This is a genomic window from Stenotrophomonas sp. ATs4, assembly GCF_051861585.1.
Taxonomy (GTDB): Bacteria; Pseudomonadota; Gammaproteobacteria; order Xanthomonadales; family Xanthomonadaceae; genus Stenotrophomonas; species Stenotrophomonas maltophilia_AS.
In genome coordinates this window covers 1-55602 of the sequence record NZ_JBLYPK010000006.1, presented here as the reverse complement: position 1 = coordinate 55602, position 55602 = coordinate 1, and the positions used below count along the sequence as shown (strand labels likewise).

Genomic DNA, 55602 nt, shown 5'->3' with positions numbered 1-55602 from the left:
CGCCACCCGTTGCAGCGCGTCAGCCAGGGCCTGCTGCAGCCGCCTGCGGTTTTCCGCAAACGCCTCGGCCACGGCAGGATTGCGTGCGCTCTCGGCCAGCACCTCGACAGCGAGCATCGCCCATTCCGGCTGCCGGCACAGCGCGTGGAAATCCCGCAGGAAGACCAGCACCTGTGCGCGATCGCCGTCGGCTGACGCCAACTGCTGCATCAGCGGAGCCAGTTCTTCGCTCTCGGCCACCGCCACCGCAAGGATGATCGCTTCCTTGCCCGGGAAGTGGTTGTAGAGATTGCCCAGGCTGACACCGGCCGCCTGCGCGATGTCACGCATGCTGGTCTGGTGGAAGCCCTTCACGAGGAAACACTGCAGGGCGGCCTGCAGGATCTGCGCGATGCGTTGCTCGTTGCGGTCGGTTCGGTTCATGACGCAAATAATGAACGAACGTTCGTCCATTTAGAAGATGGCAACCACGCCACTGCCGGGCTTGGTTCAGCCAGCCTTGACCTCAACTGCGGTTGAGGCCCGATGCTGCGCGGCCTGCCCATGCCAACCCGGAGTTCCTGCATGCCACGGATGATCACCACCCTGCTCGACAGCCGCGTGCTGTGGTTCCTCGCCCGACTGCTGCTGGCCGTGGTGTTCCTGTCCTCGGGCCTGGCCAAGCTGCTGGCGTGGGACAACAGCGTGGCAGAAATGCAGGCGGCCGCGCTGCAACCGCCTGCGCTCTTCAACATCGCCAGTGCTGTGGTGCTGCTGGGTGGATCACTGTGCCTGCTGCTTGATCGCCTGCTCTGGCTGGGCAGCGGCGCACTGGCGGTGTTCATGCTGCTGACCATCGCCATCGTGCATACCTTCTGGACCAAGCACGGCGCAGAACAACAGCTGGCGATGTTCTTCGCACTGGAGCACCTGAGCGTGGTCGGTGGTCTGATCTGCGCGGCCATCGCCAGCCGTGCGCGGACTCAGAAGAACTCGTCGAGCAGCCGATAGAACGCCAACCGGCGCTCGTCAGCCACCGCGCCATAGCGCCGGAAAAGCGGCATGACCCCGCGCGTATCACCGAAGTTGTGGACGAGGCTGCGCGCGGCCAGCGCCAGATCCTGGTAGCGATCGGCCACGCCCAGTCGCCCACAGTCGATGAAACCACTGAAACGACCCTCGGCCACCATCAGGTTCGGCAGGCAGGCGTCGCCATGGCTGACCACCAGGTCTTCATGGTCGGGCTGGGTGGCGCATAGTTCGGCAAAGACCTGCTGCGGCGTCTGGCCCAGGCGCTCATCGTCGAAGTCGTCGGCGTCCACCCGCCCCGCCTCTACCCGTGCCTGCGCGGCCTGCAGGCGCGAGGCCAGTCGCTGGTCGAACGGACAGGCTGGCACCGGCAACGCATGCAGGCCACGCAGCGCGTCGGCCAACAGATCAACCAGTTGCTGCGGCGCGAGTTCCGGCGACGAGGCCAGGTCGCGGCCGGGCAGCGCACTCATCAGCAACCAGCGCCGGCCCGCTTCTTCGGCAGTGGCAATCACCGTCGGCGCCGGTTGTCCCTGTGCCTGCAGCCAGCGCAGGCGCGCGATCTCATCACCCAGCTCACTGAAGGCGTCGATCACTTCCGATTTCAGGAAGGCATCGGCCAGGCCCGGCCGATGCACGCGTGCAACATCCGCACGCGACACGCCGATCGACTGCCGCTCGATGCGCGCATCGGCCAACGCTTCCCGCCACGCCCACGGCAGCGGCATGCCATCAGTGAAGGGATTGGGTGCTTCCATGTTGGGATGTTCCTGTTGCCGGTGACCCCACGGATTCTCGCTCATCCTGCGTGGACCGCGGCCAGCAGCAGCGCGGCAAGGTACATGCCCAGGCCGAACACGCTGTGCGCCACCAGGCTGCGCAGCCGCGCTTTGCCCGGTGCCGGTGTCTTCGAAGCGGCAATGCCGGCGCCCATGCCGGGCTGCAGGATGAAGAACGGCGCGACCACGCTGAGGATGCCGAAGGCCAACGCCGGCCACAGGCTCGGCGCATGCACCCACTCCTTACCCACTGCTGCCAGCAACATGGCGGCAAAGACCACTCCGATCACGTAGTGCGCGGTCCAGCCCAGCGCACGTTCGCCATTGACCGCTGCCGAGCGGCCGATTCCCTCGTGACGGAACCGCCCGCGCGGCAAGTGCCCCAGCCAACGCCCGACCATCGCGAAGTCCAATGAGGGAATGCCGAACATCCGCCGCTGCAGCAGCGCCCACAGATCCAGTACCGCAGTCGCCACCACGCCGATCACCACCGAATCCATCACGAATGTCGCCAGTCCGCCCATCTCGTCAACCTTCAATTATTTGCTTGAATGATAGAGCGATGCTAGCGTGACCTGCATGAACGCTGCAACCGAGCCACCCCCCTCGCCACTGGAGGCCTTGGCCGAGATCGCCCGTACCCTTGGCCACCCGCATCGCTTGGCCCTGCTGGAGCACATCGCCCAGGGCGAGCGCGCGGTGGAGCGCCTGGCCGAACTGACCGGGCTGTCGGTGGCCAATACCTCCCAGCACCTGCAGCAGCTGCGTCGTGCCGGCCTGGTGCAGACCCGCCGCGATGGAAAGCGCATCCTCTACCGCAGTGGCGACGGCCCTCTGGGCAATCTGCTGGCCGCGCTGCGCGACTATGCCGACCACCAGCGCAGCGAGATGCAGGGCGTGATCCACGACAGCCTGCAACGTCGCGATGCGTTGGAAGGCCTCACCGTGGAACAGCTGCTCGAGCAGCGCAGCAGCGTGGTGCTGCTGGATGTGCGGCCGCGCGAGGAATTCGATCTGGGCCACCTGCCCGGCGCGCTGAACATTCCCGTTACGGAACTGCGTGCACGGATGGACGAACTGCCGCGTGCCATCCACATTGTCGCGTACTGCCGCGGTCCCTACTGCGTGCTGTCCAACGATGCGGTGGCGATGCTGCGCGAGGCCGGACTGACCGCGCAGCGGCTCGCTGCCGGTTACCCGGAATGGAAGGCCGCCGGCCTGCAGGTAGACCTGCCCCGGCACTGAGCGAGACACCGGTCATGGATGATGTGTTTGCCCCGTTGATCGATGCGACCTGGCACGGCGTGTTCTGCGGCCAGCGCACGCTGCAGGACGATCCACAGCTGCAGCTGGCGTGCAGCGATGATTTCGATGAGGGCGAGGACGGCATGCTGCTGCAGCCAGTCGCGGGCCCCGCGCGCGCACTGCTGCGCCCTGCCCTGGCCGCTCGCCTGCAATTGCACGCGCAGCCGCACTGGACACTGGCGCAGCTGCAGCAGCGCCTGCAGCAGCTCGGCCAGCGCACCCATGGTGCGGATCGTGTCTTCTACTTCCCTGCCGCAGAACTTGCAGCCCTGGCCGAGCGCTCTGCACCGCCACATGTCCGCCGCCTCGACCCGGCCGACGCAGCCGCGTTCGACGTGTTCCAGGCCAGCGCGAGCGCGGAGGATCTGGATGCCGCGTGGGTCGAACTGGACCACTGGCAGGTGTTCGGCGCCTTCGATGGCGAGCGGCTGCTTGCCGCGGGAAGCATGTACCCGTGGAGCCTGGATTCGGCCCTGGCCGACATGGGCGTGCTGACCCTGCCCGACGCCCGCGGTCGCGGGCACGCGCGCCAGCTGGTACACGCCATGGCCGTGTCCGCGCAGGCGGCCGGGCTGCAGCCTCAATACCGCTGCCAGCTCGACAACACCGCCTCGATCATTACCGCCGAGCGCAGCGGCCTGCGTGCGTTCGCCGATTGGGACACCGTTCTGGCGGCCGACTGAGGCCGCCGTAGTACAACAAGGAAGCAACATGAAATTGATGGTCATCGGCGCCAGCAGGGGCCTCGGTCGCGCGTTCGTGGAAGGCCTGTGCAGTGCGGGCGACACCGTCATCGGCGTTTCGCGCAACCGTCCACGCGATCTTGAATGCCCCGAGGGTGTCACTCTGCAGTGGATCGAAGCCGATCTGTCCCAGCCCACCCTGGCTGCCAATCACATCGCAGCGCAGGCACCGGCCGATCTGGATGTGCTGATCCACAACCTGGGCATCTGGGAAGAGACCGCCTTCAGCGACGAGTACGCCTTCCTCGACGAGAGCGATGCCGCGCTCACCCAACTGGTCGACGTCAACATCACCGCGACCCTGGTGCTGCTGCAGCGCCTGCTGCCGCGAGTGCTCGGCGCGCCACGCCCGCAGCTGGTGCTGACCGGCTCGACCTCGGCACTGCCACGCAGCGGCCGCCCGGAAGTGGCGTTCGGCGCATCCAGGTTCGCGCTCAACGGCATCGCCGATGCACTGCGCGAGGGCTTCCGCGATCGCCGCCTGGCGGTGACCAGCCTGCAGCTGGGCTACCTCAACACCGACGATGCACTGTCGGTGCCGGTTGCAGAGGCCGCAGCGCGCGGTGACGGCGCACTGGTGCCGGTGCATGACGTTGTGGCGATGGTGCGCGCGTTGCTGCAGCTGTCTCCGTCCGGCTTCGTGCGCGAACTGGTGCTGCCAGCCATCGCCGACCCGCGCTACTGACCACCCCTGCGCAGGCCGGGCTCAACCTCTTCGCGCAACAGGTACCAAAGCACGATGGCGGTCAGCACGGTCGCCATCGCCAGGACAAACAGCTGGCCACGGACGGCCTCCATGTAGGCCTGGGCCAGCACTGTTCTGGAAACGCCAGGCAATGCCTCCGCCGTTCCCGCCAGGTCGCCCATGGACAGCCTGTGCACAGCGGCACGGGCCACGACGCCGGCCTCCAGCGCCATGCTTCCGCCGATCCGCGCCGAGAGCATGATGCCGACAAGCGCCAGGGCGATCGCATCGCCGGCCAATCGCATCGCATTGAAGATGCCAGCAGCCATGCCCGCCTGCTCTTTGCCGACCACGCTGACCGCCAGGCCATCCATGATCCCCCAGGGAAGGCCGATGCCGATCCCGATAACCAGCATCGGCATCCAGCGCACCGACGGAAGTTGGAACACCTGCGCCAGCCATGCCAGTCCAAGCGCTCCAATCAGCAGGCCCGCGCAGCACAGTGCCCGCGCCGGAATCCAGCGCAGCAGGTAGCCTGCTATCAGGGGAACAACCAGCAATGGACCGGACAGTGCTGCCATTGCCAGTCCGGCGTCGGTTGGCCGCAGACCTTCGACACCGATGAAGCCGGCCGGTAGTACGACCAGAAGGACGACGTAGGAGAACGCGGGGGCCGCGGCGAGAATCTGCACGCCGACAAAGCGCCGGTTGCGGAACAGCCCGAGGTCCAGCAAGGGCGTTCGATGGGAACGCTCCACGGCAACGAACACGGCCAGCAACACCACCGAGAGCAGCAGCAGTGCAAGCGTCTGCGGGTGCAAGGGACCGCGTTCCGGAAGCAGGATCATGGCGTAGGTGAGTGAACCCAGCGCCAGCATGAAGGTGGCGGCCCCCAGCCAATCCAGTCGCGGCGAACCGGCGTTTCTCGATTCGACGGACGACACGGCAACCAAGGGCACCGTCAGGGCGGCCAGCAACGCAGGCACGAAAAACACCCATTCCCAGCCCAGCGCATCGATCAGCCCGCCTGCCAGCAGAGGACCGCCTGCGGCTCCTGCGCCAAAGGTGGTCCCGATCAGGCTGAACACCCTGGCCCGCGCCGGACCGTCGAACTCCTGCGCCAACGACGCCATCGCACCGGCAAATGCTGCCGACGCCGCCATCCCCTGCAGCAGTCTCAGTACATTGATCCATGCCACATCGGGCATCAAGGGAATCAGACCGGTGACGATCGCAAACAACACGCCTCCCAGAATCCAGATCCGGCGTCGGCCATGCAGATCGGCCAGTCCGCCGGCCACCAGCGTGGTGCAGCCGTAGGTCAACAGGTAGGCGTTGATGATCCAGGACAACTCTGCGGGCGAGCCACCCAGCGCGGCGCGGATGGCAGGAATACCCACCGCGGGGCTGGCAATGCTCAGGGGAATGGTGAGCGCCGTCAGGCAGCCCGCGAACACCAGCCCAAGGCGTGATGAACCGGCCGTCTCAGCAGAGGCAACAGACATGTCGAGGAAGCTCCAGCGTGGCCAAGCGCCACCGCATTGATGCTATCGACGACGCTATTGCGGAAGAATCCACCGGTAGGTCCATGCTTTAATGACATAAACGTCATCAATGGCCACGTCATGGACAGCTTTGCCGGTCTCAGCCTCTTCGTTCTGGTGTCCGAGTCACGCAGCTTCGCCGCCGCAGCGCGACAGCGTGGCATCACCCCTTCGGCGGCAAGCAAGACCATCGCCCGGCTGGAGGAGCGCCTGGGCGCGCGGCTCCTGAACCGTAATACCCGCAGTGTCAGCCTCACGGCCGAAGGCGAGCAGTTCCTTGAACGCTGCCGTCGCATCATGATCGAGGTCGCCGCGGCAGAGCGCGAACTGACCGACGCCCAAGCCGCGCCCAGCGGTCGCCTGAAGGTCAGTCTTCCACTCGCCAGCGGGCTGATGCTGCCGGTGCTTTCGGCGTTTGCGCACCGCTTCCCCGCCATCGAACTCGACCTGCACTTCAGCGACCGTCTTGTCGATGTCATCGAGGAAGGCTTCGACGCCGTCGTCCGCACAGGCAGCCCTGCCGACTCCAGGCTGCACGGCCGCAACCTCGGCAGTACCCGGCTGCTGTGCGTCGGGGCACCGGCCTACTTCGCCAGACGCGGCAGGCCACAGCACCCGGACGAGCTGAGCGGTCACGCATGCCTTCTCCATCGTTTTCCCGGCACCGGCCTGATCGAACGTTGGCCGCTGCACCCACATGAGGGAAGCCTTGAGACGCGGCTGACCGCTGCAATGACCGCCAATCATCTCGAGACGATCCTGCACATGGCCGTTGACGGCCATGGCATCGCATGCCTGCCCGACTTCGCCACCCGCGATGCGCTCGACCGCGGTGAGCTCGTCAGCGTTCTGGATAAATGGAACACCGAACAAAGCACCTTCTGGGCACTCTGGCCAAGCCATCGCCATCAGCAGCCGCGTGTGCGCGCGTTTGTCGATTTCATGGCCGAACACCTCCTGCCCGAAGGCGGCCGGTGTAATTGAACCTGCGCCCTGCTGCGACTACGCTGCGGGTCACTGGCCGTCGGTCACAGGCGGGAACCTGCTATGGATGCGCTTTCACGGGTCTCGGCCCAGGTCCTGGACAGTGCCCTGCCCAGCCTGCCGCTGTACCTGCTGCAGGCCACGGCGGTGATCGGCATGATCGGCGTGCTGCTGATCGCCACCCGCCGCGCAGGCCACGCCATTGAAGGCCGCCGCCTGTACGTGGGGGTGGCGCTGGGCCTGATCTACCTGTTCAACGCCTGGTTCGTCGCCGGTTATACCCAGGGCGTGGTCAAGCTCAACCTCGGCTTCGACATCCTGCTGATCAGTGGCCTGCTCGGCGGCTGGCGCGGCGGCCTGGCCTGCCTGGGCGCCAGCCTGCTGGCCCGCTACCAGTTCGCAGGTACCCAGTACTTCCTGCCGGCCGGCCTCGAGGCCACGCTGCAGACGATGGCGGGCGTCTGGCTGCGCAGTCGCCTGCACCCGCGCATGCTGGGAGAGCTGTCACCGCGGATGATCCTGCAGACCTGGGCCGTACGCATCGCCGTGACTGCGCTCGGCCTGGCACTGGGCGTGGCAATCATCGGTGCCGAGCACCTGCCGGTGGCGGAGCTGACGATACAGCGCCTGCTAGCATTGCCGGTGTCGCTGCTGGTGCTCGGCGCGGTGTTCGCCCTGGTCTACAACGATGCGCAGATCGATGCGCAGCGCCAGCGCGAACAGGCCTGGCTGCGCATCGATCCGATCAGTGGCCTGCCCAACATGCGCGCGCTCGGCGAGCGGTTGAAGCACTACTGGCGCGACAACGACGGCGCCGGAAAAGCCTGCCTGGTGGTGGCCGAGATGGGCAACCTGCGCGACCTTCGCCTGCGCTATGGGCCGTTGCAGGACAACGGTCTGTGGCGGCACGACAGCACCGACGAAGTGCATCGGCTGCTGCCCTCGTTACCGGTGGACCAACTGGAAATCTACCAGTTCGGCGATGCTGCGCTGGCGATCCTGGTGCGTGACACCTCGCTGCCCGAGCTGCGCACGCAGTCACAGGTCACCGATCTGGCACGCAACCTGGCGGATCTGGTCGGCCGCGATTGGCCAGGCTTCCGCCCCTTGTTCCGCTGCGCCGTAGTGGAGCTGAAGCCACCGACCGTTGCTGACGATGGCCCTCTCCCGTTCCGCGCGATCACCGTGGCACTGAGCGCGATCGAGTCGGGCGTGGTGTTCTTCGACGACCCGGTGCAGCGCGACAGCGAGATCGATGCGTTGATCGAGCGGGCACTCGAGCACTGGCTGCAGCACGGCGACGCGCCGCTGTGCTACCAACCCAAGCATCGCCTGCAGGACCGGCAGCTGGTCGGCGCCGAAGCGCTGCTGCGCATGCGTGACGGCGAGGACAGGCTGATCGCACCGATGCGGGTGATCTCGTTGCTGCGCCGGCACGGCCGGCTGGCTGAACTGGAATGGGCCACGCTGCAGTCAGCCATCCATTTCCTGCAGCGCTGCCATCAGGACGGCAGCGAGCTGACCATCGCCGTCAACGTCTCGGCCGAGTCCCTGCGCCAGCCCGACTTCGGCCTGCGCCTGCAGGAGCTGTTGGCACTGCACGATGTGCCTGGAGCGATGCTGCGGCTGGAAATCGTCGAATGGACCGAGATCGTCGAGCGCGATGTGGTCGATGCCAACATCGCGCAGCTGCTGGCTGCCGAGGTGACACTGTCACTGGACGATTTCGGTGCCGGCTACTCGACCCTGATCCTGCTCTCGCAGCTGGCCATCGCCGAGGTCAAGATCGAGCAGGCGTTGATCGCAACGCTGTCCGACGCCAAATCGCAGTCGATCGTGCGCTTCATCGTCGAAGTCGCACATCGCTGTGGCGCCATCGTGGTGGCCGAGGGTACCGAAACCCTGGCGCAGGAACAGAAACTGCGTGCATTGGGCGTGGATGTCGGCCAGGGCTATCTGTACTCGGCGGCGCTGCCGGCGGATGAGTTCCGCCGGTTCGCCGGTCGCTGATTCAATCCAGGCGCATGGACAACTCGACGTCGTCGGCAAAGGGCAGCGACAGGTAGCCGCTGCCATCGGCATGCATGCGTTGCAGGTACGCAGGGCTGTCGTCCGCATTGTCGGCCAGCACCAGCGCCCCCGGACGAAGCCGCGCCTGCAGCAGGTCCAGCACCTCCGGATACAGCACTTTGGCGCCGTCGAGCAGGACCAGATCGATCGACTCCGGCAGGTCCGCCGCCAGGCTCTGCAGTGCATCGCCCACCCGCAGCTCGACCAGATCGGCAAGCCCGGCCTCGCGCAGATGCCCGGCCGCACGACGCGCCTTTTCCGGCTCGAACTCGGTGGTGATCAGGCGCCCGCCGCCGTTGTCACGCAATGCGGCAGCCAGGTAGATGCTGGAGATGCCGAAGGAGGTGCCGAATTCCACGATGCTGCGCGCCCCGCTGCTGCGCGCCAACAGGTACAGCAGGCGGCCGGTCGCTGCCGACACGGGAAGCCACAGGTCTTTCAGCAGTTCGCCATACAGGCGGGTGTAGTCGCTTCGGCTGGCCAACAGGCGCTGCCGCTCTTCGGCGGAGACGGCGGTCAGCGCCGGGCTGCACGCGGTACCGGCTTCTTCAAACAGGCGCTGCAGCAGCGGCGCCACCGGGGTGGAGATCAGGGTGTTCATGCGCGGATTCCATGGGAGTCGTCAGGGAAGGCGACGCGTCATCCGCCCCACGCAGGCGCGCTTGAGGGGTGGCCCGGCGGCACCTAGAATGCGAATGATTCGTCGCAATCAAGCGTACGGGCTCGCCCCGTCGCTGCCTATTCGCATTGGAGCGGCCCCATGACCGAACGTCGACCACCGCAGATTTCCTCGAGAAAACAGCCTCGGCAGGCCCGCTCCAATGATCTGGTCGCGGCCATCCTCGAAGCCGCTGCTCAGGTTTTGAAGCAGGAAGGCGCCCCCCGCTTCACCACCGCGCGGGTCGCCGAGCGGGCCGGCGTCAGTGTCGGCTCGCTGTACCAGTACTTTCCCAACAAGGCGGCAATCCTGTTCCGGTTGCAGCAGGAAGAGTGGCAGCAGACCGCCGGCATGATGCGCGGCATCCTGCAGGACAGCGCCACCCCGCCACTGCAGCGGCTACGCCGGCTGGTGCATGCCTTCATCCTGTCCGAATGCGAAGAGGCACAGACACGCGGTGCACTGAGCGACGCCGCACCGCTGTATCGCGACGCCCCGGAAGCGCAGCAGGCGCGAGGCGATGCGGATGCGGCGATGGAGGCCTTCATGGTTGAAGCACTGCCACACGCTCCGCACAGCACGCGCGCGATGGCCATCAGCCTGATCGACACCACGCTCGGCGCTACCGGTCGCGAGTTCTCCAGTACGCCGCGCAGCGCAGGCGAAATCCACACCTATGCCGAGGCGGTCGCCGACATGTTCTGCGCCTACCTGCAGCACCTGGGCGCGTCGGCCACAACACCGGGCCAGCGCCGCAGGCGTCAGAGCGCGTAGTAGCCCAGGAACATCGCCACCGCCGAGTCGGCCACGCGAGCGCGCTCCTGTTCGTTCAACGGTGCCTGCCCCATCGTCACCTGCGGCCAGAATGCAAAGCTCTTCACCAGCCCATGCAGCTGGTGGCCGGCGAACTCCGGATCGACCTCGCGCAGCCGGCCATCGGCGATCGCCGCGCGGATCCACGCACTCTCGCCACTTTCCTTCTCGCCCATGCGGCAGACGATGGCCTGCGCCCGCTCCGGCGAATGGATGATCTCGGCCATCGCCACACGCGCCAGGTCGATGAAGTTGGCGTCGCTGAGCAGTTCCAGCTTCTGGCCTACCAGCTGCAGCAGTTGCGCCTGCAGCGTCTGGTCGGCGCGGTAAGGCAAGGCGTCGCTGGCCACGCTGCGCTCCCACAGCTCCTCCAGGATCATCGAAAACAACGCTTCCTTGCTCGGGAAGTGGTTGTAGACCGTGCGCTTGGAGACCCCGGCCGCCTCGGCGATGCGGTCCATGCTGGTCGCCTCGTAGCCCGACGCACGGAACTCCTCCACCGCCGCGCGCACGATGGCTTCGCGTTTACGGTCGGTCAGGCGTTGCGGGGCACGGGACATGGCGAAAACCGGATAGCTGAACGGACCCCCCTATTTTACACCCGGCAGTGTACTTTTGAAAAACGCGAAACTATACTGTGCAGTGTACTCAGCGGACGTCACCCATGAAGCGCCTGCTCCTTGTCCTCCTGCTTGGAATCCTCGCCGTGACCGCCTACACCTTCTGCAAGTCCTGGTCCCTCCCCGACTTCCCCGATTCGCCGCAGTACCGCGACGGCAGGTTCCGCAACGTCCTGCCGAAGCCGGCGATGGGCGTGCGTGACGGCCTGGAGATCTGGTGGGCGTTCCTGTTCAACAAGCCTAAGGGCACCGTCCCCGCGCACCCAATCCCGGTGCAGCCGCTGGACCGTGCCACGCTGGACGCCGCGCCGGACCGCAGCCTGTTCCGGATCGGTCACTCCACCATCCTGCTGAAGCTGCGCGGCCAGTACTGGCTCACCGATCCGGTGTTCTCCGAGCGCGCCTCGCCGGTGCAGTGGATGGGCCCGGCACGCTTCCATGCACCGCCGATCAGCATCGACGAGCTGCCGCCGATCGCCGGCGTGATCCTCTCGCACAACCACTACGATCACCTGGACCATGCCGCGGTGATGCAGCTGGCCGGCAAGACCGCACGCTTCATCGCCCCGCTCGGCGTGGGCGACCAGCTGATTGCATGGGGCGTGGACGCCAGCAAGGTTGAACAACTGGACTGGTGGCAATCCACCGAGGCCAATGGCCTGCGCCTGACCGCCACCCCGGGCCAGCATTTTTCCGGCCGTGGCCTGGGCGACAGTGATCGCAGCTTGTGGGCCTCGTGGGTGATCCAGGACGGCGACTTCCGCATCTTCTTCAGCGGCGACACTGGCTACTTCGATGGTTTCAAGGCCATCGGCGAGAAATACGGCCCGTTTGACCTGACCATGATCGAGACCGGTGCTTACGATCCGCGCTGGGCGTTCGTGCACATGCAGCCGGAACAGACGCTGCAGGCGCACCTGGACGTGCGCGGCAAGTGGCTGTTGCCGATCCACAACGGCACCTTCGACCTGGCCATGCATGATTGGCAGCAACCGTTCGAGCGCATCACCGCATTGGCTGCCGCGGAGAATGTTCCGGTGGCTACGCCGATGATGGGTGAGGCGCTGGACATGCAGGCGCCAGAGGCGGGTACGCGCTGGTGGGAGACGGTGGAGCTGTAGTGTGGTGGCCGCCGATTCTGGCCGTCACTACGCCTTCGGCTGAAGCCTGCGCCCTTCCCGGTCCAGATTGAGCTGCAACGCGGCGGTGGCGAGCTCGGTCATTTCCATCGTGACTTTCCCGCTGCCACGCGCTCGCATCCAACCGAGAATGTCGGCGAGGTGCCAGATCGAGGTCGAACCGTCATGCACCGGGGACGGAAACGACTGCGGGTTGGCCACCATGAGCTTTCGCATGTTCTGGCGCGACATGCCCAGCAGGTCTGCGGCATCAGTGAGCCCCACCAGATCTGGGCTCACTTCGACCAGCTCGACACCGGGCACGGCCCGCTGCACATCGTCCAGGGCCGAACGCAGGGCAGCCCCTGCACTGTCCGCTTCACGGCAGAAGGCCAGGGCCAGCCTTCCCGGCAGCCCAATGCCCACAAGCGCGTCGTCACAGCCGCCCTCGGCTAGGTGCTGCTCGAGGACACCGATCTCATCGTCAGTGTCCGGCAAGCGGTACCTCAGGGTGAAATTGAATTCCATGATTGCCCACCTCGTTTCTGACGAAGCCTGATTTCATTGCTCACGACCGCAGTTCTCGACCACACGCCGCAAGGCCCTTGCATGATTGCTGCCGCAACGCGGCGTGCTCCAGATGCTCACGATGCAGAACTCCCCGCATCGGCAATCGGTGTCGTTGTAAGGGCAATACATTCGACCCCACGCGTGGCCACCCGCCATTCGGAGCCTCCACCCACGATTCTCCGCGAACTGCAGCGCCGCTTCGATGTCCTTGTCCGGATGACGCGCTCGAGACATTCCTGTTCTCCACAGTCTGCACATGGCACACATAAGTTGTCAAATGACAACCCGCTGAAAAATAGCGTCCGATGTGACCCTAGCCGTTCCGAGCGACGCGTCCAGAGCCACAACCGTCAGCGCTCCCGTGATGGCAGCTCCAACGTCCTGCGGCGCTGCAGTGCGTCATGTAACCGATTACAGCGTTTGCTAGCGTAGCGCTCGCCCGATTCCGACCGAACCTGCGAGGCTGTCCGTAATGACGTTGCGCGCCGAACGCTCCAAGGTCTCCACCGCACTCTTCCCGCTGCACCCTGCCGCTGCCCTGCTGTTGGCCGCCCTGGCCTCCAGTGCACAGGCGCAGACCCTCCCCCCGCGCAGCCAATGGCAGGCCAGCAGTTCCTCGCAGCAGGTGCCGGCGATGGCGATCAGCCACCTGATCGACGGCGACCCGAAGACCGTCACTGGCGGCGCCTTCAGCCCCGGCCACTGGTTCCAGATCGATCTGGGCACGCCAACCCTGCTGGCCGGCGCGCGACTCACCTGGGATGTCTCCAACCCGGAAGGCTATTCACTGCAGACCTCATTGGACGGCACCCAGTGGCAGACCGCATACACGATGGCCGATTCGCTGGGCGATGTGGAAACGCTGTACTTCGCGCCACGGCAGGCCCGCTACCTGCGGCTGACCAGCCCCCAGCGCACCTCTGACTGGGGCGTGTCGATCTTCGAGATGGAGCCACTGGACAGCACGCTCAGCGCACGCATCGGCGGTGTGGATGCAACGCAGGCGGCAGCGCTCTGGCAAGGCGGGGGCACCGTTGCGATTCCGGCTGGAAAAGGTGGATCCCATACGTTCGAGATCACGCTGCCGCAGGCCCAATCAACGGCTGGCCTGGTGGTCGACTGGGCCGATGGCGCGCGCGGCGCTGCTCGATTGCAGGCGCAGGATGCGCAGGGCCGCTGGCAAGACCTCGCACATGATGCGCAGGCGGCCAGCCGCCGGCAGAGTTGGCTGGCGGCTGACGCGGCGCAACCGCTGCGTGCATTCCGGCTGAGCGTGGACGGCGCCGCACCACAGGTAGCGCGCCTGCGCCTGCTCGGCCCGAAGGCGGTAATGACGCCGATGAAGCAGTACCAGATCGCCGCCAGCGGCGCACAGCGCGCGTTGTTCCCGGCGTCGCTGCAGATGCAGCAGACCTATTGGACCGCAGTGGGCGTGCATGCGGGCCGGCAGAAATCGATCTTCGACGAGTACGGCAACCTGGAAGCCTTCAAGGGCGCGCCGCTGGTGCAGCCACTCTGGCGTAGCGCTGACGGGCGCGCGGCTGGCGCGTCAGGACAGCCGATAGAGCACGCGTTGCGGGATGGCTGGAAGCCGATGCCATCCGCTACGTGGTCACCGCAACCCGGGCTGGAATTGCGCAGCGAGGTATTCGCCATCGAGCGCGACGGCCAACCGGTAACCTTCCTGCGTCATCGCCTGCACAACACCGGCAAGACCCGGATCGACGGCACGCTCAGCCTGGTCGTGCGCCCGATGCAGATGAATCCGCCGTGGCAGAACGGTGGGCTGTCAGCCATCCGCGATGTGGCCGTCGATGGCCAGGCCGTGCGCATCAACGGCCGCACGCTGCTGCAGTCGCTCACGCCGATTGCTGCGTCCGGCGCGGCGCCCTTTGGCAAGGACGGTGCAACGGAAATCACCGCTGCGATTGCTGCCGGGCGGTTGCCTTCCACGCAGCAGGCGCATGATGACCAAGGCCTTGCCGCGGCCGCGCTCAACTACCGCATCTCGCTGGCGCCAGGGGCCAGCGATGCCATCGTGGTTGCGTTCCCGTTGGGTACTGCTGCCGCAGATGCCAAGGGTGTCCTGCCCGACGCGCCTGCGCTTGACCTGGCCACGCTGCCCCGCGATGCCAATGCGGCGTTCGATTCACTGGCCACGCAGGCGTCTGCGGACTGGCAGGCACGGCTGGGCCAGGTCGGGCTGCGCCTGCCCGATCCTTCACTGGTCGACATGCTGCGCGCGCAGGCCGCCTACATGCTGATCAACCAGACCGGTCCGGCCATGCAGCCGGGGCCGAGAAACTACAACCGCTCCTTCATCCGCGACGGCATGGCCACCTCGGCGGTGCTGCTGCGCATGGGCGAGGCCAAGGTCGCGCGCGACTACCTCGCCTGGTACAGCGAACACGGCGTGCACGGCAACGGCCTGGTCTCGCCCATCCTCAACGACGATGGCAGCGTCAACACCGGCTTTGGATCAGACATCGAGTACGACAGCCAAGGACAGTACGTCGCGTTGGTGGCCGATGTCGCGCGCCTCGATGGTGGACCGGAATCGGTGCGTGCCTACCTGCCCAAGGTGAAGGCCGCGCTGCATTTCCTGCAGGAACTGCGCGAACGCACGCTGGTGCCCGGCTACAAGGCCGACCAGCCGGCGCCGGAGCGATTCGCGGGCATCCTTGCGCCGTCGATCAGCCATGAAGGCTATCCGTCGCCTACCCACAGCTACTGGGATGACTACTGGGGCCTGAAGGGATGGCATGACGGCGCGTGGCTGGCCGAGGCACTGGGTGACCACGAGACCGCCGCCTGGGCACGCGAACAATACACGCTGCTGTACGACGCACTGCACGCCTCGATCCGCGCAACGATGGCCTGGAAGGGCATCGATTTCATTCCATCCTCGGCTGACCTGGGCGATGGCGACCCCACCGGCGTATCGATCGCACTGGACCCGACCGGCGCACAGAGCGTATTGCCTGCCGAAGCACTACGCACCACGTTCGCGCGTTATCTGGAGGACGTGCGCAAGCGCAACCAACCCGGTGCGCTGTATGCCTACACGCCGTATGAAATCCGCAACGTGCTGAGTTACGTGCACCTGGGCCAGCCTGAAGTGGCCGATGAACTGCTGCAGGGCCTGCTGCATGATCGCAGGCCGCTGGAATGGCAGGTGCTGGCCGAGGTCGTGCATTCGCGGCTGCGCTTCCCGCGTTACCTGGGTGACATGCCACACACCTGGATCGGCGCCGAGTACGGCCGCACCCTGTTCGGCATGCTGATGCGCGAAGACGATGATGCCCTCTCGCTGCTGCCGGGCACGCCGCCGTCGTGGGTGGCGGGCGATGGGCTGGCGGTGGAGCGCCTGCCGACGGCGTATGGCACGTTGCAGATGCAGGCGCGGCAGCGCGACAGCTTGCTGACCGTCACGCTGGGCAAGGGATTGCGCAGCGGAACGGCGGTGAAGGTCTGGTGGCCGGAGCGCACGATGCCGAAGACGGTGCGTGTGGATGGACATAGCGTTTCCGACTTCGATGCCGAGGGTGTGCGGCTGGCGAAGCCGTTCCGGACGCTGGAAGCGCGTTGGTAGAGCAGCCGAGCATGGCTCGGCTCCACAGGAGCATCCACGCATGGCGTGGATCTACTCGCGGTGTCTGCCTTCTGTAGAGTCGAGCGATGCTCGACTCCTCGGTAGCGCCGGGCCACGCCCGGTGTCATTGCAGCGTCGGTAACCCCGGCGGATTGGTCTGCGACTGCGGCACCGCTTCCTCGGCCACATTCCACCGCTTCAGCGCCTGCGCATAAGTGCCGCTGCTGATCTGGGTGTTGAGCGCCTGGGTCACCGCATCGGCCAGGCCACTACCCTTGCGCGTGGTCACCGAGATCGCCGCAGCATTCGGCCATCCACCCGGGAACAGACCCACACGCCGCACCTTTCCGTCGCGCGCCGAATAGGCGCCGGTGGCATTCGGTTCGAACGACACATCCGCGCGGCCAGTGATCACCGCCAGCCGTCCAACTACGGCGTCATCGAAGTACTGGTACTCCACCGGCTTCAGGCCGGCGGCGATGTTCTGCTGGTCCCACTGCCGCAGGATCTGGTCCTGGTTGGTACTGGCACCCACCACCACCTTCAGCCCGGCAACATCGGCCGGCTTTTCGATCTTCTGGATCGGCCCGTCGGTGCGGGTATAGATGCCCAGCAGGTCGTAACGGTAGCTGGAGAAATCGAACTTCTTCTTGCGCTCTTCAGTGACAGTCACATTGGAAAGCACCGCATCGTACTTGCCCGATTCCAGCCCCAGCGGCCAGTCGGCCCATGCCACCGGCACGATCACCAGCTTCAAGCCCAGCCCATCGGCGATCAATCGTGCGATGTCGGGCTCGACGCCCACCACGTCCTTGCTGTCGGCACCGTAGTCAGCCAATGGCAGCTGCCCGGGATGGGTGGCGATGGTGAAGGCACCGGGGGTGACGAAGCGGTAGTCGGCCGGGATCAACGCCTGCGCCTTGGGATCGAGCGTGCCCTTCAGCGCCGATGCATTGCTCGTTGCCAGCGACGTCGCTGCCACCGCTGTGTTGTCCGGGCCCTGCCGCACCCGCGAGTAGACGATGCCGGCAATGCCGATGACCAGCACGCCGCCAATCAACAGGGTGCTGCGTGCGGGACGTCGCTTTGATGCAGGGCTCATGGGGTCTCTCGAACGGGTTACAGGGTCTTGGCCAGGAAATCGGCGGTGCGTTGCTGGCGCGGGCGCTGGAACAGGGCCTCGGGCGTGCCCTGCTCGATCACCCGGCCCTGGTCCATCATCACCACGTGGTCGGCCACGCGGCGGGCGAAGCTCAGTTCATGGGTGACGATCACCAGCGTGGTGCCGGAGCGGGCCAGTTCTTCGATCACGCTGAGCACCTCGGCTACCAGTTCCGGGTCCAGCGCCGACGTGGGTTCATCGAACAGCAGCACCTTGGGCTGCAATGCCAATGCGCGTGCAATCGCCACGCGCTGCTGCTGGCCACCGGACAGCTGGCGCGGAAAGGCATCGGCCTTGTCGGCCAACCCCACCCGCTCCAGCAGCGTGCGCGCCTGCTGCTCGGCCTGCGCACGCGGCACGCCGCGTACCGCAATCGGCGCTTCGATGATGTTCTCCAGCGCGGTCAGATGCGGGAACAGGTTGAAGCCCTGGAACACCATTCCAACTTCCGCACGGCGGCGCCGGATCTCGCGCTCGGGCAGCTCGTACAGGGTGTCGCCATCGCGGCGATAGCCGATCAGCTGGCCACCGACGGTCACGTAACCGCTGTCGGCGCGTTCAAGGTGGTTGATCAGCCGCAGCAGCGTGGACTTGCCGGCGCCGGACGGGCCGATCAGCACCGTCACGCTTCCAGCGCGCAGGTCCAGGTTCACGTCCTCCAGCACCGGCTGATCGCCGAACGTCTTGCCTACGCCGTGCAGCGACACCGCAGCGCCCTCACCCGCTTCCACCTGCGTGGCGATGCGCGGGCGGCTGGCCACGCGCGGCGCAGCATCACTGGATGTCCGCACCGGTGACGACACCCGCGACACAGAACGCTCACGCTGCAGCTGGCCGCGCGCGAAGCGCTGCTCCACGCGCCGTTGCAGCAGCGACAGCACGGTCAGGATCACCAAGTACCAGACCGTGGCCACCATCAGCAGCGGCACCACTTCCAGGTTGCGCCGGTAGATCACCTGCACGGTGTAGAACAGCTCCGGCAGCGCCAGCACGTAGACCACCGAGGTGCTCTTGGCCAGGCCGATCACATCGTTGAACGCGGCCGGCAGGATCGAACGCATCGCCTGCGGCAGGATGATGCGGCGCACCTGGCGACCGCGCGGCAAGCCAAGCGCGGCGGCCGCTTCGTACTGGCCGTGGTCGACCGAAAGAATCCCGCCGCGGATCACCTCGGCCGAGAACGCCGCCTGGTTCAGGGTCAGGCCCAGCACCGCGGCGGTGAACACACCGATCAGCTGCGTGGTCGGGTACGAGAACAGGCTGATGCCGGTGAACGGCACGCCCAGTTCGATGGTGCTGTACAGGTAGCCCAGGTTGTTCAGCAGCAGCAACAGCACCAGCAGCGGGATCGAACGGAACAACCATACATAGCCCCACGACACCGCCGACAGCAGCGGCGAACCGGAGACGCGGGCCAACGCAAGCAAGGTGCCCAGCGCGAAACCGAGACCGGTACCGAGTGCGGTCAGCAGCAACGTGCGCCCCAGGCCTTCCAGCACCGGGCGTGCGAAGAACCATTCGGCGAAAGTGCCCCAGCCCCAGCGCGGATTGCCCAGCACGGACTGCAGCCCGATCAGGATCAGCGCCAGTGCCAGCACCGTGCCGAAGACCTGCAGCGGATGCCGGGCCGGCACGATCTTCAACGCCGGCGCTGGTGCCGCCCGGGTGGCAATGCCATCCAGCGCGGTCGAAGGCGTGCTCATGCGTGGACTCCTTGCAGCTGGGTCTGTGCAGGCACGATGACGGGCGCCGGTGCCCGCAGGTGCTTTTCGAACGGCAGATGCGCAACGGTTTCCGGATCGGCATCCAGATCGAACAGCGCGGTGTAGCCATGGCTGAGGTACAGGCCAACGGCTTCGGGTTGACGGAAGCCGGTGGTCAGGAACACCCGTCGGTATCCCTGCCGCGCCGCCTGGTCTTCCAGCTCCTGCAGCACACGCCGTGCGATGCCTTGGCGGCGCAGCCCGGGCAGCGTCCAGATTCGCTTGAATTCGGCAGTGTCCGGATCGCGGTGCGGCATGAAGGCGCCGCCGGAAATCGCCACGCCGTCGCGCAGCAGCAGTACGAACGCCCCTACCGGCGCAGCAAAGGCCTGCGCCGGGTAGCGCTGCAGCTCCTCGCGGGCGCTGCCGCCGATGCGCCGGCGCACGTCGGCGTAGCGGCTGTCGTACTCCTGCTCCAGGCCGTCAAACAGAGGCCGTGCCAGCGGATCATCCACCGAGGTATAGAGGAAGCGTTCGTTGCTGCTCATGTCGCGTCCTTCACCAGATAGTCTTCGGCCAGCCGCGCCCACAGGCTGGCGGCCGGTGCGATGGCCGCGTCGTTGAACACGTAGCGCGGGCTGTGCAGCGGCGCACTGTCGCCGTTGCCGACGAACACGAAACTGCCCGGCCGCGCCTGCAGCAGGAACGCGAAATCCTCACTGGCGGTGCGCGGCGCGAATTCGGGCACTACGTGTTCGCTGCCGAAGCCCTGCAGCGCCACCTCGCGGATGTAGGTAGTCTGCTGCGGGTGGTTGATCACGCTGGGGAAGCCACGCGGGAACTCGATCTCGGCGCGCGCGCCGAACGCGGCGGCGGTCTGCTCGGCAATCTCGGTGACCCGGCGCCGCAGGGTGTCGCGTACCTCCGGCAGGTAGGCGCGCACGGTCAGCTTCAGTTCGACCACGTCCGGAATCACATTGGCGGCCTGGCCGCCGTGGATCGAGCCGACGGTGACCACACCCATCTGCCGTGGATCGACATTGCGTGACACCACGCTCTGCAACGCGGTAACGATGTGCGCCGCCGCCAGGATCGGGTCGACGCTACCCTGCGGCTCGGCGCCGTGACCGCCCTTGCCGATCACCTTCAGCCGCGCCCAGTCCACCGACGCCATCGCCGGGCCGTCGACAAAGCCGAAGTGACCCACCGGCACGCCCGGCCAGTTATGCAGCCCATAGATCGCATCCACCGGGAAGCGCTCAAACAGGCCATCGGCAATCATCTTCGAAGCACCCGAACCCGTCTCCTCGGCCGGCTGGAACACCAGCTGCAGGGTGCCGTCGATATTGCCGTGATGGGCCAGGTAATGCGCGGCGGACAGCAGGATGGCGGTATGCCCATCGTGGCCACAGGCATGCATCAGCCCTTCGCTCTGGCTGGCGTAGGCCAGGCCCGAGTCCTCATGGATCGGCAGTGCATCGATGTCGGCGCGCAGACCGAGACGACGGCTGCCCTGCCCGCGCTGCAGCGTGCCGACCACGCCGGTGCCACCGAGGCCGGTGGTGACCTCGTAGCCCCACTGCTGCAACAACTCGGCCACACGGGCACTGGTGCGATGCTCCTCGAAGGCCAGCTCCGGGTGCCGGTGCAGGTCGTGGCGGATCGCAATGGCCGCCTCGGCGCGTGCCGCGATCTCGGGCAATATCCCAGTCGTTTGGGAATTCCGCCGGGCATGGCCCGGCGCTGCTGCGGATTCTCCGCTCATCGCCCTACCCCGCCTTCCGCGCCAGTTCGGCATCGGTCGCATGACGGCTGGCCTTGTATGGCAGACCCAGATGCTCGCGCAGGGTCTGTCCCTCCAGCTCGCGCTGGTGGTAGCCGCGCCCCTGCAGGATCGGCAGCACCTCGGTCACGAAATCGTCCAGGCCTTCGCGCTGTGCAGCGAATCCAAGGATGAAGCCGTCGCTGGCACCGGCATCGAACCAGCGGATCAACTCATCGGCCACATGCTCCGGCGTGCCGATGAAGTTCGGTCGCGGGCTCACCGCTTCCAACGCCACTTGGCGCAGGCTCAGGCCCTTCTCACGCGCATCCTGCTTGATGCGGTCGGTGGTGGAACGGAACGAATTGCTGCCGATGTCGCCCAGTTCCGGGAAGGGTGCATCCGGATCGTACTGGCTGAAATCGTGGTGGTCGAAGAAGCGGCCGAGATAGGCCAGTGCGTCCTCAAGCGTGGCCAGTGCGGCAATCGCCTGGTACTTGGCTTCGGCCTCCTCGGCAGTGCGGCCGACGATGGGGCCGATGCCCGGGAAGATCTTCACCTCATTGCCGCTGCGGCCGTGCGCGATCGCCGAGTTCTTCACCTTCTGTGTGAACGCGCGCGTTTCTTCCAGCGAGGGCGAATGGGTGAACACCGCATCGGCGTACTTGCCGGCCAAGGCAATGCCATCATCGGATGAACCCGCCTGGAAGATCACCGGCTGGCCCTGCGGCGAGCGCTGGATGTTGAGCGGACCTTCCACCTGGAAGAAGCGGCCCTTGTGGTCGAGCCGGCGGAATTTCTCCGGTGCGAAGAACGTGCCGCTGTCGCGCTCGCGCACGAAGGCGTCGTCGTCCCAGGAATCCCACAGCCCCTGCACCACCTCCAGGTACTCGTCAGCGATCTGGTAGCGCAGCGCGTGCTCCGGATGCGGCCGGCCGTAGTTGCGGCCCGAACCTTCCAACGGTGACGTCACCACGTTCCAGCCGGCGCGGCCGCCACTGAGCAGATCCAGCGAGGCGAACTGGCGGGCCACGGTGAACGGGTCGCTGTAGGACGTGGACAGCGTACCGGCCAGGCCGATCTTCTTCGTCGCCGTGGCCAGCGCCGACAGCAGCGAGATCGGCTCGAAACGGTTGAGGAAGTGCGGGATCGACTTCTCGTTGATGTACAGGCCGTCGGCCACGAAGCCGAAGGCGATGCCGTTGTCCTCGGCGGTGCGCGCGATGTCGATATAGAACTGCAGGTTGACGCTGGCATCGGCCGGGTTGGAGGGATGCTTCCAAGCATGCATGTGGCTGCCGGGACCCTGCAGCATGATGCCGAACGGAATGTGGCGCGGGGTCGTGCTCATGGAAATCGCTCCTGCAGGTCAGGCCACCGCCGCGCGTGGCGCGGGCGACAGCAGTTCAAGGGATGTCAGGCGTGCGTCGAGGTCGGCCACCGGCGCATCAAGGATGAACTCGCCCACGCCGAAGCGCCGGTGCAGCGCATCCAGTTCGTCACGCACGTGCTGCGCATCACCGGACAACACGCTCGGGCGTGTTTCCTCGATGCGGAAGTCGGCCACGCCCACCTGGCGCGCGTACTCGGCAGCCGCTTCGGGGCTGGGCAGGTTCACCGTCTGCCCGGGACCGAGGTGCAGCTTGTAGACGCGCAAGGCACCGATATGACGCGCGGCCGCTTCGGCAGTCGGCGCGGCGAAGGCCACCGTGGCCAGCAGCGGTGGTTGCGAGGAGACGCTGCGATAGGCATCGAACGCGGCCTCGATGTGTTTCGGGTCGCCATCGAAGTGCGCGGCGTAGACGAAGCGCCAGCCAAGTTCGGCCGCCTGTTGCGCGCTCTGTGGGCTTGCGCCGAGCAGGAATCGCTCCGGCGCCTGCTGCGGAACCGGCCGCGCCAGCGCCTCGGCTTCGGCGCCGGACAGATAGCCCTCAAGATCGCGCAGTTGCTGGTCGAAGTCAGCGAATGCCGGGCGTCCGGCCGCCAGCGCGGCAGTCGATGCCGGCAGGCCACCCGGCGCCTTGCCCACGCCCAGATCCACGCGCCCTGGCGCCAACGCCGCCAGCAGGTTGAAGTTCTCGGCCACCTTGTACGGCGCATAGTGGCGCAGCATCACCCCGCCACTGCCGATGCGGATGCGTCGGGTCTGTGCCAGTACCCAGGCCGCCAGCACTTCCGGTGCGGGGCTCGCCAACGTCGGTGCGGCATGGTGCTCGGCAAACCAGTACCGGTGATAACCCAGCTGTTCGGCGCGCTGCGCCAGCTGCAGGCTGTTGCGCAGCGCCTGCTCCGGCGAGGCACCTTCGGCCACCGGGCTCTTGTCCAACACGCTGATCTGATAACTCATGGTCGCGTCCTCGCTCAGGGGTGGGCCACGGGAATGCCGAGCAACCCGTTCAGCGCCGCCAGGATCGGCTCGGCACCGGAGATGTACTGGCGGTCCTGGTGCGCGCCACTGGCCAGGTCGCTGCGCACGCCCTGCGGCAGCACCAGCTTCGGCAGCGACTGGTCCTGTTCGCCAATCTCGGCGATCACCTCGCGGCGCGGCCGTGCGAAGCCGATGCGGCGAACGTCCAGCTGCGCATCAAGGCCGTCGATGCTCGACAGCGCACCTTCCAGCAACAGGCTGTGCCGGCAGAAGAAGCGCTGGCCAGGAATCTGGCCATCCTCGAACTCCCGATCGAGCAGGAACAGGATGGGTTTGCTTGCTGTGTCCAAAGCCACGGAGGCCGTCCTCATCTTTGCCGGCAATGCGATGCCGCTTCGACTTCGATGCTAGAGATACCTGCTGTCGCGACGGCGATGCCAGGCGACAATCGGCGGTCAGATCCGGCCACGCAGATGCGCCTTGGCCATAAGCAGAATGCTGCTGGTTATGCGTGCCATCACAGGCGTCAGGCGATGCGTCGCAGCGGCGCCGCTACCGCGAGCGCCTGCGTAGCCAGATGGCCGGCCGCGCGCTCGGTCGCCAGCGCGATCCGCGCCTGCAAAGCGGTACTGTTGATGTGCTCGCCATCGAAATCGGCCGGCGTGGCATACACGCCGATAGGCAGCGTGTGCGCCTGCAGGAAACTGAACAACGGCCGCAGCTGGTGATCGATCACCAGTGCATGGCGCTCACTGCCTCCAGTCGCCGCCAGCAGCACCGGCGTATCCACCAGCGCCTCCAGCTCGATGAAATCCACCAGGTGCTTGAACAACCCCGGATACGAACCACGGTGCACCGGTGCGGCCACCACCAGCAGTTCGGCGGCTTCGATGGTCTGCAGCGCCTGCTCCACCGCTGGCTCAACTTCACCGCGCGACAACGACTGGCCCAGCGAGCGCGCGATCGGCGCCAGCTCCACCAGCTCCACGCTGGCATGCACTCGCTGCTGCAGCGACGCCAGCAGATGCCGCACCAGCAGCAACGTGCGCGATGTCGCCGAACTGGTCGGTGACCCCACCAATGCAACCACCTTCAATGCAGAAGACATGAACTGCTCCTCGATGATGCCGAACCACGTCCGGCCGCCTTTGGCGTGAACCTCAAAACCGGTAATTGACCCGCCCATACCAATACGTACCCACATTGCCCAGCACATCGCCGCTATCCCACGTCGTCTCGATGCTGGCCACATCGGTGGCACTACGCGCGTACTCGGGCACCTTGCGGGTGCGCTTGTCGAACACGTTGTTGATGCCCAGCGCCGCGCTCCAGCCCGCTCCCAGTTCCACACCACCGGACAGGTTGGTTACCAGCACCGGCGGCTGCTTGTACTCCACGCCGTTGTTCAGGCGCTTGATCGGGCCGTAGTAGGTGAAATCGACATTCGAACGCCAGCGCCCGTTCTGCCAGCCCAGCCCAGCCACCTGCGTGTAGCTGGGCGTGCGGAAGCGCAGCGCGTACTCGCTGGACTTGGTCAGCAGGTTGATGTTCGGCAGCCCCTGCAGCGCCGCCGGAATGTCGCTCACTTTCTGGATGGTGGTACGGCCGACGTTGGCCGCGTAGCTCCAGCGCAGCTTGCCCCACGCCGTTTCCTGGTTCGCTTCCAGGGTCAGCTCGACGCCGCGTGTACGGGTGTTGCCCACATTGGTGAAATAGCTGGCATAGAACGCATCACCCGGCAGGATGCTGATGCCGGCCGAACCCAGCAGCGCATCGATGGTGTTCTTCTGCGCCGCACTCAGCACCGTGCCGCTGTTGTCGGTGACACGTGCCGGATCCTGCGCGTTGTAGCCGATCTGGCTGGACTGGCCGAGCTGGCCGCGGATGTCGATCTGATAGGCATCCACTGCCAGATGGAACGCCGGGCTCGGGTCCCAGGTCACGCCCAGGCTGTAGTTGGTGGCCTTTTCCGGCTTCAGCGGCGTGGCACCCAGCGCGATCGCCGCCGGCGAAGACACCTGCGCCACCAGCGTGGTGCCGCAAGGGCAGCTGCCAGTGGCCTGGTAGAACTGCGCGCCCAGGCTGGGCGCATGGAAGCCGTTGCTGACCGTGGCGCGCACCCCCAGCGCATCGGTGAAGTCGAAGCGCGTGGTCAGGCGGCCGGTGGAGACACTGCCGAAGTCGGAATGGTCTTCCCAGCGCGCGGCCGCATCCAGATACCAGCGCGAGGTGATGTTGGTGGCCGCCCCCACGTACACCGCCTTGCTGTTGCGGGTCGCCTTCACCGCGTCGGCGGTGGAATAGCCGACGAAGGCCGCAGCACCGAAGCCGGTGTACGACTCCCACTGCCCTGCCCCACGCTCGTACTGTTCGTGCTGGTACTCGGCGCCCGCGCTCACTTCCAGCGGCGAAGCAAAGGCCGCCACCTCGAAGCCTCGGCGCAGGTCCAGGTTGGCGATGCCCTGCTGGTAATCCAGCTTGCCGTCATAGAAGTCGGTGGGCGAACCGGGGTACGGCAGCGAGTAGTTCACCGAGTTGCGCGTATAGGTGCGCACCGTGCTGCGGTTGCCGGTCAGGCTGGCGTCGTAATCCCAGCCTGCGAACTGCCCTTTCACGCCAGCGGTGCCGGTGTACTGCTTCTCTTTGGTTTCCAGCACCGGCAGGAAGCCGTCGGGAAACACGCTCAGAACGCCGGGGGCCCTGTAGGTGGTGAAGATGGTCGCCGGCAAGCGGAAGTTCTGGATCGCCTGTGCGGTGCGGTCGCTGGCGGTGGCGTTGGCGTAGAACTGCGCACTTTCGCCCAGGCCATGGCCCACATTCACCGCAAAGGCCTTCAACGCATACGACGGCGAGCTGAGGATGGTGTTGGCCTCGGCATCGCGGCCGGCCTCCGCCGGGTTCGGCGATGCGCCTGCCGGCAACCGGTTGTTCGGGCGCAGCGCCACCAGATTGCCGCTACCATCCACCGCTGGGTAGCTCAGATAGCCGTCGATGTAGCGACGGGTGCGAATCGCATGATGCTGGCGGGTGGTCTCGCCGGACAGATTGACGAAGCCATCCTGGCCCCACGGCAGGCCTACGTTGGCACGCACGCTGGTACGCGAACCGTCGCCATCGATGCTCTGCCCGCTCTCCACCGACACATCACCACCGTGCGCCTGCGATTTCAGGATGACGTTGACCACGCCGGTGATCGCGTCCGAGCCATAGATGGCCGAGGCACCGTCACGCAGCACTTCCACGTGGTCGATGGCTGAGACCGGAATCAGCGCCAGATCGGCCCAGGCATGGCCCGGATAGCCGCCGCCGTTTGCCCCGCTCACATAGGCACTGGCATTGCGACGCTTGCCGTTCACCAGCACCAACGTGTAGCCCGGTGACAGGTTGCGCAGCTGGTAGCCGCGGATCAGGCTTTCCTGGTCGCTCTGGTAGCCGCCGATCTGGCTGAGCGACGGCAGGCTGCGCTGCAGCGCTTCCAGCAGGTTGCCCTGGCCGGTGGCGGCAAGGTCCTCGGCGGAGATCACATCGATGGGCGTGGAGCTGTTCTTTACCGTGCGCGTGCTGGTGCGCGAACCGGTGACCACCACCGCATCCAGCGTGGACGCCGCCACGTTGGCCGTCGCGGCGGTGGTGGCAGGATCCGCATCGGCTTCAGCCGCATGGCTGGGCGACGCGACGAGGACGGCCGAGATCAGGACGGCGAGAGTACTCAGGACAGGGGCGTGGGCGGCAGGCATGGGGGCTCGTGGGGGTGGGCCGGAAACACGCTTCCATTCAAGGGCCTGTTCACCTGGCGCGACAGGCGGGATCACGTCACCCAACCGTCATATCCGGCCACCCACATGACCGCTGGTAATGACGTTAGGCGGCACACACGCACGGGGTCGGATCCCTTTCCAAAGGAAAGGGCTCTGACCCCACACACGCATCCACCCACGGGGTCAGAGCCCTTCCTGCGGAAGGGATCCGACCCCGGTTTCCATATACCCCGCAGGCATCACCTCATGCCCGCGCACCACTCAGCGCCACGCACCGCCCCCCGTAGCATCAAGGCATGCCCAGCCCACCCGCCGATCCCACCGCGCCGCTCGTCGCCATCGTTGCCTGCCACGGCCAGGGGCTGTTCGAGTTCGGCTGTGCGGTCGGCCTGTTCGCGCCGGTGCGCCCGGAACTCGGCGTCGCCTGGTACCGCACCCAGCTGTGCGCGGGCGAACCCGGTGCGCTGCGCATGCTCGGCGGCACGCAGGTCCAACTCCCCTACGATCTCAGCACTGTTGATGACGCAGACACCATCGTCATCCCCGGTTGGCGCGAACCCAGTGAGCGCCCACCGCAGGCGCTGCTCGATGCACTGATCCGTGCCCACGCGCGTGGCGCACGCATCGCTTCCATCTGCTCCGGTGCCTTCGTGCTGGCGTGGGCCGGGCTGCTCGATGGCCGTCAGGCCACCACCCACTGGCGCCTCACCGAAGCGCTCGCACGCGACTTCCCACGTATCGATGTGCGCGAGGATGCGCTGTACGTGGACACCGGCAGCATCATCACCTCGGCCGGCTCGGCCACCGGCATGGACATGATGCTGCACATGGTGCGCAAGGATTACGGCGCGCGCGTGGCCAACCTCGTGGCCGAACGACTGGTGCTGGCGCCGTGGCGCGATGCCGAACGCAGCCAGCGCGTCAGCCGCGCCATTCCGCATGGCGAGCCCACGCGGCTGGCAAAGCTGATGGAGTGGATGCGCCGCAACCTGCGCGAACCGCACTCGCTCGGCAGCCTCGCCGAGCAGGCCGCGCTCAGCCAACGCACGCTGCAGCGGCAGTTCCTGGAAGCCACCGGACTGTCACCCATCGACTGGCTGATCCGCGAGCGCGTGGCTTTCGCGCGCGAGCTGCTGGAAACCACCGACCGGCCACTGCAGTGGATTGCAGAACAGGCCGGCTTTGGTTCGCAGGAATCCTTCCGTCGGCACTTCCGAGGTCAGGTCGCTGCCAGCCCCATCGAATACCGCAACCAGCATCGCAGTGGCATCAGCGCCGACCGGATGGTGGGGTGTTGATAGCGCCGGAAGCGCTTGACGCTTATAGCCTCGCGGGAGCGCTGCAGGCGCTGTAGCCTCGGGTTCGAACAATCCAGATTCGAGCAGAAGTCCATCAGTGGCCCACGCCCCGCAGCCATTCATGGTCCACAGGATCAGCCATGCTACGGTGTACATACCATGTAACACATGAAGACAACGCCGTGAACGAAGCAACTTTCACATTCCGTGTGGACGAATCACTGAAGGAAGCCTTCGGCAATGCCGCAAAGGCCCGGGACCGCACCAGTGCTCAACTACTGCGTGATTTCATGCGCGCCTTTGTGCAGCAACAGGAGGACAGCGAGCAGGAAGCGCGCATCCGCGAGCAGGTTCAGGTCGGATTGGAGGCTGCAAATGCCGGACACCTGATACCCGCAGCCGAGGTTGAGGCCAGATTTGCCGCACGCCGAGCGGGGACCAGACGCAGGCTCGAAAGATCGAAGTGAAAGAACTGCTCTGGACAACGCAGGCGATCGAGGACCGCGAGTCAATCTATGCATTCATCGAGGCAGATAATCCAGCTGCCGCCCTGGCGCTGGACACGTTATTCGGCCAGAAGTCCAGCCGGCTCGGCGAGCATCCCAACATCGGCAGGAATGGCCGGGTAGCAAACACCCGTGAATGGGTGCTTCATTCCAATTATATTCTTGTGTACGACATCGTCGGCACGCAGGTACGGGTGCTTCGCCTGCTGCACACCGCACGTGCCCATGCGGAGGGCAACTGATCCCCCCGCATTGGCGGACACGTTGGGCTTGCTTGCCACAACGGGTGAACCTTCTTGTGGACATGCCAACGGAAACCGCCAATCTGAAGGTCAGCAGAGGAAAGAGCTCAACGGCTTGATGCTACCCGCTGCCGTGCATGAATCCGCCAGCACTGCGCCACGAAGCCGATCGCAAACACCACCGCACATCCCAGCAGCGTCTGCAGGATCACCGGCGCCAGCGACGCGGCCGCAATCGGATGCGCCACCGGCAGTCGCGTCAGCGTTTCATTCACGCCCGGCACCAGCGACAGCAGGAAGCTGAAAGACAGTGCGAACGTCGACAGATAGGGCGCCAACCGCCCCAAGAGCCGCAACCGAGCCACCAAAATCCCACCGAATGCAATCAACAGAATCACCACACCAAACGCATGGCCAGGATTGAGGCCGCCGGTGCTGGAGACGGTGAACGAGGTCACCACCGACAGCACCAACCCCAGCAGATAGAGCTTGCCGGCGCGCGTAGTCGGATCAATGGCCCGATACCGGATGAAACCGAACAGGCCGGCGGCGATGGGAACCAGGCTGATCGCGGTGTGCACGATGCCCAAGTGAGAAAGCGGATGACTCATGACGACCTCTGTTGAAGTTTTGAACCTACTAGTAGGTAGGCTATATGGACAAAAAGAAGGCCCGCTCCACGCAGGCCTCCGTCGAAACATTCAGACCGCCGGCACCAGCCGGGCAATCGACAACCGTGCCAGCGCCGCGAACGTCGCTGCATCACCAAAACCGCGCGCCGCCAGCATCGCGCCATGCACCGAGGCCATGAAGGCCTTCGCCTCGTCGGCAGGCGTGCCCTGCAGGCGCAGCTGGCCTCGGGCCACGCCCTTCTCCAGCGTCACCGTCAGCCAGCCGCTCAGATCCTCGAAGTGCCCGCGCACTTCGTCGGCAACTTCCAGCGGAATCATCGGCATCTCGGCGGCCAGCATCGCGCAGATGCAGAACGACGCCGTACCACCGGCAATGCAGGTCGACCAGTAGTCCACGTAGGCGTTGAGCTCCTGCAACGGGTCGCCCAGCTGCCGGTCCAGCAGCGCCAGGCCTTCACGCGCCTCGGCCCGGTACCGTTTGACCACCGTGCGCACCAGGTCGGCCTTGCTGGGGAAATGGTGGTGGATGCTGGCCTTGCTGATGTTCACCCGCGCGGACACGTCGGCATAGCTGAAACCGTTGTAGCCACCGGCTTCCAGCAGCGAACGGGCATGCTCCAGGATCTCGTGGGCCTTGGGGGAGAGTGACTCTTTCATGGATGCAAACCTACTAGTAGGTAGATGCCCTGTCAACCGCCTCGTTCGCCGGGCATGGCCCGGCACTACCGGTGAGGCGGGCGCGTCGGTGGGAGTATGGGTAGCGCCGGACCATGCCCGGCGAATGCCGCAATCAATGCGAAGACACATACACCGCATCAGCCGGCGCCGGCGGCGACGCAAAACTTCGCCGCATGCGCGCCACCTCGGCCGCCGGCGGCAACCCGAACAGGCGCTTGAACTCCCGATTGAACTGCGACGGGCTGGCGTACCCCACCGCCAATGATGCCGCCTCAGCCGTCATTCCCTGTCGCAGCATCAGCAGCCGCGCCTGGTGCAGCCGCGTGGACTTCACGTACTGCATCGGCGAGGTACCGGTAATGCCGCGGAAGTGATCATGGAACGTAGCCACGCTCATCTCCGCCCGTGCTGCCAGCGCATCAACATCCAGCGCCGTCGAATAGGCCGCGTGGATATGCCGCAGCACCGTGCCGATGCGGCCGAAGCGCCCGCGCATGGCCAGCGCCTCGCGCATCGCCCCACCCTGGGCGCCGGTCAGCACCCGGAAATACAGCTCGCGCACCAGCGAGGGGCCCAGCACGTCTGCCTCCAACGGATCGGCCAGCGCCTCCAGCAACCGCAGCACGGTGGTCTGCATCGCGCCCTGCATTGGGCTGGACATCATGCTCTGTGCTGGCGCTTCGGTGCTGGCGGCGCGCTCGCCCAGTTCGATCAGCAGATCCGCCGCCAGTTGCAGGTCCAGATGCAGATAGATCGCCAGCAGCGGCGCCTCTGCCGACGCATCGGTTTCCATGGTGAACGGCACCGGCACCGACACCGCGAGGTAGTGCTGCGCGTCGTACTGGTAGACCTGCCCGCCCAGATAGCCTCGCTTCACGCCTTGGCAGACGATCACGATGCCGGGGTCGTACAACACCGGCGTACGCGCCAGTGGTCGGTCCGATCGCAGCAACCGCACCCCCGGCAGGGGTGTGAGCGTGTAGCCCTCCACCGCCGCCAGCGTCTTCAGCAGGCCGACCATGCGCGCCTGCACCTGCCGTTGCAGGGAATCGACCACCGGCACGGACACTCCAGAGGAATAGGCAAGAATGGCCGAATCCTAGGCCTGTGGCCCCGGTCGTTCAAGCACTAACGTGCAAGCCCTGCCCACCACGAACGCCCCTCATGACCCCTTCCCGCCTCCTCCTCATCACCGGTGTCAGCAGTGGATTCGGCCGCGCCCTTGCCCAGCAGGCCCTGCTGACCGGCCATCGCGTAGTCGGCACCGTGCGCAACGAAACTGACCGCCAGGCGCTCGAAGCGCTGGCGCCCGGCCGCGCATTCGGCCGCCTGCTGGACGTAACCGATACCGCCGCCATCGATGCGCTCGTCGCCGATATCGAAACCAACATCGGAAGCATCGACGTGCTGGTCAACAACGCTGGCTACGGCCACGAAGGCATCCTCGAAGAATCCACGCTCGCCGAGCTGCGGCAGCAGTTCGAAGTGAACGTGTTCGCTCCGGCCGCGCTGATCAAAGCGGTGCTGCCGCACATGCGCGCGCGGCGCCGCGGCCACATCCTCAACATCACCTCCATGGGCGGTTTCATCACGATGCCGGGCATCGCCTGGTACTGCGGCAGCAAGTTCGCGCTGGAGGGCATCAGTGAAGTGCTTGGCAAGGAAGTCGCGCCGTTTGGTATCCACGTCACGGCCGTCGCGCCGGGCTCCTTCCGAACCGACTGGGCAGGCCGCTCGATGGCGCGGGCACCGCGCAGCATTGAAGACTACGACGCCTTGTTCGATCCCATCCGCAGCGCGCGTGAGGCAAAGAGCGGCCATCAGCGGGGTGATCCGGTGAAGGCTGCACAGGCCATGCTGCAGGTCATCGACAGCGACGCGCCACCCAGCCACCTGCTACTGGGCAGCGATGCGCTGCAGCTGGTACGGGCGAAGCTCGCGTCGATGGCCAGCAGCATCGACACGTGGGAAAAACTGAGTCGCTCGACCGACAGCCCCATATGAGTTCAAGCGGCATCCGTTTCCTGCACGCGGTCTGCGACTGAACGAAGCAGCCGCGTCAGAGCTGCCGCCCCAGCAACATCCCCGGCCAGCCGTCCACGTTGAACGGCGCTATGCGCGTATACCCGCAGGATTCGTAGAAGCGCACCAGATCGCCACTGCCACCGCCGTAGCAGTCCACACGCAGATGGTCGAGTCCGGCAGCCCGCGCCTGCTCATCGGCGAATGACATCAAGCGACGACCAATGCCACGCACGCGAGGATCGCGTGAGGCCACCAGCACCCGTACGTACAGCTCCGGACCGGTGGACGCAGGCACGTAGGGCATCGACTCGCCCAGCGCCAGGAACGCGCGCACGTCACCCTGCTCGTTCTGCGCCACCCACGCTCCCGGCAGTGCACACGCCTCGGTCACCTGGGTGATCCGGCGCGGCATCGTTGACCACGGCTCGCTGCCCCATTGCTGCACATTGCCATTCGACACGAACCATTCGATCACCTCGTCGAACAGCGTCAGCACCGCAGGCGCATCGGCCACACTGGCGCGGCGGATGTTCAAGGTGTCCTTTCCAGCTTCAGTCATGCATGCACTCCCTGACGTTCCGTAGATCCAGTAGTGCCAGGCCATGCCTGGCAAGCGCCCAGTGTATCGATGCGGCTCTCCAGCCATCGGACTTGACATGCAGGCATTTACCTGCATATATTCCACTCAAGGGCGACGCCTGTCCGCCCACGCGAGGAACCTGCAATGGTGGATATCGCACACAGGGTCGGCATCAAGGCCCCTGCAAGCCAGGTGTACCAAGCCCTGGCCACCCCCGAAGGCGTGGCCGCCTGGTGGGCCGAAGACACTCATGGCGACCGCGAAGCCGGCGGCACGGTCAAGGTGCGCTTCACGAACAACGGCCAGGAAATCGGCGCCATGGAAATGAAACTTGAGCAGCTTGTTCCAGGCGAGCTCGTGCTTTGGCGGTTCCTCGCGGGCCCTGCCGAATGGATCGGCACCCACGCGCGCTTCGCGCTGAAGCAGGAAGGCGACTACTGCATTGTCCTGTTCACCCACGAAGGCTGGAAGGAACGTGTCGAGTTCACCTCCCACTGCAGCACCAAGTGGGCGGTGTTCCTGATGAGCCTGAAGGCGCTGCTGGAAACCGGCAAGGGCCAGCCCAACCCACACGACGTCAGGATCGACAACTGGAATTGAAGACATCCCCATGGCGGTAGACCACGTGCGCGACGCAGACAAGGTATTCAAGGCCCTGGCCGATCCCACACGCCGGACGCTGCTGGATCTGCTCTGCGAGGACAACGGGCAGACGCTGGGCCAGTTGTGCGAGCACCTGGACATGGCCCGGCAATCGGTTACCCAGCACCTGGGCCTGTTGGAAGACGCCAACCTGATCAGCACCGTGCGCCGTGGCCGCGAGAAGCTGCACTTCATCAACCCAGTGCCCCTGCACGAGGTCTACGAGCGCTGGGTACGCAAGTTCGAGCAGCAGCGCCTGAGCCTGCTGCATGACCTGAAACGAGAACTGGAAGGAGAATGACGATGTCCGCAGAGTCCACCCGCTTCATCCACGTGATCTACATCGCTTCCACACCACAGAAGGTGTTCGAGGCCATCACCCGGCCCGAGATCGCGAGCCGCTACTGGGGCCACGAGAACGTCTCGGACTGGAAACCCGGCTCGCGCTGGCAGCATGTGCGTGCCAACGAAACACGCTCGGTCGAGCTGGTTGGCGAGGTGGTGGAAAGCACTCCACCCTCTCGTCTGGTCATCACCTGGGCCGCCGCCTCGCAGGCCGAGAACCCGGATGCTTACAGCCGCGTCACCTTCGACATCGTGCCCTATCAGGACATGGTGCGGCTGACCGTCACCCACGACGAACTGGAACCGGGCAGCGGCATGGATACCGGCATCCGCCAGGGCTGGCCGATCGTGCTGTCGAGCCTGAAGTCGCTGCTGGAGACCGGCAAGGGGCTGGATGTGTTTGCGAAGCCGAACTAACGCAGTGCGGGCGCGTGGCCACCCACGCGCCTACAGCGCCACGCTGCCAATCAATCGGTACAGAAACGCGGTCGCGGCAAACGCGGCCGCAAACGAGAACAGCCAATGGGTCTCCGCTGAAAGCTGCCGCTCGCCCACCGCATCCAGCAACCCGGCATCCAGCAACCCGGCATCCCGGAGCCGGAACTGGCGGCGAAGCAGCAGCATGCAAAACCCTTAGCACGAGCAGTGGCAGCCACGCGAATACCAGCATGGTCGCTATCCGCTCACGCTGCGCGAGCGCCCCTAACCGCCCTGCCCGGGCGCCCTGGACCGACCTGCCTGCCCGCCCATGCTAGGGTGTAGCCGCCCTTCGTTGCATACCCATTGGTCATGTCACTGCCACTGGTCCGCCTGCCCTCACTCGATCTGATCCGCGGCTTCGTCGCCGTCGGCCGCCGCATGAGCATCACCGTCGCCGCACAGGATCTGTGCCTTACCCAGTCGGCCGTCAGCCGGCAGATCCACGCACTGGAAGATCTGCTGGGCGTGAAGCTGCTGCTGCGCGGGCATCGCTCGCTCAGCTTCACCGCCGAAGGCGAGCGCCTGTTCCGCAGCGCCGACAGCGCGGTGCAGCAACTGCAGGATGTACTGGGGGAAGTCAGCCCGCGAGGCCGTGCGCGCCCGGTCACGCTCAGTGCCAGCATCGGCGTCACCGGCCTGTGGCTGCTGCCACGCCTGAGCCGCCTGCAGGCCCTGCACCCGAACATCGACCTGCGTGTCTCGGCGGACAACCGGGTGGCTGATCTGCGCCGCGATGGCATCGACCTAGCCATCCGCTATGCCCCTGCGCAGGCCGTACCCGAAGGCGCCCTGCACATGTTCGGGGAATCGGTCGCACCCGTGATGCACGCCACGGCAGAGGCAGCGCCACTGCGCTCGGCCAAGGCACTGGCCGGGCTCACCCTGCTCGAATTCGACGACCCACCACACCCGTGGCTGCAGTGGGCAAACTGGCTCGCCGCACAGGGCTGGGCCGGCGCCAAGCCGAAGGCGATCCTGCGTTTCAACCAGTACGACCAGGTCATCCAGGCCGCACTGGCTGGCCAGGGCATTGCACTGGGCCGCCTGCCGTTGATCCAGCCACTGCTGGACGACGGCCGGCTGATGCAGGCCCACGCTGCAGCGCCCCCGCACGAAACCTCGCACGCGTACTGGCTGATCCAGGCCGACTCGCAGCCCCGCAAAGAGGTGCAGCAGGTCGCGGCGTGGCTGCAGGCAGAGTCGGCTACCGAACCGTCCTGAGCCGCACTTTTCGCATGCGCTGAGCTCATGCGAAGTGACCGAAATATCGTTTGAGCACATCGCCGTGCTGGCGCCCAATGCAGATCGTGCCCACGGAGCCATCGCATGAACGCCCCCGCCTTGTTGCCACTGCCACGCCGCGTTACCGAGCCCGCGCCCGCCCTGCCCGTTGCCGCTGCATTGAACTATCTGCAACCGAACGGCAGCCGGCCCTTCAGCTACGCCTGCCCGCCGCCGGAGGGTACGCCGTGGGAAAGCCATGACTACACACCCACCTGGATGCCGATCCATGATGCGCGGCTGGCACAGGGCCAGACCTCCATCCACCGCGAAGGTTTCGAGCTGTGGAATGCGCCCACTGGCGTACAGGACTTCCAGGACGATGCCCAGGTCCGCAGCCTGTACTATGCCGAATCGACCGCGCTGGCACTGACGGTCACCGGCGCACGCTGGGCGTATGTGTTCGACCACCTGCTTCGCCGGCGCGAGCCCGAGCGCGAGGCGGTGTCCTTCGGGCGCCAGGGCAACGATGGCCGCGCTGCAGTCAACGGGCGCATCCACAACGATTACACCGAAGCCTCCGGCCGCGCACGCCTGGCACGCGTGCTGGGTGAAAACGCCCACTCCGAGGTCAAGCGCTTTGCCATCGTCAACATCTGGCGCGCCATCAACGGCCCCGTGCGTGATACCCCATTGGCGGTCTGCGACGCCCGCTCGGTGGCCGCGCAGGATCTGGTCGACAGCGAAGTGCGCTACCCGCGCCGCGTCGGCGAGATCTACCACGCGGTGCACGCGCCGCAGCACCGCTGGTCGTACTTCTCGCTGATGGCACCGCACGAAGCGCTGGTGTTCAAGCAGTACGACTCGCAAACCGAGGGTGTCGCCCGCTTCGTGCTGCATACCGCGTTCGACCTGCCCAGGATTCCAGCCGATGCACCGCTGCGCGAGAGCATCGAACTGCGCTGCCTGGTGGTGTTCGAATGAGTGCACCCATCGAAATCTGGTTCGACTTCGCCAGCAACTACAGCTACCTCAGCGTGATGCGCATCGAAGATGCTGCCCGCCAGGCCGGACGCCAAGTGCAGTGGCGCCCGTTCCTGCTCGGCCCGATCTTCCAGGCGCAGGGCTGGAACAATTCACCTTTCGTGCTGCAGAAGGCCAAGGGCGCCTACGTCTGGCAGGACATGCCCCGGCAATGCCACAAACACGGACTGCGCTGGAGGCAACCCAGCGTGTTTCCGCGCTCTTCGATACTGGCCGCGCGGGTCGCACTGCACGGCGCCGGGCAACCTTGGATCGGTGCCTTCTGCCGCGAAGTGATGACGCTCAATTTCGCTGAGGACCGTGACATCGCCGATGTGCAGGTGATCACCGAGGTACTGAGGGGCCTGGGCCTGGATGCCGCCACCCTCATCGCCGCAGCGCAATCGGAACAGAACAAGCAGGCCCTGCGCGCGCAGACCGAACAGGCCATGGCCCGTGGCGTCTTCGGTGCGCCCACCTTCTTCGTGGGCGATGAGATGTTCTGGGGCGACGATCGACTGGCGGATGCACTGGCCGTCTCCTGAACGCCACGCCCAACGCTCATCCTTGCCGAACGCGGTTCCGACCACGTTACGACGGCCGCCGCCACAGCATCGCTTACAGGCATCCCTGGCGACGTTCGATGAGTGCTTCAGACGCAGAGTCCCTGCACAGCAAAGTGGCGGCGGTCACCCTCGGCTTCTGGGTGATGAAGATCGCCGCCACCACCCTCGGCGAGACCGCAGGCGACCTGCTGTCGATGACGCTCAACCTGGGCTACGTGGCCAGCTCGGCCATCCTGCTGGCGATCTTCGCCGGCCTGCTGGGCATGCAGCTGTCTGCACGGCGCTTCCACCCGGTGCTGTTCTGGTCGGTAGTGCTTGCCACCAGCACCGCCGGCACCACCATGTCGGACCTGATCGACCGCACGCTCGGCCTGGGCTACGCCACCGGCGCCAGCCTGCTGGCCGGCTGCCTGGCGCTGGTTCTGCTGGCCTGGCGGATATCGGAGAAGTCGATCTCAGTCAGCAACATCGAATCGCGCCGCGCCGAAGGCTTCTACTGGGCCGCCGTGCTGTTCTCCAACACGCTCGGTACCGCACTGGGCGACTTCCTCGCCGACGATTCCGGGCTGGGCTTCACCGGCGGCACACTGCTGATCGGCAGCCTCATCGCGCTCACCGCGCTGGCCAGTCGCATCAAGGGCATCAACCGGGTCATCCTGTTCTGGATCGCCTTCGTGCTCACCCGCCCGTTCGGCGCCACCTTCGGCGACCTGCTCACCAAGCCACTGGAAAAGGGCGGCCTGGGCTTCGGCACAGTAGGTTCGTCGCTGGTGCTGTTCACCATTCTCGCTACGCTGGTAGCGCTGCCGATGCTGCAGCGTAAGCCACAGCCAGCCAGCTAGCGCGCCGTCCAGCCCCCATCCACCGGCAGCGCCGTACCGGTGATCTGCGCCGCAGCGTCCGAGGCCAGGAACACCACCATCGCCCCCAGCTGCTCTGGCGTCACGAACTGCGACGAGGGCTGCTTTTCAGCCAGCAGCGCACGCGCGGCCGACTCCTGATCCGTGCCTTCGCGCTCGGCCAACGCGGTGATCTGCTGCTCGACCAGCGCCGTCCGCACCCAGCCCGGGCAGATCGCATTGGCGGTGATGCCAGTGCCCGCATTCTCCAGCGCGGTCACCTTGGTGAACCCCACCACGCCATGCTTGGCCGCCACATAGGCCGACTTGTTCACCGAGCCCACCAGCCCGTGCACCGACGCGATGTTGATGATGCGACCGGCGCGCTGCTGCTTCATATGGGGCAAGGCCGCCGCCGTTGCGTGGAACACCGCCGAGAGATTCAGCGCCAGGATCGCATCCCACTTCTCGACCGGGAATTCCTCGATCGACGCGGTGTACTGGATGCCGGCATTGTTCACCAGGATGTCGATGCGGCCCATCGTTGCAACGGCGCGGTCGATCATTCCTCGCACCGCCTCGCCACGGGAAAGATCGGCGCCGTCATGCGCCACGCGCACGCCGAACTCGGCTTCCAGTTGGAAACGGATGCATTCGATTTCCGCCGCATCGCCGAAGCCATTCAGCACGATATCGGCGCCTTGCCGCGCCAGCGCGGTGGCAATGCCAAGACCGATACCACTGGTGGAACCGGTGACCACCGCGACCTTTCCACTGAACATGGGCGAGCTTCCATCGGGCGTAGGCAGTGAGTGTAGCCGCTGTCGTGCCCCCCACTAATGGCCTTCGAATGCACTCTCCGCCGACAAGGGCTCTTCTACGCCCTCGCTATTCGCCAGATATCACGGGGTGAAATGTCGCTTACGCCCCGCCGGGATGGGTAGAATTGGCCATATCGTGTCGTATAAGGCCATGCCATGGAACACCCTCTTGTCGAGGTTCAGGGCGCAGCCCAAGCGCTCAAGGAATTTGCCGAAGCGCGTGATTGGGCACAGTTCCACTCACCCAAGAACCTTGTCATGGCCCTCTCTGGTGAAGTTGGAGAGCTGAACGAGATTTTCCAGTGGATGACCGAGGCCGACTCCTTCAAGGCAGCGTCCTCTGAAGCCACCGCCAACGCCGTACGCGATGAAATCGCCGACGTAGCGCTGTACCTCATCCGGCTGTCGGACGTACTCGGCATCGATCTGAACGAAGCCGTCAGCAGCAAGCTGGCCACGAATGCCGCCAAATACCCGGTCGACCTCTCGCGTGGCGTCAGCACCAAGTACAACAAGCTGGCGCAGCCATGATCGTATACCAGGCAGACAAGGACGCCTTCCTTCGCGACTGCAACAATGAGGAGATCGAGGAAGTCATCCTCGCCAGCTACAAGGCAGCGACAAGCAAACAGGTCAGCGATTCGGAGGTCAATTCCTGGCGGGCCTCACTGGGATACGTCGCTCGTGCGCTGAACCACCCCTCCATTCCTGGGGACATCGGCGTGGCGGTGGAGTTCATTCTTCCGCAATCGCGAAAGCGCATCGATGTTGTCCTGACCGGGCATGCCGCAGATGGGTCGCCCCACGTCATCATCATCGAACTCAAGCAATGGTCGGTGATCAAGCCCTCCGCACGCGACGCTATGATCGAGCTGCGCCCGGGAGACCTGCGGGTCCACCCTAGTTATCAGGCGTGGTCCTATGCTGCCTTCTTGGAAGGCTTCAACGAAGCCGTCTATGAAGGCAAACTCCAGCTTCACCCCTGTGCCTATCTGCACAACTATGTGCGGGACGGCGTAATCGACTCGCCGCACTACCAGCCCTACATCCAGCATGCACCACTCTTTCTGAGGGGCTCATCTGACCTTGAGGATCTGCGCACTTTCATTGGTCAGTACACCAGCAAGGGTAACGGCCTCCGTGTGTTGGCCGAACTGGACAGCGGGCGTATCCGCCCCTCCAAGGCACTCGCCGACGAAGTGTATCGACTGCTGTCAGGAAATAGCGCGTTCACCTTGCTGGACGAGCAGAAGCATGTATTCGAAGCAGCCAAGGCGGCATGTGCTCAGGCGCACGCAGACAGAAAACCCCGTGTCGTCATCGTTGAAGGCGGCCCAGGTACGGGCAAGTCTGTCGTCGCCGTGAATCTTCTGGCCACGCTACGCGATGGCCTGAACGTCAAGTACATCTCGAAGAATGCTGCACCGCGTGCGGTCTACAGCAATGCGCTCGGAAAATCGAAGGACGACGCGCGCCTGCACCATTTCTTTGGCGGTTCCGGGGCGTTCATTGATTCTCCTGAGAACGATTTCGACGCGCTGATTGTCGACGAAGCGCACCGGCTTACCGAGCAAGGCGGGTTCTACGGAAACGAGGGCAAGAACCAGATCATGGAGCTGATTAACGCTGCCCTGTGCAGCGTGTTCTTCATTGATGAAGACCAACGGGTGACCCTCAAGGATATCGGCACCAAGGATGCCATCCGGGAATTTGCGATTGCCCGTGGCGCTACCGTAGAAGAATACGTTCTGTCGTCGCAGTTCCGCTGCGCGGGCTCGGACGGCTACCTGGCATGGCTGGATGACGTGCTGCAGATCCGCCCAACCGCAAACACCACACTGGACGGAATCAGTTACGACTTCCAGATATTCGACGACCCGTCCGCGCTGCATGCCGCCATCGAATCAAAGAACGCCGACAACCGCGCGCGCGTCGTAGCCGGTTACTGCTGGCCTTGGAACAGTAAGAAGAACACCAAGGAGATGGACATTGTCATCGGCAGCTATCGGCGGCAATGGAACCTGGACAAGGACGGGAGCCTCTGGATCGTCTCCGCCGGCTCGATTGACCAGGTGGGATGCATTCACACCTGCCAAGGCCTGGAAGTCGACTACATTGGCGTCATCATCGGGCCGGACCTCATCATGGAGAACGGCGCCCTCAAAACCGTGCCGCGCGCGCGTGATCGGCACGACAAGACCATGAAGGGCTTCGTGAAGCTCTCAAAGTCCCATCCCGCCCATGCCGCCGAACTTGCAGACACCATCATCAAGAACACCTACCGCACCTTGATGACCCGAGGGATGAAGGGCTGCTACGTCTACGCGACCGATCCGCAGGTTGCCGCCTACTTCAGAGCCCGGCTGCGGTGACAGGCAGCCTTCGAGCACGCAGTTGAAGTGGAGGCCTAAGCGCCTCCACCTGACAGCTGACCATAGGTAGATCCACGCCAAGCGTGGATCTACCTCAACGCCCCATCACTTCCAATGATCCGGCCCCAAAAACGGCAGGCTCAACACAAACACCGGAACCGCCACCGGCACCAACGCCGCGCCCAGCACCTTCCCGGCCGCCGTGCCAACACCCGGCTTTTCCGTATCGTCCGGCCGGATCCGCTCAGCCCGCGCGGTAATCGACTGCGGCAGCTTCGCCTTCGCGGCCAGCGCCGCAGCATCCGGCAATTTCACCCGCTCGCCATCACTCTCGAACAGCGCGCTGTAATAGCTGCCACCCTGCCTGGAAAGGTTGCAGTCCGGGTTGGCCGCCAGCTCGTAACGGCTCCGCGCTTCAAGGATGTACGGCTGGCGCGTCAACGCAGCGATGGCCTTGGCCACCCGGGGGCTGATCTCCAATTGCTCCAGCTTGAACTGCGCCGCCTGTTCCGGCGTCACCTGCTCCGGCCGCAGCAGCAGCGCGTAGCTGCCATGCACCTTGGTCCTGTCGGCCGGCACGCGCCAGTCCTCACGGAAGTACAGCTGCGCGCAGACCACGGCCTCGCGCAACGGGCTGTCCATCAAGGCGCGGTAATCACGGAACGGCGCGGCGTCGAAGCGCATCGGTTCGTCATAGACCGGCAGCAGGTACAGCTTGCCATCGTCGGCCACGAATGCGCTGGTGATCTCGCGATTGGAGTGGTGGTAATCCGGCCCGCTGGCGCAACCAGACAGCAGGCCAAGGCACAGGGCGGAGAGAATGAAGAGGATGGACGTTCGCATGTCGTGTTGAAGGCTTCCCTGGGAAAACGGCTCCCCCCAAAGGACGAAGCCGATCCGCCATGGTGCCATGGCAACCCCGCCATGCCCAATCAAACCGCTGGAGATCGAGCGGGTTCAGGGCCGCTGGCACTGATCGGCGTGCTATATTGAGTGCGCCTGAGCATCCATGCTCAGTGACGTTCTTGGATTGAGTCAGGAACGAACGCCACAGGTATATCCCCGCCCGGCCTTTCCGTAGCGTTTGGGGATTATCTAATCCCCAGCACGCCAGATTGCTCGTTGCTTGGCGAAATGAGCCAGTAGGTGCGGCCCATGCGTCTTGGCCAACGGCCAGAGCAGCCACTCGGCATGCATTAGAAATAACGCCACGATATAAGCCGCATTTCAGGCGTGTCGATTACGGCATCAGCCGGTGGGCGTCGCCATTTGGCTGGTGGTGCCCGTATTGTGGGGCTACGGCGCCGCACACTGTCCCGCTGCTGCAGCACCTGATGGGCCCTGAAGGCACTCTGGCGTTCCGCATTGGCAGGGGTTGCAGGCCATCACCCTTTCGGCCTGGACCGACGCCGGCGGCATCGCGATTGCTGCTATGTTTGTCGCAATCGCCAAACACTTAGCCCCGCTCCTGGGGAACGGATGAAGATGAAAGCCCACTCTTGAGAGGAGAACGCGTTAATGAACGCTGATGATGTGAAGTCGATACCGATGACGGACCCGCTCGCGAAGCAGTGCACAGATGGATCGAGTGCATCCAGACGCACAATCTACGTAGATCTTGATGGTGTCATGGCCGACTTCGACACGGCATTTCCCGCCCTATTTGGCCTGGACCATCGCTTGCTTGCCGACGATGAAATGTGGGCGCACATCAACAACCACCCGTCGTATTTCCGCGACCTTCCGCCGATGCAAGGTGCAGTGGAGTTTTTCCAAAGCATTCACCACTTGAACCCGGTGATTCTCACAGCCTGCCCGAAATCGAACTATCCGCTCGCCGCGATGCAGAAGCGACAGTGGGTTCGCGAACACCTGTCAGCAACCTGCCTGGTGTTGCCTGTCCTCGGCGGGAGGCACAAGCCGCTCTTCATGCACCAGCCGGGCGATGTTCTGATCGATGATTTCAAAGAGAACTGTGATGCCTGGACAGCGGCAGGCGGAGTGGCGATCAGGCACGCCGGCGATTGGGCCGTAACGCGTCACGCGCTTTCCGAAATAGAAGATCTGTCAGCAACAGCACGCGTGGCGGGCTGATTCCCTCTGTAACGACCACGTTGATGTTTCCATGAACAGGCCGAGGCGCTGACCCCTCGGCCCCCAAGGCTGGCAGCTTGTTTTGCGGCCCCGCCCTACTTCAACCGCTCCACCAATCGCTGCCCCACCTCCAACGCCGAAGCCGGGTTCTGCCCGGTAATCAGCTCGCGGTCCACCACCACATGCCCCGTCCACGGCGTGGCATTGCTGCTGAACCGCGCACCCGCCCGCTGCAACGCGGTCTGCGGGTAGAACTTCATCTCGCCGCCGCCCAGCAGCGGCTTGGCCTGTTCTTCTTCCTGGTTGCTGATCACCGTCATCTGGTAGCCGCTGTAGATCCACTTCGGTGTGGCCGGCATCGCACCCGCTTCCAGCTTCGCCACGAAACCATCGGCATCCGGCAGCGTGGACAGCAGCGCGATCGGCCCGTGGCAGACCAGCGCGGTGGTCTTGTTGCGCTGGTGGAAGTCGGCCAGCAGCCGGCCCAGCGCCGGGCTCTTCAGCAGATCCTGCATCGGCGCGTGGCCACCGGGAATGTAGACAGCGTCGAAACGCGCGTAACCCTGCTGCTCGATGCGCGCCAGGCTGAGCACCGGCGAGGCCGTCGGCGAGGTCAGCGCCAGTTTCTCCAGCAGCTCCTTGTGCAGCGTCAGCTGTGCGGCATCGTTGCCGAAGTACGCCGCCGTCACCGAGGACGCATCCACGGTCGGCGCCCGCCCCTGTGGCGTGGCGAAAGTCACCTCGTGGCCCGCGTCCAGCAGCAGCTTGACCGGCTGCATCAACTCGTTGAGATAGAAGCCGGTGGACAGCACCTTGCCGTCCTTCAGGTCCAGGCGGTTTTCGTCGGACAGCACCACCAGCACGTTGGCGGCATGCGCGCCGGTCGCGGCCAGGGTCAGGGCCAGCGCAGCGGCCAACCGGGTCATCAGGTTCATGGGGGAGCACCTATCGGGGAATGGCCGCCACTTTATTCATCGCCCCAGCGGCGATAAATTGGCCCCATCGCAAAACATCTGTTCCCGGGAGAGCCAAATGAGCCGCAAGTTCGACTACCTGGGCGATGTGGAGGTGTTCCTGGCGGTGGTCGAGCACAGCTCGTTCACCGCCGGCGCGGTGGCGCTGTCCACCACGCCCTCGGTGCTGAGCCGCGCAGTCACCCGCCTGGAGGCGCGGCTGGGCCGCCAGCTGCTGCAGCGGACCACCCGCCGCGTAGGCCTGACCGACGCCGGGCGGCTCTATCTGGAACAGGTGCGCACCGCCTTCGGCCTGCTGGACGACGCCGAGCGCGACGTACTGGCCCAGGACGGTGCGCTGGCCGGCCGCGTGCGCCTGAGCGTGCCCACCACCTATGGCCACTACCGCCTGCCGCCCGTGCTGGCGCGCTTTGCGCAACAGTACCCGCAGGTGCAGGTGGAACTGAACATCACCAACCGCAACGTGGACCTGGTGGCCGAAGGCTTCGACCTGGCCATCCGCCTGGGCCAGCTGCCGGACAGCGGGCTGGTGGCACGAAAGCTGGAAGACGCGCCGCTGCTGCTGGTGGCCGCGCCGGACTACCTGCAACGCCGTGGCACGCCGCAGACGCTGGACGACCTGCAGCAGCATATGTGCCTGCCCTTCGTGATGCCGCGCACCGGGCGGCTGGCGCCGTGGATCTTCCGCGACGGTGGGCGCGACGTGGACTGGCTGCCGCGTTCGTCCATCGAGACCTCCGACGATGTGCTGGGCGTGGTGTCGCTGGCCGAACAGGGCATCGGCATCTGCCAGAGCTATGCGTTCATCGTGCGCGAGCGGTTGCAGCGTGGGCAGTTGGTGGAAGTGTTGCCGCAGCTGCGGGGGCGATCGCGGCCGTTCTCGGTGATCTATGCGCCGCATCGGCGGCAGTCGGCGGCGGCGCGGGCGATGATTGAACTGCTGGTGGGCAATGCTGGGCGTGCTGAGGATGGCGTTGGTTGAGGCTGCGAGCTTCGCTGGCAATGTCGGGTTTGAACCGCTTTTCGGGGTGTGAGGCTGGTCACGCGCCGTTGCCAGTCGGGGCGAACTAAGAACTGTTGCAAAGAAGGCCGTCGCGCTATTCGCTTGTGGCGTGGGCGATTGCGCCAGTCTGAATCGCAATCAACAGAGCACCTGCGCGAATGCGTCCGCTGGCGTCGCGTGCGGCACGAATGGTGCGTGCAACAATAGTTCCTCGCTCTCGGATTCCGCGATTCCTTCGTGAATTTCTATTGGTATTCGAAGCAGCTGCGTAAACACCATGGCGCGCCACCGATACCGGGTGGCCGGGCGTGCAAACCCGAGACGCAGAGTGAATACGCTTGCCAGTCGGCACCGTCCTTGAGGCGGTGCCGACTGGCAATCCGTCGGCCTATATGGCGGACGGTGCGTGGGGGTCTTCGGGCCCGCCGGTCACTTCTCTGCGTCCCGGTTTGCAACCCGCACCGTCCGCCACCCTCTTCGCGGTGGCGCTGTTAAGCACAGCCACGGAAGCCGACGCCATGAACGAATCCGACACCTTCTCCTCGTACACCGTTGTTGAGCCCATCAACGACGACACTCCCCTGCCCGACCTGAACTCCCTGCTCGGCATCCTCAAGCGCATGCGCGGCTGCGAGGGGGCCGATGGGCACCCTTGGCCGGAGAACGACGTATCACCCGGGCGCCGCGTAAGCCTGGCGAGGACCGAGCGCGCGCTGGTGGGGCTGCTGACGGTGCTGGAGGTGCTGCATGCGGCAGACCGCTGCCGTGTGGCAGCGGAGCCGGAACGGCATTTGGATGAGGGGGTGGTTGATGGGTTGTTTTTGGCTTGCCGTGGTTTGGCTGAGTGGGCTTGTCGGGACATTCGGCCAGAGTGATCCCCCCCCCAAAAAAAATTCAAAAGGATTTAACTACTCCTACTTAGGCCATCTTCATATAGCATTAGCCTTTATTTACTATTAACCCGGCGTTTACCCCGTGTGGCAGGCCTCCCAGCGTTCATCACCTCGCTGACTCTATCCGCCCCAAACTCTGCTTTGAGCGCGCCACGCACGAGTCCTACATGACTCAGAAAGACACCCTTAGCAATTCTGTCGGCATTGCGCCCCGACTGCACTTGCCCAGCCATCTTATTCTTGACAAGCTCGGCATCAAGCCTGCTCATTTCTGCACGGTGCTTCTTCAACAACTTGCGCAAATCAGCCGCAGTCTTCACCGACAAATCAACAAGATTAGTTAAGAGTTCAGCATATCTTTCATTCTCAATTCGATTGTCTTCAGGAAGCTCCTCCGCCAAGACGATTGCGAGCGAATCAACGTTCAAAGAAGCATTCTTCTCGCTCACTTCGAGACCAGATTCCACATAACTTTTTCGTTCAGAAAGTACGCGTTCAAACTCCAAATCCACAGTCTCAAGAAGCGCTGAGGCGCGGTTAATTGCTCGCCGAAGAGGCGGAGGGACGCTCCCTTCATTTTTATACTGCAACTTGTGAGACACGGCCGCCCAAATGTGCTGAGCTAACGTACGAACCTGAAACTCCATCTTCAGATCACCCAATAATGAGAAACTAGGAACCTTAAGCCACTCGGGCGATATCCTGGCAATTACATGTTGAGATTGATATCCAAACTCGGAATCACCAAGCCTTTCACCAGTATTCTCGGATGAAATTACTTCGAAGTGCTCGCCAAGCAGTTTCACAACAATATCCAGATCACTCCGGAAGAGCAGGATCATACGAATCCCAACAAGGTCATCAAGCTCCCTCACGTGACCTAAGGTTAGATCCTTCCGTTGAACCTTGTCTTCGATAGACTCCCATGTCTTGACACGACTCTCAATGGGAACGCCAAGGGCGATCCCATTCGACTCCAGCAACTCTCCAATCTCTGCAACCGCAGAGACTCGCAACCGTTCCAAACGACTTGATTCATCCGAATACTGATTTCTCATATCGTCTTGAGACATAACTAATCTACTCATAGGACTGGAAGATCGCACGAATCACAATTGAATCATTAAATTTGAAAGAATTGAAATTAACACAGGCAGCCACAGACGCACTCGCCGCTCAGTTAGACCACACCCCGATCAAATGCCGCGTTGGCACCCCAATTAGCTCCTCAGGCATTTCCGACAATTTACTCAAGATCGGTCTCTATTTAGACTTATGAGAGGAACCACTGACAACGACCCAGCCCAGCTAACGAACTTCAACAATCGCGACGAAGGAGCACCCTGCAACATGAGTGCGCCCGTCACGAGTAGAGACGGGCTTAGCAGCCATCCAACGAATTATCCGCGCCGAGAGATCGACTCATATTTTATCGAGCCGATCCAAAACAAAATCCCCATCTTGGTAACCAGTGACTATGGACCAACCGGCAAACAACTCCCAAAGGAAGTTGGTCAGATACTTGATGTCTGAGTTTTCCGAGCCATCTCGAAGGACTACAATCGCGCGACTCAGTCTCTTGAGAAAGGCATAGATTTCGTCGTCGCCAACATCGATCGCGGCGAGAGTGTATTTCAGCTCCTCGGCTAGAATTCCCAGTTCTACGACGATGGCGCTGACATGTTGTGCCTCTAGGCCGTTCATGACGTCGTACCACTTCTCGCCACCGGACGGCCCGACGGCAGTGAAGTAGGCGCGGAATTTGTTGATATCGGCAAGCTCTTCAACCACCTTAGGGTCCCCGACCCCATTGCTCGCGAACAGCAGCTGGTAAATGCACTGCTCTTTAAACAAAGCATAGTGGTGCTTAAGATTTTTTCGGATTCGCTTTCGTTTAGCATGCCCTGGCAGCCAAACCACGAGCACATACATCACCTGACTGACGAGAACACCAGTCGCCATGTTGAATATGATCTGATTTCCAACAGGAAACGGCGTCAGGACAGTCTCGATCCAAGTGGTGCGCAACGGACCGGCCAATGGCTCTTCGCTAGCTTTGAACATCAACAGCGCACTAATGCCGAACAGAGCCCATAGCGCCCCTCCGAGCACATGTACCCTTGCCCACTTTGCGAAGACTCGGCCTCGACCTGAATGTTGTGGGGTCGAATTCATCCTTCTTCCTCCCTGATAACCCCCGCGGAACGCGGCCGATGGCGCGGCAGTTGCTCAGTGTTACGCGAGGGCGTCCAAGTCGTCAACGGTGCCAAGGAGCGAAGACGGAGCAAGCCTTTGCCTGGGCCATGCGAGCCATCCCCTCAGCGCTCGCAACTATCAAAAGAGGATTGACCGCCCTTATTCCAAGCCCCCCCCCCCCCCCCAAGCTTCGGACTACAACTCGAAAAACCTGAAAAATAATAAGCCCCAGCAAACCCCAAGTTGATCCAGCACTTGGAAATAATAAGTACTGCAACAACAAGGGCGCCTCTCGGCGCCCTCGTTCTTTCAACTCATTCCCACTCAATAGTAGCCGGCGGCTTCCCCGAGATGTCATAAACAACCCGCGACACCCCCCGCAACTCATTGATGATCCGGTTGCTCACCGTACCCAGGAACTCATACGGCAGATGCGCCCAATGCGCCGTCATGAAGTCAATCGTCTCCACGGCCCGCAGCGCAATCACCCACTCATACGCCCGCGCATCGCCCACCACGCCCACCGACTTCACTGGCAGGAACACGGCAAACGCCTGGCTGGTCTTGTCGTACAGATCCGCCTTGCGCAGCTCATCAATGAAGATGGCATCGGCCTTGGCCAGCAGCTCGGCGTACTCGCGCTTCACTTCGCCCAGGATACGCACGCCCAGGCCCGGGCCCGGGAACGGATGGCGGTAGACCATGCTGCGCGGCAGGCCCAGTTCAACGCCCAGGCGGCGCACTTCGTCCTTGAACAGCTCGCGCAGCGGCTCCACCAGGCCCAGCTTCATGTGCTCCGGCAGGCCACCCACGTTGTGGTGGCTCTTGATCACATGCGCCTTGCCGGTCTTGCTGCCGGCCGACTCGATCACGTCCGGGTAGATGGTGCCTTGCGCCAGCCACTTGGCATTCTTCAGCTTGTTCGACTCTTCATCGAAGATCTCAACAAACAGGTTGCCGATGATCTTGCGCTTGGCTTCCGGGTCGCTCACGCCTTCCAGCGCGGCGAAGTAACGGTCGGCGGCATTCACGCGCACCACCTTTACGCCCATGTGCTCGGCGAACATCGCCATCACCTGGTCGCCTTCCTGCCAACGCAGCAGGCCGGTATCCACGAACACGCAGGTCAGCTTCTCGCCGATGGCCTTGTGCAGCAGCGCGGCCACGACGGACGAATCAACGCCGCCGGACAGGCCAAGGATCACTTCGTCATCGCCCACCTGTTCGCGCACGCGGGCGATCTGGTCGTCGATGATGTTGGCGGCGGTCCACAGGGTCTGGCAGCCGCACACGTCCACCACGAAGCGGCGCAGCAGCGCCTGGCCCTGCAGGGTGTGGGTCACTTCCGGGTGGAACTGCACGCCGTACCAGAGCTTTTCTTCGTTGGCCATGGCGGCCACCGGAATGCGGTCGGTGGTGGCGGTGATGGTGAAGCCCGGCGGTGCAACGGAGACATGGTCGCCGTGGCTCATCCAGACATTCAGCTTCGGCTCGCCGCCGTGGTCGCTCAGGCCCTTGAACAGTGCATCCGGGTTGATCACGTTCACTTCGGCGTGGCCGAACTCGCGCTGGTCAGCGGCTTCGGTGGCGCCGCCCAGCTGTGCAGCCAGGGTCTGCATGCCGTAGCAGATGCCGAAGATCGGCAGGCCGCTGTCGAACACTTCCTGCGGTGCGGCCGGGGCACCCGGCAGCGTGGTCGATTCCGGGCCACCGGACAGGATGATGCCCTTGGCGCCAAACGCGGCGATCTCGGCCGGGTTGTGGTCCCACGCCCAGATTTCGCAGTAGACGCCCAGCTCGCGGATGCGGCGGGCGATCAGCTGCGTGTACTGCGCGCCGAAATCGAGGATGAGGATCTTGTCGTTATGGATGTTGGTCATGGCGCCCCGGCAATGCAGTAGGGAAAACGAAATCAGATTTACGGCGGCAGATGGAGAAAGAGGAACGGGAAGTGCTTCCCCGTTCCTCTTGGCTCGGCCCGCGTCAGGCGCGGTAGTTCGGCGGCTCTTTGGTGATCGTCACGTCGTGGACGTGGCTCTCACGCTGGCCGGCGCCGCTGATCTTCACGAACTTGGGCTTGCTGCGCATGTCTTCGATGGTGGCGCAGCCCACGTAGCCCATGGTGGCGCGCAGGCCGCCCATCAGCTGGTGGATGATGCCGCCCACCGGGCCGCGGTACGGCACGCGGCCTTCGATGCCTTCCGGCACCAGCTTGTCGGCGGTGGCGGCGTCCTGGAAGTAGCGGTCCTTCGACCCCTTCTCCATGGCAGCCAGCGAACCCATGCCGCGGTAGCTCTTGTACGAACGACCCTGGTACAGCTCGGTCTCGCCCGGCGATTCCTCGGTACCGGCCAGCAGGCCACCGACCATGATGGTCGAGGCACCGGCGGCCAGCGCCTTGCCGATGTCGCCCGAGTAGCGGATGCCACCGTCGGCGATCAGCGGGATGCGGTCCTGCAGCGCTTCGGCTACCAGATCAATGGCGGTGACCTGCGGCACGCCGACGCCGGCGACGACGCGGGTGGTGCAGATCGAGCCCGGGCCGATGCCGACCTTCACTGCGTCCGCGCCGCTGTCCAGCAGCGCCAGTGCGGCTTCGCCGGTGCAGATGTTGCCACCGATGACCTGCACGTGCGGGAAGTTCTTCTTGACCCAGCTGACGCGGTCCAGCACGCCCTGCGAGTGGCCGTGCGCGGTATCGACCACGAGCACGTCCACGCCGGCGGCGACCAGCGCTTCCACGCGGCGATCGGTATCGCCACCCACGCCGACGGCAGCGCCGACCAGCAGGCGGGTCGACAGATCCTTGGCGGCGTTGGGGAAGTCGGTGTTCTTCTGGATGTCCTTGACGGTGATCAGGCCACGCAGTTCGAACGAGTCATTGACCACCAGCACCTTTTCGATGCGGTTGCGGTGCAGCAGCTGCAGCACTTCGTCGGAGGCGGCGCCTTCCTTGACCGTGATCAGGCGATCCTTCTTGGTCATGATGTGGCGGACCGGATCATCCAGCTCGGTCTCGAAGCGCATGTCGCGGTGGGTCACGATGCCGGCCAGCAGGCCGTCGCTACCCACCACCGGCACGCCGGAGATGTTGTGCGCCTGGGTCAGGGCCAGCACGTCGCGGATGGTGGTTTCCGGGCCGACGGTGATCGGGTCGCGGATGACACCGGCCTCGAACTTCTTGACCTTGGCCACTTCCGCGGCCTGCTGTTCCAGGCTGAGATTCTTGTGGATGATGCCCATGCCACCCAGCTGTGCAATGGCGATGGCCAGGCGCGCTTCGGTGACGGTATCCATGGCTGCGGACAGGATCGGAAGCTTGAGCTTCAGGTCGCGAGTCAACCGCGTTTCGAGGTTGACGTCCTTGGGCAGGATGGTCGAGTGGGCGGGGACGAGCGAGACGTCGTCGTAAGTGAGTGCTTCAGCCTGGATGCGCAGCATCGGCATACCCGAGATGTGGGGAAGCGCGACATTTTACCCTGTTTTCGCGCCGTGTGGCAGGGGGTAGATGCGACGCAGTGTCGCGCGGGCGGTGATTGGTTCAGGGGCCCATCCGGGCCGGCGGCATACCGCCTTTGGTAGGTGCCAACCTTGGTTGGCACGGCCCGTCCGGCACCTGGACCCCAGATGGGGCCAAGGCCTCTGCCTGTTTGTGCCAACCAAGGTTGACACCTACCAGGAGCGGTTCATGCGGGGCATCGGAGCCACCCGGCATTTGCCTTGGGTGGGTGCCAACCTTGGTTGGCACGACCCGTCCGGCACCGGTACCCCAGATGGGCCGATGGCCCCGATGGATGTGTGCCAACCAAGGTTGGCACCTACCAGGAGCGGGTTATCGGCCTGCCCCGGCATTGTGCCGGCCAGCGGCCGGCACCCACCCCAAAAAGGTCAGCTCAGCGCTTCCGCCGCTTCCAACGTGTTCTGCATCAACGTGGCCACGGTCATCGGGCCCACGCCACCCGGCACCGGGGTGATCCAGCTCGCTCGCTGGGCAGCCGCTTCAAACCCAACGTCACCCACCAACCGACCGTCGTCCAACCGGTTGATGCCCACATCGATCACCACTGCGCCCGGCTTCACCCATTCGCCCGGTACGATGCCCGGGCGACCCACCGCCACCACCAGGATGTCGGCGTTGCGCACGGCCTGCTCCAGCACGTCCTTGGGGGTGAACTTGTGGCAGCTGGTCACGGTGCAGCCGGCAATCAGCAGTTCCAGGCCCATCGGGCGGCCGACGTGGTTGCTCACGCCCACGATGGTGGCGTTGCGGCCGCGCACCGGCTGGTCGGTGTGGCCCAGCAGCGTGGTGATGCCGCGCGGGGTGCACGGGCGCAGGCCGAACTCGCGCAGGGCCAGGTGGCCGACGTTTTCCGGGTGGAAGCCGTCCACGTCCTTGCGCGGGTCGATGCGCTGGATCAGCCGGCGCGCGTCGGGGATGCCCGGCAGCGGCAGCTGGATCAGGATGCCGTTGATCTTCGGATCGGCGTTGAGCTGGTCGATCAGGTCGAGCAGCTCGGCTTCAGTGGTACCAGCCGGCAGATCGTAATCATGTGCTTCGATACCGACCTTCTCGGCGGCACGGCGCTTGTTGCGCACGTACACAGTCGAGGCCGGATCGCCACCGACCAGCACCACGGCCAGGCCCGGGCGGCTGCCACCGGCGGCCACGCGGGCGTCGACGCGCACCTTCAGGCTGTCGAGCAGGTCCTCGGCGATACGGCGGCCATCGAGGATGCGGGCAGGAAGCTGGGGGGCGGAATCGGTCATCGGGAGCGGGCGTGGGGCGGCGGGGACGCTATTGTCCCCGATTCAGGCCCCCTCGCCCACCGCAGGCTTCGGCGATCCCCCACCTGCCTGGTAGTGCCGGCCGCTGGCCGGCAACCTCATGACGTCGGAACGTTCCCGTATTTACCGGCCAGCGGCCGGCACTACCAAGCGATCAGCGCGCGGGTTTTATTCTTCCTCTTCCGGCACATCCTGCGGGTTCAGCGTCTTGCTCTCGCGCTTCGGCGCGGTGAACGGGGTCGGCGTCGGTACGCCCTGCGGGCTGTTGCCGTAGATCATGCGCGCGCCGGCATTCAAACCACCACCGGCAATCTCCAGCTCGAAGCGCTCCGCATCGCGGCGACGGATCTGCTCGGCAATCTCGATTGCATCGTCCTCATCCGCACCCAGTTCCACCAGCGCGGCCTGACCGAACAACACCGCCGATTCAAACGTCTCACGGATCTGGAAATCGACACCGGCATGGATCAGCCGCAGCGAATGTTCGCGGTCGAACGAGCGCACCATCAGCTTGGCCTGCGGGAACTCGTGCGCCACCAGCTCAACGATGCGGTCGGCGGCCTCGGCCTTGTCCACGCACACCGCAATCGCACGCGCGGTGGCAGCGCCGGAGGCATGCAGCACATCCAGACGCGTGCCGTCGCCGTAGTAGATCTTGAAACCGAAGCGCGCGGCGCTCTGGATCATCTCCACATCGTTGTCGATGATGGTCACGTCCACGTCGCGCGCCAGCAGCGACTGGCTGGCGACCTGGCCGAAGCGGCCGAAGCCGATCAGCAGCACGCTGCCGGACAGGCCGTCGGCCTCGTCCACGCCGTCCATGTTCACCGTCGGCTTCGGCGCCACGCGCTTGTAGACCAGCACCACCAACGGGGTCAGCGCCATCGACAGCACCACCACGGCGGTGAAGTTGGCATTGATCTCCAGGTCGATCACGCCCGCCGATGCGGCGGCGGAGAACAGCACGAAGGCGAATTCGCCGCCCTGCGCCATCAGCACGCCGCGATCCAGCGCCTGCGCGTGGTCGCTACCCATGATGCGCGCCACCACATAGATGCACAGCGCCTTGGCTGCCATCAGCGCCAGCACCAGGCCGAGGATCAGCTGCCAGTGCGCAGCCACCACGCTCAGGTCCAGCGCCATGCCCACGCTGAGGAAGAACAGGCCCAGCAGGATGCCGCGGAACGGTTCGATGTCCGCTTCGATCTGGTGGCGGAAGGTCGACTCGCTCAGCAGCACGCCGGCCAGGAACGCGCCCATCGCCATCGACAGGCCAGACAGCTGCATCAGCAGCGCCGCACCCAGCACCACCAGCAGCGCGGCGGCGGTCATCACCTCGCGCGCCTTCGATTCGGCCAGCAGGCGGAACAGAGGGTTGAGCAGGAAGCGGCCGACCAGCACCAGGCCGACGATGGCACCGACGCCGATCGCCACCGACAGCCAGCGCGAACCCTCGCCATCGGCGCTGCCCGCGCTCGGGCCCATCCAGGCCACCAGCGCCAGCAACGGCACGATCAGCAGGTCTTCGAACAGCAGGATGGAGACGATCTTCTGCCCCGACGGCAGCGCGATGTCGCCGCGCTCGGCCAGCAGCTGCATCACCACCGCGGTGGAGGTCAGCACGAAGCCGGTGGCGCCGATGAAGGCCACCTGCCACGGCAGGCCGAACAGTTTGGCGATGCTGGTCAGCACCAGCGCACAGGTGACGATCTGCAGCGTGCCCAGCCCGAAGATTTCCTTGCGCAGGCTCCACAGATGCGAGGGCCGCATTTCCAGGCCGATCACGAACAGGAACATCACCACGCCGAGCTCGGCGGTATGCAGGATCGCCTGCGGGTCGGAGAACCAGCCCAGCCCGAACGGTCCGATCGCCAGGCCAGCGGCGAAGTAGCCCAGTACCGAGCCCAGACCGGCCCGGCGGAACAAAGGCACCATCACCACCGCCGCGCCCAACAGGGCGACGACCTTGACCAGCTCGCTGGTCGCTGCTTCTACCGCCATGCGGTGTTTTCCCCAAGATCCAGAATCGGCCTCAACAATAGAGCAATGCCGATGACGGCAATAGCACGCATGTTGCGTCTGATTGTCTTGGAGATGGAACGATGCCGGGATTGACCCCCAACATCATCCCGAATTCCGACACAC

Annotated in this window: 55 protein-coding genes (1 of these 55 only partly in view); 25 read left to right on the top strand and 30 right to left on the bottom strand. The window is 64.8% G+C overall.

Annotated elements, in window-relative coordinates; translation table 11 throughout:
• Positions 1-423, bottom strand: the 5' portion of a protein-coding gene (locus ABR323_RS12020; protein WP_439449479.1) for a TetR/AcrR family transcriptional regulator. 168 nt of this gene lie to the left of the window's left edge; the window shows 423 of its 591 coding nt (coding positions 1-423); the start codon lies at positions 421-423; its stop codon lies beyond the left edge, outside the window.
• Positions 424-564: 141 nt separating this feature from the next.
• Between ABR323_RS12020 and ABR323_RS12015 the strand changes: the two genes are divergently transcribed.
• On the top strand, positions 565-990 hold the full coding sequence (locus ABR323_RS12015; protein WP_439449478.1) for a DoxX family protein: 426 nt from the start codon (positions 565-567) through the stop codon (positions 988-990).
• Here ABR323_RS12015 and ABR323_RS12010 read toward each other — a convergent pair.
• A complete protein-coding gene (locus ABR323_RS12010) occupies positions 963-1766 on the bottom strand; it encodes an APH(3')-II family aminoglycoside O-phosphotransferase (RefSeq protein ID WP_439449477.1) in 804 nt (267 codons plus the stop codon). The genes ABR323_RS12015 and ABR323_RS12010 overlap by 28 nt on opposite strands.
• 41 nt (positions 1767-1807) lie before the next feature.
• On the bottom strand, positions 1808-2311 hold the full coding sequence (locus ABR323_RS12005; protein ID WP_439449662.1) for a DUF2938 domain-containing protein: 504 nt from the start codon (positions 2309-2311) through the stop codon (positions 1808-1810).
• A gap of 55 nt (positions 2312-2366) precedes the next feature.
• Between ABR323_RS12005 and ABR323_RS12000 the strand changes: the two genes are divergently transcribed.
• The 3 genes from ABR323_RS12000 to ABR323_RS11990 are packed head-to-tail and all read left to right on the top strand — an operon-like array spanning position 2367 to position 4520.
• Positions 2367-3032: an ArsR/SmtB family transcription factor gene (locus tag ABR323_RS12000; RefSeq protein WP_439449476.1), complete on the top strand. Its 666-nt coding sequence runs from the start codon at positions 2367-2369 to the stop codon at positions 3030-3032.
• A 14-nt stretch (positions 3033-3046) separates the two neighbouring features.
• On the top strand, positions 3047-3775 hold the full coding sequence (locus tag ABR323_RS11995) for a GNAT family N-acetyltransferase (RefSeq protein WP_439449475.1): 729 nt from the start codon (positions 3047-3049) through the stop codon (positions 3773-3775).
• A 28-nt stretch (positions 3776-3803) separates the two neighbouring features.
• Positions 3804-4520 (top strand): SDR family NAD(P)-dependent oxidoreductase, encoded by a 717-nt coding sequence (locus tag ABR323_RS11990; RefSeq protein WP_439449474.1) that lies wholly within the window; start codon positions 3804-3806, stop codon positions 4518-4520.
• On the opposite strand, the gene ABR323_RS11985 is transcribed toward ABR323_RS11990, so the two are convergent.
• Positions 4514-6025 (bottom strand): MFS transporter, encoded by a 1512-nt coding sequence (locus ABR323_RS11985; RefSeq protein ID WP_439449473.1) that lies wholly within the window; start codon positions 6023-6025, stop codon positions 4514-4516. The genes ABR323_RS11990 and ABR323_RS11985 overlap by 7 nt on opposite strands.
• Before the next feature lie 120 nt (positions 6026-6145).
• Here ABR323_RS11985 and ABR323_RS11980 point away from each other — a divergent pair, with 120 nt between their 5' ends.
• Positions 6146-7048 (top strand): LysR family transcriptional regulator, encoded by a 903-nt coding sequence (locus ABR323_RS11980; RefSeq protein WP_439449472.1) that lies wholly within the window; start codon positions 6146-6148, stop codon positions 7046-7048.
• Positions 7049-7111: 63 nt separating this feature from the next.
• Positions 7112-9058: an EAL domain-containing protein gene (locus ABR323_RS11975; RefSeq protein ID WP_439449471.1), complete on the top strand. Its 1947-nt coding sequence runs from the start codon at positions 7112-7114 to the stop codon at positions 9056-9058.
• Position 9059: 1 nt separating this feature from the next.
• Here ABR323_RS11975 and ABR323_RS11970 read toward each other — a convergent pair whose 3' ends face one another.
• On the bottom strand, positions 9060-9719 hold the full coding sequence (locus tag ABR323_RS11970) for an O-methyltransferase (protein WP_439449470.1): 660 nt from the start codon (positions 9717-9719) through the stop codon (positions 9060-9062).
• Positions 9720-9878: 159 nt separating this feature from the next.
• Here ABR323_RS11970 and ABR323_RS11965 point away from each other — a divergent pair, with 159 nt between their 5' ends.
• Positions 9879-10550, top strand: a complete 672-nt coding sequence (locus ABR323_RS11965) for a TetR family transcriptional regulator (RefSeq protein ID WP_439449469.1) — start codon at positions 9879-9881, stop codon at positions 10548-10550.
• Here ABR323_RS11965 and ABR323_RS11960 read toward each other — a convergent pair.
• The gene (locus ABR323_RS11960; protein WP_439449468.1) at positions 10538-11149 is read right to left on the bottom strand and encodes a TetR/AcrR family transcriptional regulator; all 612 of its coding nucleotides are present in this window, start codon (positions 11147-11149) and stop codon (positions 10538-10540) included. The genes ABR323_RS11965 and ABR323_RS11960 overlap by 13 nt on opposite strands.
• A gap of 104 nt (positions 11150-11253) precedes the next feature.
• Here ABR323_RS11960 and ABR323_RS11955 point away from each other — a divergent pair, with 104 nt between their 5' ends.
• A complete protein-coding gene (locus ABR323_RS11955) occupies positions 11254-12330 on the top strand; it encodes an MBL fold metallo-hydrolase (RefSeq protein ID WP_439449467.1) in 1077 nt (358 codons plus the stop codon).
• A 27-nt stretch (positions 12331-12357) separates the two neighbouring features.
• Here the strand turns inward: ABR323_RS11955 and ABR323_RS11950 are convergent, their stop codons facing one another.
• Positions 12358-12855 (bottom strand): helix-turn-helix transcriptional regulator, encoded by a 498-nt coding sequence (locus ABR323_RS11950; protein WP_439449466.1) that lies wholly within the window; start codon positions 12853-12855, stop codon positions 12358-12360.
• 514 nt (positions 12856-13369) lie between these two features.
• On the opposite strand from ABR323_RS11950, the gene ABR323_RS11945 reads away from it, so the two are divergent.
• Complete coding sequence (locus tag ABR323_RS11945; protein WP_439449465.1) at positions 13370-16489, top strand: discoidin domain-containing protein; 3120 nt, start codon at positions 13370-13372, stop codon at positions 16487-16489.
• A gap of 124 nt (positions 16490-16613) precedes the next feature.
• Here ABR323_RS11945 and ABR323_RS11940 read toward each other — a convergent pair whose 3' ends face one another.
• From ABR323_RS11940 to ABR323_RS11900, 9 genes are all read right to left on the bottom strand, one after another.
• Positions 16614-17591, bottom strand: a complete 978-nt coding sequence (locus ABR323_RS11940; protein ID WP_439449464.1) for an ABC transporter substrate-binding protein — start codon at positions 17589-17591, stop codon at positions 16614-16616.
• Between the two features lie 17 nt (positions 17592-17608).
• Positions 17609-19354: an amino acid ABC transporter permease/ATP-binding protein gene (locus ABR323_RS11935; RefSeq protein WP_439449463.1), complete on the bottom strand. Its 1746-nt coding sequence runs from the start codon at positions 19352-19354 to the stop codon at positions 17609-17611.
• Entirely contained in the window at positions 19351-19902 is a 552-nt protein-coding gene (locus tag ABR323_RS11930) for a GNAT family N-acetyltransferase (RefSeq protein ID WP_439449462.1), read from the bottom strand. The genes ABR323_RS11935 and ABR323_RS11930 overlap by 4 nt, the downstream gene beginning before the upstream one ends.
• Positions 19899-21119 carry a M20 aminoacylase family protein gene (locus ABR323_RS11925; protein WP_439449461.1) on the bottom strand — a complete coding sequence of 407 codons (1221 nt, stop codon included), beginning with the start codon at positions 21117-21119 and terminating at the stop codon, positions 19899-19901. The genes ABR323_RS11930 and ABR323_RS11925 overlap by 4 nt, the downstream gene beginning before the upstream one ends.
• 4 nt (positions 21120-21123) lie before the next feature.
• Positions 21124-22467 (bottom strand): LLM class flavin-dependent oxidoreductase, encoded by a 1344-nt coding sequence (locus ABR323_RS11920; protein WP_439449460.1) that lies wholly within the window; start codon positions 22465-22467, stop codon positions 21124-21126.
• An 18-nt stretch (positions 22468-22485) separates the two neighbouring features.
• Positions 22486-23463, bottom strand: coding sequence for an MsnO8 family LLM class oxidoreductase (locus tag ABR323_RS11915; protein WP_439449459.1), 978 nt, complete (start codon positions 23461-23463; stop codon positions 22486-22488).
• A gap of 14 nt (positions 23464-23477) precedes the next feature.
• Positions 23478-23855: a DUF3088 family protein gene (locus tag ABR323_RS11910; RefSeq protein WP_439449458.1), complete on the bottom strand. Its 378-nt coding sequence runs from the start codon at positions 23853-23855 to the stop codon at positions 23478-23480.
• Between the two features lie 155 nt (positions 23856-24010).
• Complete coding sequence (msuE, locus tag ABR323_RS11905) at positions 24011-24592, bottom strand: FMN reductase (RefSeq protein ID WP_439449457.1); 582 nt, start codon at positions 24590-24592, stop codon at positions 24011-24013.
• A gap of 52 nt (positions 24593-24644) precedes the next feature.
• A complete protein-coding gene (locus ABR323_RS11900) occupies positions 24645-27221 on the bottom strand; it encodes a TonB-dependent receptor plug domain-containing protein (protein WP_439449456.1) in 2577 nt (858 codons plus the stop codon).
• Positions 27222-27538: 317 nt separating this feature from the next.
• On the opposite strand from ABR323_RS11900, the gene ftrA reads away from it, so the two are divergent.
• The 3 genes from ftrA (at position 27539) to ABR323_RS11885 (ending at position 29288) form a co-directional block, all read left to right on the top strand.
• Positions 27539-28540 (top strand): transcriptional regulator FtrA, encoded by a 1002-nt coding sequence (gene ftrA, locus ABR323_RS11895; RefSeq protein WP_439449455.1) that lies wholly within the window; start codon positions 27539-27541, stop codon positions 28538-28540.
• A gap of 182 nt (positions 28541-28722) precedes the next feature.
• Positions 28723-29007 carry a CopG family ribbon-helix-helix protein gene (locus tag ABR323_RS11890; protein ID WP_439449454.1) on the top strand — a complete coding sequence of 95 codons (285 nt, stop codon included), beginning with the start codon at positions 28723-28725 and terminating at the stop codon, positions 29005-29007.
• Complete coding sequence (locus tag ABR323_RS11885) at positions 29004-29288, top strand: type II toxin-antitoxin system RelE/ParE family toxin (protein WP_439449453.1); 285 nt, start codon at positions 29004-29006, stop codon at positions 29286-29288. Before ABR323_RS11890 ends, ABR323_RS11885 begins: the two co-directional genes overlap by 4 nt.
• A gap of 107 nt (positions 29289-29395) precedes the next feature.
• Here ABR323_RS11885 and ABR323_RS11880 read toward each other — a convergent pair whose 3' ends face one another.
• The 3 genes from ABR323_RS11880 to ABR323_RS11870 all read right to left on the bottom strand — a co-directional run bounded on the left by ABR323_RS11880 (position 29396) and on the right by ABR323_RS11870 (position 31655).
• A complete protein-coding gene (locus ABR323_RS11880) occupies positions 29396-29899 on the bottom strand; it encodes a hypothetical protein (RefSeq protein WP_439449452.1) in 504 nt (167 codons plus the stop codon).
• 90 nt (positions 29900-29989) lie between these two features.
• Positions 29990-30577, bottom strand: a complete 588-nt coding sequence (locus tag ABR323_RS11875; protein WP_439449451.1) for a TetR/AcrR family transcriptional regulator — start codon at positions 30575-30577, stop codon at positions 29990-29992.
• A 133-nt stretch (positions 30578-30710) separates the two neighbouring features.
• Positions 30711-31655: an AraC family transcriptional regulator N-terminal domain-containing protein gene (locus ABR323_RS11870; RefSeq protein WP_439449450.1), complete on the bottom strand. Its 945-nt coding sequence runs from the start codon at positions 31653-31655 to the stop codon at positions 30711-30713.
• 107 nt (positions 31656-31762) lie between these two features.
• Between ABR323_RS11870 and ABR323_RS11865 the strand changes: the two genes are divergently transcribed.
• A complete protein-coding gene (locus ABR323_RS11865) occupies positions 31763-32602 on the top strand; it encodes an oxidoreductase (protein ID WP_439449449.1) in 840 nt (279 codons plus the stop codon).
• A 55-nt stretch (positions 32603-32657) separates the two neighbouring features.
• Here ABR323_RS11865 and ABR323_RS11860 read toward each other — a convergent pair whose 3' ends face one another.
• Positions 32658-33182 carry a GNAT family N-acetyltransferase gene (locus ABR323_RS11860; RefSeq protein ID WP_439449448.1) on the bottom strand — a complete coding sequence of 175 codons (525 nt, stop codon included), beginning with the start codon at positions 33180-33182 and terminating at the stop codon, positions 32658-32660.
• 165 nt (positions 33183-33347) lie between these two features.
• Here ABR323_RS11860 and ABR323_RS11855 point away from each other — a divergent pair, with 165 nt between their 5' ends.
• The 3 genes from ABR323_RS11855 to ABR323_RS11845 are packed head-to-tail and all read left to right on the top strand — an operon-like array spanning position 33348 to position 34607.
• Positions 33348-33803 carry an SRPBCC family protein gene (locus ABR323_RS11855; RefSeq protein ID WP_439449447.1) on the top strand — a complete coding sequence of 152 codons (456 nt, stop codon included), beginning with the start codon at positions 33348-33350 and terminating at the stop codon, positions 33801-33803.
• 10 nt (positions 33804-33813) lie between these two features.
• Positions 33814-34146, top strand: coding sequence for an ArsR/SmtB family transcription factor (locus ABR323_RS11850; RefSeq protein ID WP_099529753.1), 333 nt, complete (start codon positions 33814-33816; stop codon positions 34144-34146).
• 2 nt (positions 34147-34148) lie between these two features.
• Positions 34149-34607, top strand: coding sequence for an SRPBCC family protein (locus ABR323_RS11845; RefSeq protein ID WP_439449446.1), 459 nt, complete (start codon positions 34149-34151; stop codon positions 34605-34607).
• 30 nt (positions 34608-34637) lie between these two features.
• Here the strand turns inward: ABR323_RS11845 and ABR323_RS11840 are convergent, their stop codons facing one another.
• On the bottom strand, positions 34638-34814 hold the full coding sequence (locus ABR323_RS11840) for a hypothetical protein (RefSeq protein ID WP_439449445.1): 177 nt from the start codon (positions 34812-34814) through the stop codon (positions 34638-34640).
• Between the two features lie 165 nt (positions 34815-34979).
• Between ABR323_RS11840 and ABR323_RS11835 the strand changes: the two genes are divergently transcribed.
• The 4 genes from ABR323_RS11835 (at position 34980) to ABR323_RS11820 (ending at position 38322) form a co-directional block, all read left to right on the top strand.
• Complete coding sequence (locus tag ABR323_RS11835) at positions 34980-35891, top strand: LysR substrate-binding domain-containing protein (RefSeq protein WP_439449444.1); 912 nt, start codon at positions 34980-34982, stop codon at positions 35889-35891.
• A gap of 105 nt (positions 35892-35996) precedes the next feature.
• A complete protein-coding gene (locus ABR323_RS11830; RefSeq protein ID WP_439449443.1) occupies positions 35997-36875 on the top strand; it encodes a CmcJ/NvfI family oxidoreductase in 879 nt (292 codons plus the stop codon).
• Positions 36872-37459, top strand: coding sequence for a 2-hydroxychromene-2-carboxylate isomerase (locus ABR323_RS11825; protein WP_439449442.1), 588 nt, complete (start codon positions 36872-36874; stop codon positions 37457-37459). Before ABR323_RS11830 ends, ABR323_RS11825 begins: the two co-directional genes overlap by 4 nt.
• Positions 37460-37557: 98 nt before the next feature.
• Positions 37558-38322, top strand: coding sequence for a COG4705 family protein (locus ABR323_RS11820; RefSeq protein WP_439449441.1), 765 nt, complete (start codon positions 37558-37560; stop codon positions 38320-38322).
• Here the strand turns inward: ABR323_RS11820 and ABR323_RS11815 are convergent.
• Positions 38319-39101: a 3-hydroxybutyrate dehydrogenase gene (locus ABR323_RS11815; RefSeq protein WP_439449440.1), complete on the bottom strand. Its 783-nt coding sequence runs from the start codon at positions 39099-39101 to the stop codon at positions 38319-38321. The genes ABR323_RS11820 and ABR323_RS11815 overlap by 4 nt on opposite strands.
• A 195-nt stretch (positions 39102-39296) precedes the next feature.
• Here ABR323_RS11815 and ABR323_RS11810 point away from each other — a divergent pair, with 195 nt between their 5' ends.
• The gene (locus ABR323_RS11810; protein WP_439449439.1) at positions 39297-39671 is read left to right on the top strand and encodes a nucleotide pyrophosphohydrolase; all 375 of its coding nucleotides are present in this window, start codon (positions 39297-39299) and stop codon (positions 39669-39671) included.
• Entirely contained in the window at positions 39668-41512 is a 1845-nt protein-coding gene (locus ABR323_RS11805; RefSeq protein WP_439449438.1) for a DNA/RNA helicase domain-containing protein, read from the top strand. Before ABR323_RS11810 ends, ABR323_RS11805 begins: the two co-directional genes overlap by 4 nt.
• Before the next feature lie 105 nt (positions 41513-41617).
• On the opposite strand, the gene ABR323_RS11800 is transcribed toward ABR323_RS11805, so the two are convergent.
• Positions 41618-42355 (bottom strand): hypothetical protein, encoded by a 738-nt coding sequence (locus ABR323_RS11800; protein WP_439449661.1) that lies wholly within the window; start codon positions 42353-42355, stop codon positions 41618-41620.
• Positions 42356-43030: 675 nt separating this feature from the next.
• On the opposite strand from ABR323_RS11800, the gene ABR323_RS11795 reads away from it, so the two are divergent.
• Positions 43031-43606 carry a 5' nucleotidase, NT5C type gene (locus tag ABR323_RS11795; RefSeq protein WP_439449437.1) on the top strand — a complete coding sequence of 192 codons (576 nt, stop codon included), beginning with the start codon at positions 43031-43033 and terminating at the stop codon, positions 43604-43606.
• Between the two features lie 95 nt (positions 43607-43701).
• Here ABR323_RS11795 and ABR323_RS11790 read toward each other — a convergent pair whose 3' ends face one another.
• Positions 43702-44541, bottom strand: a complete 840-nt coding sequence (locus tag ABR323_RS11790; RefSeq protein ID WP_439449436.1) for a type 1 glutamine amidotransferase domain-containing protein — start codon at positions 44539-44541, stop codon at positions 43702-43704.
• 97 nt (positions 44542-44638) lie between these two features.
• Here ABR323_RS11790 and ABR323_RS11785 point away from each other — a divergent pair, with 97 nt between their 5' ends.
• Together ABR323_RS11785 and ABR323_RS11780 are read left to right on the top strand one after the other, a co-directional pair.
• Positions 44639-45562, top strand: a complete 924-nt coding sequence (locus tag ABR323_RS11785; protein ID WP_439449435.1) for a LysR family transcriptional regulator — start codon at positions 44639-44641, stop codon at positions 45560-45562.
• Positions 45563-46101: 539 nt separating this feature from the next.
• Positions 46102-46458 (top strand): hypothetical protein, encoded by a 357-nt coding sequence (locus ABR323_RS11780; RefSeq protein ID WP_439449434.1) that lies wholly within the window; start codon positions 46102-46104, stop codon positions 46456-46458.
• 71 nt (positions 46459-46529) lie between these two features.
• Here the strand turns inward: ABR323_RS11780 and ABR323_RS11775 are convergent, their stop codons facing one another.
• From ABR323_RS11775 to ABR323_RS11750, 6 genes are all read right to left on the bottom strand, one after another.
• On the bottom strand, positions 46530-47549 hold the full coding sequence (locus tag ABR323_RS11775; protein WP_439449433.1) for a GTP pyrophosphokinase: 1020 nt from the start codon (positions 47547-47549) through the stop codon (positions 46530-46532).
• A gap of 349 nt (positions 47550-47898) precedes the next feature.
• Positions 47899-48651, bottom strand: a complete 753-nt coding sequence (locus tag ABR323_RS11770; protein WP_439449432.1) for a hypothetical protein — start codon at positions 48649-48651, stop codon at positions 47899-47901.
• A gap of 335 nt (positions 48652-48986) precedes the next feature.
• Entirely contained in the window at positions 48987-50552 is a 1566-nt protein-coding gene (gene guaA, locus ABR323_RS11765; RefSeq protein WP_439449431.1) for a glutamine-hydrolyzing GMP synthase, read from the bottom strand.
• Positions 50553-50655: 103 nt separating this feature from the next.
• Positions 50656-52113: an IMP dehydrogenase gene (gene guaB / locus ABR323_RS11760; RefSeq protein ID WP_439449430.1), complete on the bottom strand. Its 1458-nt coding sequence runs from the start codon at positions 52111-52113 to the stop codon at positions 50656-50658.
• Positions 52114-52560: 447 nt separating this feature from the next.
• Positions 52561-53439, bottom strand: a complete 879-nt coding sequence (gene folD / locus ABR323_RS11755) for a bifunctional methylenetetrahydrofolate dehydrogenase/methenyltetrahydrofolate cyclohydrolase FolD (RefSeq protein ID WP_014036908.1) — start codon at positions 53437-53439, stop codon at positions 52561-52563.
• 186 nt (positions 53440-53625) lie between these two features.
• Positions 53626-55458: a monovalent cation:proton antiporter-2 (CPA2) family protein gene (locus tag ABR323_RS11750; protein WP_135273278.1), complete on the bottom strand. Its 1833-nt coding sequence runs from the start codon at positions 55456-55458 to the stop codon at positions 53626-53628.
• Between the last annotated feature and the right edge of the window lie 144 nt (positions 55459-55602).

Bases quoted from the DNA above. Each gene is read 5' to 3' on its own strand.
- folD (WP_014036908.1), bottom strand. From the start codon at position 53,439: ATGACCGATTCCGCCCCCCAGCTTCCTGCCCGCATCCTCGATGGCCGC.
- ABR323_RS11920 (WP_439449460.1), bottom strand. From the start codon at position 22,467: ATGAGCACGACCCCGCGCCACATTCCGTTCGGCATCATGCTGCAGGGT.
- ABR323_RS11770 (WP_439449432.1), bottom strand. From the start codon at position 48,651: ATGAATTCGACCCCACAACATTCAGGTCGAGGCCGAGTCTTCGCAAAG.
- msuE (WP_439449457.1), bottom strand. From the start codon at position 24,592: ATGTCTTCTGCATTGAAGGTGGTTGCATTGGTGGGGTCACCGACCAGT.
- ABR323_RS11900 (WP_439449456.1), bottom strand. From the start codon at position 27,221: ATGCCTGCCGCCCACGCCCCTGTCCTGAGTACTCTCGCCGTCCTGATC.
- ABR323_RS11960 (WP_439449468.1), bottom strand. From the start codon at position 11,149: ATGTCCCGTGCCCCGCAACGCCTGACCGACCGTAAACGCGAAGCCATC.
- ABR323_RS11790 (WP_439449436.1), bottom strand. From the start codon at position 44,541: ATGAACCTGATGACCCGGTTGGCCGCTGCGCTGGCCCTGACCCTGGCC.
- ABR323_RS11805 (WP_439449438.1), top strand. From the start codon at position 39,668: ATGATCGTATACCAGGCAGACAAGGACGCCTTCCTTCGCGACTGCAAC.
- ABR323_RS11985 (WP_439449473.1), bottom strand. From the start codon at position 6,025: ATGTCTGTTGCCTCTGCTGAGACGGCCGGTTCATCACGCCTTGGGCTG.
- ABR323_RS11780 (WP_439449434.1), top strand. From the start codon at position 46,102: ATGAACGAATCCGACACCTTCTCCTCGTACACCGTTGTTGAGCCCATC.
- ABR323_RS11840 (WP_439449445.1), bottom strand. From the start codon at position 34,814: ATGCTGCTGCTTCGCCGCCAGTTCCGGCTCCGGGATGCCGGGTTGCTG.
- ABR323_RS11980 (WP_439449472.1), top strand. From the start codon at position 6,146: ATGGACAGCTTTGCCGGTCTCAGCCTCTTCGTTCTGGTGTCCGAGTCA.
- ABR323_RS11845 (WP_439449446.1), top strand. From the start codon at position 34,149: ATGTCCGCAGAGTCCACCCGCTTCATCCACGTGATCTACATCGCTTCC.
- guaA (WP_439449431.1), bottom strand. From the start codon at position 50,552: ATGACCAACATCCATAACGACAAGATCCTCATCCTCGATTTCGGCGCG.
- ABR323_RS11825 (WP_439449442.1), top strand. From the start codon at position 36,872: ATGAGTGCACCCATCGAAATCTGGTTCGACTTCGCCAGCAACTACAGC.
- ABR323_RS11945 (WP_439449465.1), top strand. From the start codon at position 13,370: ATGACGTTGCGCGCCGAACGCTCCAAGGTCTCCACCGCACTCTTCCCG.
- ABR323_RS11830 (WP_439449443.1), top strand. From the start codon at position 35,997: ATGAACGCCCCCGCCTTGTTGCCACTGCCACGCCGCGTTACCGAGCCC.
- ABR323_RS11835 (WP_439449444.1), top strand. From the start codon at position 34,980: ATGTCACTGCCACTGGTCCGCCTGCCCTCACTCGATCTGATCCGCGGC.
- ABR323_RS11810 (WP_439449439.1), top strand. From the start codon at position 39,297: ATGGAACACCCTCTTGTCGAGGTTCAGGGCGCAGCCCAAGCGCTCAAG.
- ftrA (WP_439449455.1), top strand. From the start codon at position 27,539: ATGCCCAGCCCACCCGCCGATCCCACCGCGCCGCTCGTCGCCATCGTT.
- ABR323_RS11750 (WP_135273278.1), bottom strand. From the start codon at position 55,458: ATGGCGGTAGAAGCAGCGACCAGCGAGCTGGTCAAGGTCGTCGCCCTG.
- ABR323_RS11815 (WP_439449440.1), bottom strand. From the start codon at position 39,101: ATGTTCAGTGGAAAGGTCGCGGTGGTCACCGGTTCCACCAGTGGTATC.
- ABR323_RS11875 (WP_439449451.1), bottom strand. From the start codon at position 30,577: ATGAAAGAGTCACTCTCCCCCAAGGCCCACGAGATCCTGGAGCATGCC.
- ABR323_RS11820 (WP_439449441.1), top strand. From the start codon at position 37,558: ATGAGTGCTTCAGACGCAGAGTCCCTGCACAGCAAAGTGGCGGCGGTC.
- ABR323_RS12015 (WP_439449478.1), top strand. From the start codon at position 565: ATGCCACGGATGATCACCACCCTGCTCGACAGCCGCGTGCTGTGGTTC.
- guaB (WP_439449430.1), bottom strand. From the start codon at position 52,113: ATGCTGCGCATCCAGGCTGAAGCACTCACTTACGACGACGTCTCGCTC.
- ABR323_RS11860 (WP_439449448.1), bottom strand. From the start codon at position 33,182: ATGACTGAAGCTGGAAAGGACACCTTGAACATCCGCCGCGCCAGTGTG.
- ABR323_RS12000 (WP_439449476.1), top strand. From the start codon at position 2,367: ATGAACGCTGCAACCGAGCCACCCCCCTCGCCACTGGAGGCCTTGGCC.
- ABR323_RS12005 (WP_439449662.1), bottom strand. From the start codon at position 2,311: ATGGGCGGACTGGCGACATTCGTGATGGATTCGGTGGTGATCGGCGTG.
- ABR323_RS11910 (WP_439449458.1), bottom strand. From the start codon at position 23,855: ATGAGGACGGCCTCCGTGGCTTTGGACACAGCAAGCAAACCCATCCTG.
- ABR323_RS11785 (WP_439449435.1), top strand. From the start codon at position 44,639: ATGAGCCGCAAGTTCGACTACCTGGGCGATGTGGAGGTGTTCCTGGCG.
- ABR323_RS11915 (WP_439449459.1), bottom strand. From the start codon at position 23,463: ATGAGTTATCAGATCAGCGTGTTGGACAAGAGCCCGGTGGCCGAAGGT.
- ABR323_RS11970 (WP_439449470.1), bottom strand. From the start codon at position 9,719: ATGAACACCCTGATCTCCACCCCGGTGGCGCCGCTGCTGCAGCGCCTG.
- ABR323_RS11855 (WP_439449447.1), top strand. From the start codon at position 33,348: ATGGTGGATATCGCACACAGGGTCGGCATCAAGGCCCCTGCAAGCCAG.
- ABR323_RS11880 (WP_439449452.1), bottom strand. From the start codon at position 29,899: ATGAGTCATCCGCTTTCTCACTTGGGCATCGTGCACACCGCGATCAGC.
- ABR323_RS11940 (WP_439449464.1), bottom strand. From the start codon at position 17,591: ATGAGCCCTGCATCAAAGCGACGTCCCGCACGCAGCACCCTGTTGATT.
- ABR323_RS11995 (WP_439449475.1), top strand. From the start codon at position 3,047: ATGGATGATGTGTTTGCCCCGTTGATCGATGCGACCTGGCACGGCGTG.
- ABR323_RS11990 (WP_439449474.1), top strand. From the start codon at position 3,804: ATGAAATTGATGGTCATCGGCGCCAGCAGGGGCCTCGGTCGCGCGTTC.
- ABR323_RS12010 (WP_439449477.1), bottom strand. From the start codon at position 1,766: ATGGAAGCACCCAATCCCTTCACTGATGGCATGCCGCTGCCGTGGGCG.
- ABR323_RS11925 (WP_439449461.1), bottom strand. From the start codon at position 21,119: ATGAGCGGAGAATCCGCAGCAGCGCCGGGCCATGCCCGGCGGAATTCC.
- ABR323_RS11865 (WP_439449449.1), top strand. From the start codon at position 31,763: ATGACCCCTTCCCGCCTCCTCCTCATCACCGGTGTCAGCAGTGGATTC.
- ABR323_RS11775 (WP_439449433.1), bottom strand. From the start codon at position 47,549: ATGTCTCAAGACGATATGAGAAATCAGTATTCGGATGAATCAAGTCGT.
- ABR323_RS11930 (WP_439449462.1), bottom strand. From the start codon at position 19,902: ATGAGCAGCAACGAACGCTTCCTCTATACCTCGGTGGATGATCCGCTG.
- ABR323_RS11795 (WP_439449437.1), top strand. From the start codon at position 43,031: ATGAACGCTGATGATGTGAAGTCGATACCGATGACGGACCCGCTCGCG.
- ABR323_RS11850 (WP_099529753.1), top strand. From the start codon at position 33,814: ATGGCGGTAGACCACGTGCGCGACGCAGACAAGGTATTCAAGGCCCTG.
- ABR323_RS11950 (WP_439449466.1), bottom strand. From the start codon at position 12,855: ATGGAATTCAATTTCACCCTGAGGTACCGCTTGCCGGACACTGACGAT.
- ABR323_RS11975 (WP_439449471.1), top strand. From the start codon at position 7,112: ATGGATGCGCTTTCACGGGTCTCGGCCCAGGTCCTGGACAGTGCCCTG.
- ABR323_RS11800 (WP_439449661.1), bottom strand. From the start codon at position 42,355: ATGCGAACGTCCATCCTCTTCATTCTCTCCGCCCTGTGCCTTGGCCTG.
- ABR323_RS11955 (WP_439449467.1), top strand. From the start codon at position 11,254: ATGAAGCGCCTGCTCCTTGTCCTCCTGCTTGGAATCCTCGCCGTGACC.
- ABR323_RS11965 (WP_439449469.1), top strand. From the start codon at position 9,879: ATGACCGAACGTCGACCACCGCAGATTTCCTCGAGAAAACAGCCTCGG.
- ABR323_RS11935 (WP_439449463.1), bottom strand. From the start codon at position 19,354: ATGAGCACGCCTTCGACCGCGCTGGATGGCATTGCCACCCGGGCGGCA.